Source organism: Clostridium sardiniense, assembly GCF_019753795.1.
In the GTDB taxonomy this organism is placed as follows: domain Bacteria; phylum Bacillota; class Clostridia; order Clostridiales; family Clostridiaceae; genus Clostridium; species Clostridium sardiniense.
On the sequence record NZ_JAIKTU010000008.1, the window covers coordinates 173,015 to 221,155 of the forward strand.

General features: G+C 30.1%; 42 protein-coding genes, 4 tRNA genes and 1 other annotated feature (1 of these 47 running past the window's edge). Of the genes, 41 read left to right on the forward strand and 5 right to left on the reverse strand.

Annotation, left to right across the window (positions count from 1 at the left end):
* Together K5V21_RS11280 and ebgA are read left to right on the forward strand one after the other, a co-directional pair.
* A protein-coding gene (locus K5V21_RS11280) for an amino acid permease (RefSeq protein ID WP_221861338.1) crosses the window boundary here: on the forward strand, positions 1 to 55 show its final stretch. 1,481 nt of this gene lie to the left of the window's left edge; only the last 55 of its 1,536 coding nucleotides appear in the window; its start codon lies beyond the left edge, outside the window; the stop codon is at positions 53 to 55.
* A gap of 48 nt (positions 56 to 103) precedes the next feature.
* Positions 104 to 3,166 (forward strand): beta-galactosidase subunit alpha, encoded by a 3,063-nt coding sequence (ebgA, locus tag K5V21_RS11285; protein ID WP_221861339.1) that lies wholly within the window; start codon positions 104 to 106, stop codon positions 3,164 to 3,166.
* A 97-nt stretch (positions 3,167 to 3,263) separates the two neighbouring features.
* On the opposite strand, the gene asnS is transcribed toward ebgA, so the two are convergent.
* On the reverse strand, positions 3,264 to 4,658 hold the full coding sequence (asnS, locus tag K5V21_RS11290) for an asparagine--tRNA ligase (protein WP_221861340.1): 1,395 nt from the start codon (positions 4,656 to 4,658) through the stop codon (positions 3,264 to 3,266).
* 63 nt (positions 4,659 to 4,721) lie between these two features.
* Positions 4,722 to 4,978, reverse strand: a binding site (T-box leader).
* Positions 4,979 to 5,078: 100 nt separating this feature from the next.
* Here asnS and K5V21_RS11295 point away from each other — a divergent pair.
* Positions 5,079 to 5,555, forward strand: a complete 477-nt coding sequence (locus K5V21_RS11295) for a cytochrome b5 domain-containing protein (protein ID WP_221861341.1) — start codon at positions 5,079 to 5,081, stop codon at positions 5,553 to 5,555.
* An 87-nt stretch (positions 5,556 to 5,642) separates the two neighbouring features.
* Here K5V21_RS11295 and K5V21_RS11300 read toward each other — a convergent pair whose 3' ends face one another.
* Positions 5,643 to 6,341, reverse strand: coding sequence for a metallophosphoesterase family protein (locus K5V21_RS11300; protein ID WP_221861342.1), 699 nt, complete (start codon positions 6,339 to 6,341; stop codon positions 5,643 to 5,645).
* Positions 6,342 to 6,496: 155 nt separating this feature from the next.
* Between K5V21_RS11300 and K5V21_RS11305 the strand changes: the two genes are divergently transcribed.
* The 4 genes from K5V21_RS11305 to K5V21_RS11320 all read left to right on the forward strand — a co-directional run bounded on the left by K5V21_RS11305 (position 6,497) and on the right by K5V21_RS11320 (position 10,237).
* On the forward strand, positions 6,497 to 7,576 hold the full coding sequence (locus K5V21_RS11305) for a M24 family metallopeptidase (protein WP_204594093.1): 1,080 nt from the start codon (positions 6,497 to 6,499) through the stop codon (positions 7,574 to 7,576).
* A gap of 54 nt (positions 7,577 to 7,630) precedes the next feature.
* Positions 7,631 to 8,518: a potassium channel family protein gene (locus K5V21_RS11310; protein WP_221861343.1), complete on the forward strand. Its 888-nt coding sequence runs from the start codon at positions 7,631 to 7,633 to the stop codon at positions 8,516 to 8,518.
* Positions 8,519 to 8,663: 145 nt separating this feature from the next.
* Entirely contained in the window at positions 8,664 to 9,194 is a 531-nt protein-coding gene (locus tag K5V21_RS11315) for a sigma-70 family RNA polymerase sigma factor (RefSeq protein ID WP_221861344.1), read from the forward strand.
* A gap of 8 nt (positions 9,195 to 9,202) precedes the next feature.
* Positions 9,203 to 10,237 (forward strand): DUF4179 domain-containing protein, encoded by a 1,035-nt coding sequence (locus tag K5V21_RS11320; RefSeq protein WP_221861345.1) that lies wholly within the window; start codon positions 9,203 to 9,205, stop codon positions 10,235 to 10,237.
* 44 nt (positions 10,238 to 10,281) lie between these two features.
* On the opposite strand, the gene K5V21_RS11325 is transcribed toward K5V21_RS11320, so the two are convergent.
* Together K5V21_RS11325 and K5V21_RS11330 are read right to left on the reverse strand one after the other, a co-directional pair.
* The gene (locus tag K5V21_RS11325) at positions 10,282 to 11,508 is read right to left on the reverse strand and encodes a NupC/NupG family nucleoside CNT transporter (protein ID WP_221861346.1); all 1,227 of its coding nucleotides are present in this window, start codon (positions 11,506 to 11,508) and stop codon (positions 10,282 to 10,284) included.
* Between the two features lie 50 nt (positions 11,509 to 11,558).
* Complete coding sequence (locus tag K5V21_RS11330; protein WP_221861347.1) at positions 11,559 to 12,377, reverse strand: purine-nucleoside phosphorylase; 819 nt, start codon at positions 12,375 to 12,377, stop codon at positions 11,559 to 11,561.
* Between the two features lie 223 nt (positions 12,378 to 12,600).
* Here K5V21_RS11330 and K5V21_RS11335 point away from each other — a divergent pair, with 223 nt between their 5' ends.
* Positions 12,601 to 13,146, forward strand: coding sequence for a YdcF family protein (locus K5V21_RS11335; protein ID WP_221861348.1), 546 nt, complete (start codon positions 12,601 to 12,603; stop codon positions 13,144 to 13,146).
* 29 nt (positions 13,147 to 13,175) lie between these two features.
* Here the strand turns inward: K5V21_RS11335 and murC are convergent, their stop codons facing one another.
* On the reverse strand, positions 13,176 to 14,552 hold the full coding sequence (gene murC / locus K5V21_RS11340; RefSeq protein WP_221861349.1) for a UDP-N-acetylmuramate--L-alanine ligase: 1,377 nt from the start codon (positions 14,550 to 14,552) through the stop codon (positions 13,176 to 13,178).
* Positions 14,553 to 14,809: 257 nt separating this feature from the next.
* Between murC and purR the strand changes: the two genes are divergently transcribed.
* From purR to K5V21_RS11505, 33 genes are all read left to right on the forward strand, one after another.
* Positions 14,810 to 15,625, forward strand: a complete 816-nt coding sequence (purR, locus tag K5V21_RS11345) for a pur operon repressor (RefSeq protein ID WP_204594085.1) — start codon at positions 14,810 to 14,812, stop codon at positions 15,623 to 15,625.
* 124 nt (positions 15,626 to 15,749) lie between these two features.
* Complete coding sequence (spoVG, locus tag K5V21_RS11350; RefSeq protein ID WP_204594084.1) at positions 15,750 to 16,025, forward strand: septation regulator SpoVG; 276 nt, start codon at positions 15,750 to 15,752, stop codon at positions 16,023 to 16,025.
* A gap of 205 nt (positions 16,026 to 16,230) precedes the next feature.
* Positions 16,231 to 17,601: a bifunctional UDP-N-acetylglucosamine diphosphorylase/glucosamine-1-phosphate N-acetyltransferase GlmU gene (glmU, locus tag K5V21_RS11355; protein WP_221861350.1), complete on the forward strand. Its 1,371-nt coding sequence runs from the start codon at positions 16,231 to 16,233 to the stop codon at positions 17,599 to 17,601.
* A 58-nt stretch (positions 17,602 to 17,659) separates the two neighbouring features.
* A complete protein-coding gene (locus K5V21_RS11360) occupies positions 17,660 to 18,619 on the forward strand; it encodes a ribose-phosphate diphosphokinase (protein ID WP_204594082.1) in 960 nt (319 codons plus the stop codon).
* A gap of 214 nt (positions 18,620 to 18,833) precedes the next feature.
* On the forward strand, positions 18,834 to 19,520 hold the full coding sequence (locus tag K5V21_RS11365) for a response regulator transcription factor (RefSeq protein WP_221861351.1): 687 nt from the start codon (positions 18,834 to 18,836) through the stop codon (positions 19,518 to 19,520).
* Complete coding sequence (locus K5V21_RS11370; RefSeq protein WP_221861352.1) at positions 19,521 to 20,939, forward strand: sensor histidine kinase; 1,419 nt, start codon at positions 19,521 to 19,523, stop codon at positions 20,937 to 20,939.
* A 14-nt stretch (positions 20,940 to 20,953) separates the two neighbouring features.
* A complete protein-coding gene (locus K5V21_RS11375) occupies positions 20,954 to 22,045 on the forward strand; it encodes a S1C family serine protease (protein ID WP_221861353.1) in 1,092 nt (363 codons plus the stop codon).
* A gap of 134 nt (positions 22,046 to 22,179) precedes the next feature.
* On the forward strand, positions 22,180 to 22,755 hold the full coding sequence (gene pth / locus K5V21_RS11380) for an aminoacyl-tRNA hydrolase (protein ID WP_221861354.1): 576 nt from the start codon (positions 22,180 to 22,182) through the stop codon (positions 22,753 to 22,755).
* Positions 22,756 to 22,769: 14 nt separating this feature from the next.
* Positions 22,770 to 26,282 (forward strand): transcription-repair coupling factor, encoded by a 3,513-nt coding sequence (mfd, locus tag K5V21_RS11385; RefSeq protein WP_221861355.1) that lies wholly within the window; start codon positions 22,770 to 22,772, stop codon positions 26,280 to 26,282.
* Positions 26,283 to 26,387: 105 nt separating this feature from the next.
* Positions 26,388 to 27,401 (forward strand): peptidylprolyl isomerase, encoded by a 1,014-nt coding sequence (locus tag K5V21_RS11390; RefSeq protein WP_221861356.1) that lies wholly within the window; start codon positions 26,388 to 26,390, stop codon positions 27,399 to 27,401.
* A 146-nt stretch (positions 27,402 to 27,547) separates the two neighbouring features.
* The gene (gene spoVT, locus K5V21_RS11395; RefSeq protein ID WP_204594075.1) at positions 27,548 to 28,099 is read left to right on the forward strand and encodes a stage V sporulation protein T; all 552 of its coding nucleotides are present in this window, start codon (positions 27,548 to 27,550) and stop codon (positions 28,097 to 28,099) included.
* A gap of 98 nt (positions 28,100 to 28,197) precedes the next feature.
* The gene (locus K5V21_RS11400) at positions 28,198 to 29,733 is read left to right on the forward strand and encodes a putative polysaccharide biosynthesis protein (protein WP_221861357.1); all 1,536 of its coding nucleotides are present in this window, start codon (positions 28,198 to 28,200) and stop codon (positions 29,731 to 29,733) included.
* 23 nt (positions 29,734 to 29,756) lie between these two features.
* The gene (yabN, locus tag K5V21_RS11405) at positions 29,757 to 31,211 is read left to right on the forward strand and encodes a bifunctional methyltransferase/pyrophosphohydrolase YabN (protein ID WP_221861358.1); all 1,455 of its coding nucleotides are present in this window, start codon (positions 29,757 to 29,759) and stop codon (positions 31,209 to 31,211) included.
* 228 nt (positions 31,212 to 31,439) lie between these two features.
* Entirely contained in the window at positions 31,440 to 31,715 is a 276-nt protein-coding gene (locus K5V21_RS11410; RefSeq protein WP_204594072.1) for an HU family DNA-binding protein, read from the forward strand.
* 124 nt (positions 31,716 to 31,839) lie between these two features.
* Entirely contained in the window at positions 31,840 to 32,097 is a 258-nt protein-coding gene (locus K5V21_RS11415) for an RNA-binding S4 domain-containing protein (protein WP_204594071.1), read from the forward strand.
* A gap of 95 nt (positions 32,098 to 32,192) precedes the next feature.
* Complete coding sequence (yabP, locus tag K5V21_RS11420; RefSeq protein WP_204594070.1) at positions 32,193 to 32,486, forward strand: sporulation protein YabP; 294 nt, start codon at positions 32,193 to 32,195, stop codon at positions 32,484 to 32,486.
* 4 nt (positions 32,487 to 32,490) lie between these two features.
* Positions 32,491 to 32,880 carry a spore cortex biosynthesis protein YabQ gene (gene yabQ, locus K5V21_RS11425; RefSeq protein ID WP_221861359.1) on the forward strand — a complete coding sequence of 130 codons (390 nt, stop codon included), beginning with the start codon at positions 32,491 to 32,493 and terminating at the stop codon, positions 32,878 to 32,880.
* A 97-nt stretch (positions 32,881 to 32,977) separates the two neighbouring features.
* Complete coding sequence (locus K5V21_RS11430) at positions 32,978 to 33,268, forward strand: FtsB family cell division protein (protein WP_221861360.1); 291 nt, start codon at positions 32,978 to 32,980, stop codon at positions 33,266 to 33,268.
* A gap of 57 nt (positions 33,269 to 33,325) precedes the next feature.
* Positions 33,326 to 33,733 carry a S1 domain-containing RNA-binding protein gene (locus tag K5V21_RS11435; protein ID WP_221861361.1) on the forward strand — a complete coding sequence of 136 codons (408 nt, stop codon included), beginning with the start codon at positions 33,326 to 33,328 and terminating at the stop codon, positions 33,731 to 33,733.
* 297 nt (positions 33,734 to 34,030) lie between these two features.
* Positions 34,031 to 34,119 (forward strand) — tRNA-Leu (locus tag K5V21_RS11440).
* 373 nt (positions 34,120 to 34,492) lie between these two features.
* Entirely contained in the window at positions 34,493 to 36,889 is a 2,397-nt protein-coding gene (gene spoIIE, locus K5V21_RS11445) for a stage II sporulation protein E (RefSeq protein ID WP_221861362.1), read from the forward strand.
* Positions 36,890 to 37,009: 120 nt separating this feature from the next.
* Positions 37,010 to 38,410, forward strand: a complete 1,401-nt coding sequence (gene tilS / locus K5V21_RS11450) for a tRNA lysidine(34) synthetase TilS (RefSeq protein WP_221861363.1) — start codon at positions 37,010 to 37,012, stop codon at positions 38,408 to 38,410.
* 2 nt (positions 38,411 to 38,412) lie between these two features.
* Positions 38,413 to 38,952 (forward strand): hypoxanthine phosphoribosyltransferase, encoded by a 540-nt coding sequence (gene hpt, locus K5V21_RS11455; protein ID WP_204596755.1) that lies wholly within the window; start codon positions 38,413 to 38,415, stop codon positions 38,950 to 38,952.
* Between the two features lie 89 nt (positions 38,953 to 39,041).
* Positions 39,042 to 40,844 carry an ATP-dependent zinc metalloprotease FtsH gene (ftsH, locus tag K5V21_RS11460; RefSeq protein WP_221861364.1) on the forward strand — a complete coding sequence of 601 codons (1,803 nt, stop codon included), beginning with the start codon at positions 39,042 to 39,044 and terminating at the stop codon, positions 40,842 to 40,844.
* A 210-nt stretch (positions 40,845 to 41,054) separates the two neighbouring features.
* The gene (locus tag K5V21_RS11465) at positions 41,055 to 42,725 is read left to right on the forward strand and encodes a formate--tetrahydrofolate ligase (RefSeq protein ID WP_221861365.1); all 1,671 of its coding nucleotides are present in this window, start codon (positions 41,055 to 41,057) and stop codon (positions 42,723 to 42,725) included.
* Between the two features lie 126 nt (positions 42,726 to 42,851).
* Positions 42,852 to 43,631: a type III pantothenate kinase gene (locus K5V21_RS11470; RefSeq protein WP_204596752.1), complete on the forward strand. Its 780-nt coding sequence runs from the start codon at positions 42,852 to 42,854 to the stop codon at positions 43,629 to 43,631.
* A gap of 11 nt (positions 43,632 to 43,642) precedes the next feature.
* Entirely contained in the window at positions 43,643 to 44,629 is a 987-nt protein-coding gene (gene dusB, locus K5V21_RS11475) for a tRNA dihydrouridine synthase DusB (RefSeq protein WP_221861366.1), read from the forward strand.
* A gap of 286 nt (positions 44,630 to 44,915) precedes the next feature.
* A complete protein-coding gene (gene greA, locus K5V21_RS11480) occupies positions 44,916 to 45,398 on the forward strand; it encodes a transcription elongation factor GreA (RefSeq protein WP_221861367.1) in 483 nt (160 codons plus the stop codon).
* 14 nt (positions 45,399 to 45,412) lie between these two features.
* Positions 45,413 to 46,918 carry a lysine--tRNA ligase gene (gene lysS / locus K5V21_RS11485; RefSeq protein WP_221861368.1) on the forward strand — a complete coding sequence of 502 codons (1,506 nt, stop codon included), beginning with the start codon at positions 45,413 to 45,415 and terminating at the stop codon, positions 46,916 to 46,918.
* 371 nt (positions 46,919 to 47,289) lie between these two features.
* Positions 47,290 to 47,364, forward strand: a tRNA-Asn gene (locus K5V21_RS11490).
* Between the two features lie 37 nt (positions 47,365 to 47,401).
* Positions 47,402 to 47,476, forward strand: a tRNA-Asn gene (locus tag K5V21_RS11495).
* Between the two features lie 132 nt (positions 47,477 to 47,608).
* Positions 47,609 to 47,839 carry a hypothetical protein gene (locus K5V21_RS11500; protein WP_221861369.1) on the forward strand — a complete coding sequence of 77 codons (231 nt, stop codon included), beginning with the start codon at positions 47,609 to 47,611 and terminating at the stop codon, positions 47,837 to 47,839.
* A gap of 56 nt (positions 47,840 to 47,895) precedes the next feature.
* Positions 47,896 to 47,970: transfer RNA gene (locus K5V21_RS11505), tRNA-Asn, on the forward strand.
* The last annotated feature ends 171 nt before the right edge of the window (positions 47,971 to 48,141 follow it).

Sequence of the window (48,141 nt, forward strand, 5' to 3'; positions counted from 1 at the left end):
TAATTTAGTTGCTCAAGAAGTAGCTGCAACTAAAAGTAGTGATAAAGATAGATAATTTTAGAATATAAGATAATTATTAAGTAGATAAAATGGGAGGATTATTATGAAACTTTGGGAAAACATTAATGTTGATGGAATTAATAGATTAGAGGCAAGAAGTTATTTTAGAAGCTTTGATTCAATGGAAAAGGCAGAAATAAATGAAAATAGGTATAGTCATAAATTTAAAAATTTAAATGGTACATGGAAATTCTTATTCTTAGATGCACCGGAATATTCACCAGCTGGATTTAGTGATGATGACTTTAATACAGAAAGTTGGGATGATATAATCGTTCCAGGGAATTGGCAATTACAAGGGTATGGAAAAATGCATTATTCAGATCTTTGGTACAACTTCCCTATAAACCCTCCATATGTGCCAACAGAAAATCCAACAGGAATTTATAAGAGAAGTTTTTATATTGATGAGAGTTGGAATGATAAAAGGGTAATATTAAGATTTAATGGTGTAGATTCAGCATTTAATCTTTGGATAAATGGGGTAGAAGTTGGATATAGCAAGGGAGCTAGACTTTTAACTGAATTTGATATAACAGATCATATAAGAGTTGGAGAAAACCAGTGTACTGTTAGAGTTTATCAATGGTCAGATGGAACATATTTAGAAGACCAAGATATGTGGTGGCTAAGTGGAATATTTAGAGATGTTGAAATTATAGGAGAACCAAAAGAGGGTATTGAAGATATATATGTAGTTACAGATTTAGATGAAAATTATAATAATTCAAATCTAAATGTAAATTTAAAGCTTAGATCATTAGAATGCGATATGATTTCCTTTAAATTAGTAGATAAAGATAATAATAAAGTATTTGAGGAGTCAGTTGAGGTAAGCAATGAAAAAATAACATTTAATAAAGAAGTAATGGCTCCATTAAAGTGGACAGCAGAAACTCCAAATCTATATACATTATTCATAACTGTTATGAAGTCTGGAGAAGTAATAGAAGTTATACCTCAAAGAGTTGGCTTTAGAAAAATAGAATTAAAGGGTGAAGTTTTCACTGTAAATGGAGTTGCTATAAAGTTTAAAGGTGTAAATAGACATGATTATAATCCTAAGACTGGAAGAGTTGTAACAAGAGAAGAGATTGAAAAAGATATTATTTTAATGAAAGAGAATAATATAAATGCTATAAGAACAGCTCATTATCCAAATCAATATTATTTATATGAATTATGTGATGAGTACGGAATGTATTTAATTGCAGAAACAGATCTAGAATGCCATGGATTTGAATTAACAGGAAACTACAAGTGGATAACTGATGATCCAGCTTGGGAATTAGCTTACGTTAAGAGAATGGAAAGAATGGTTGAAATGCTAAAGAACCATCCATCAATAATAATGTGGTCTTTAGGAAATGAATCAGCATTTGGATGTAACTTTAAGGCTATGACTGAAAAGACAAAGGAAATAGATCCAACTAGATTAGTACATTATGAAGGTGATTTTGATGCTGAAATAACAGATGTATACAGCACTATGTATACTTGGCTTGAGCATAAGGAAAAATTGCTTATGGATAAAGTTATTAAAGAGAGTAAAAAGCCTCATATACTTTGTGAATACTGTCACGCTATGGGTAATGGACCTGGAAATCTTAAAGAATACCAAGATTTATTCTATGCGCATGATAAGCTACAAGGTGGATTTGTTTGGGAATGGTTTGATCATGGTATAGAAACTATTAGTGAAGATGGAGAAGTTTATTATAGATATGGTGGAGATTTTGGTGATGATCCAAGTAACATTAATTTTTGTATAGATGGACTTATAATGCCAGATAGAACTCCATCACCAGGATTACTTGAATACAAGAAAGTAATAGAGCCTGTTCAAACTGAAGCTGTAGATTTAAATAAGGGAATATTTAAGCTTATAAATAGATATGATTTTAATAACTTAAATACTTTAGATTTAGTATATACAATAGTTGAGGACGATAAGATAATAGAAAGCAAAAAGGTAGAGCTTCCTTCAATTGAAGCAAGAGATACTAAAGAAATAGAACTTAACTACTCTTTAGATTTCAAGAAGATTAAAGGTGCTGACTATTATGTAAACTTCTCTTATGTATTAAAGGAAGATACTATGTGGTCGAAAGCTGGAATTGAACTTGCAACAGCACAATTTAAGTTACCGATAGATACAGAGATGGTAAAGGTAAAACCAGAAGGCGATTTAGAAGTTAAAAAAGATAACTATAGATTAATAGCTAAAGGTGAAGACTTTGAAGTAGAATTCGACTTAGTTAGAGGTAATATATTACATGTGATTAAAGATGGATATAAATTAGTAGAAGAAGGTCCAAAGTTAAACTTCTGGAGAGCTCCAATTGATAATGATATGTATGTAGTTGAAGATTATAAGAAAAAATACTTTATGCATTTAATGCACGAAGTTGTAAAAGAAGTATCTTATGATGTAAAAGAAAATATATTAACTGTTACTGTAAAAGTTGTAAATGGAACAACAAATAGTTCATGGTACTATGAATCAAGCTATGAATATGTAGTATATCCAACTGGAGATATAGTAGTAAATGTAGAAGGAGTTCCTTCAGGAATGATTGAAAATGCACCAGATATGTTACCGAGAATAGGTGTTAAGCTTAAGGTTAATAAAGGTTGTAGCAATATAACTTGGAAGGGAAGAGGTCCAGGAGAATCTTATGCAGATACTAAAGAGTGCAATCTTTTTGGAGTATTTAATAAGACAGTAGATGAGATGTTTACAAACTATGTTAAGCCACAAGAAAACGGTAATCGTTCAGACTGTAAGTGGGCAAGCTTAGTTAATGGAAAAGGATTAGGATTAATTGCATCAACTGAAAATAAGTTTGATTTTAGTGCATCTTATTATGAAGATATAGATTTAGAATATGCTAAGCATACAATAGACCTTAAAAAGAGAGATTATGTAGTATTAAATATTGACTACAAGCAAAATGGTGTTGGAACTAATTCTTGTGGACAAAGTCAATTAGAAAAGTATAGATGTAAGTTTGAACCATTCAAATTATCATTTAAATTAACGTCATACAATAATACAGAGGTTTCAGCAGTGTCATTAGGTAGAGAAGTAATAGAAAGAAAATAGATAAATAGAAATAGAGATGATTTGTTTTAAAAAGGGATTTTTAAATAAACTAAAAAAGAATGAGTCTTATTGGCTCATTCTTTTTCTATTAAATATATTAGAAGTCTGATTGACCAGTTGTTCTTGGGAATGGTATTACGTCTCTGATATTTGACATACCAGTGATGTACATTATTAATCTTTCGAATCCAAGTCCGTATCCTGAGTGCTTAGTTTCTCCGTACTTTCTAAGCTCTAAGTACCACCAGTAATCTTCTTCGTTTAAGTTAAGTTCTGCCATTCTTTGCTTTAATAAGTCAAGTCTTTCTTCTCTTTGGCTACCACCAATGATTTCTCCTATTCCAGGAACTAAAAGATCCATAGCAGCAACTGTTTTATTATCATCATTCATTCTCATGTAGAATGCCTTGATATCCTTTGGATAATCAGTTACAAATAGTGGTTTTTTGAAATGTTCTTCTGTTAAGAATCTTTCATGTTCTGTTTGAAGGTCAATTCCCCATTCAACTGGGTAGTCAAACTTCTTACCACAATTCTTTAATATTTCAACTGCATCTGTATAAGTAACTCTAGCAAAGTCTGAGTTTGCAACATGGTTTAGTCTTTCAACTAATCCTTTATCGATGAACTTATTGAAGAATTCTATTTCTTCTGGACATTCTTTCATTACATACTTAATTACGTAAGTAAGCATTTCTTCTGCAAGCTTCATGTTGTCTTCTAAATCAGCAAATGATATTTCAGGTTCAACCATCCAGAACTCTGCTGCATGTCTTGCTGTATTTGAATTTTCTGCCCTAAATGTTGGTCCGAATGTATAAATGTTTCTAAATGCTAAAGCATATGATTCACCATTTAATTGTCCTGAAACTGTAAGATTAGTTTCTTTTCCAAAGAAATCTTGAGTGTAATCAATAGCTCCTTCTTCAGTTTTAGCAACATCATTTAAGTCAAGAGTTGTTACTCTAAACATTTCTCCTGCACCTTCGCAGTCACTTCCAGTAAGGATTGGAGTATGAGTATAAACAAATCCTTGATCTTGGAAGAACTTATGAATAGCGAAAGCAGCAACTGATCTTACTCTAAATACTGCTGAGAAAGCATTACTTCTAGGTCTTAAGTGAGCTATTGTTCTTAAGTACTCAAAGGTATGTCTTTTCTTTTGAAGAGGATAGTCTGAATCTGACATCCCTTCAATTACTATTTCTTTAGCTTGAATTTCAAATGGTTGTTTTGCATTTGGAGTTTCAACTAAAGTACCAACTACTTTTAATGATGAGCAGATTGGAAGTTTTGATATTTCTTTAAAATTATCTAATTTGTTATCAAAAACAATTTGGATATTCTTAAAGAAAGAACCATCATTAACTTCTATGAAACCAAAAGCATTTGAAGCTCTTAAAGTTCTTATCCAACCAGTTATAGACACTTCTTTATCTAAGTAATCTGAAGTATTTCTGTAAATTGACTTTACTAAAGTATTTTTATCCATTATATTACCTCCTGTAATTTTAAAAATCTTTTTATAAAATAAAAAAACCTCTCATCCCCAAAACTATGGGACGAAAGGATACTATCGCGGTACCACCCAAATTGCTATAAAATTTATAGCCAACTCAAAATGTAGGCACATTTAATTATGCCCTTCTAGAAGTTAACGGTCTAGAAAATTCCGTCTAAGTCTACTAACAATAAATGCTTTCGGTTAGAAACTCGGAGATGTTCTTCAAAATAGGCTTCATATAAGGCTTACACCATCCCTTACTCGCTAAGACTACTTCCTAAGTTTACTCTTCTCGTCACAGTCATTTTAAAAATAATATTATATTAAATTGATTTTACAATACTTTTCTAACAAATGCAACTTACTTAGCATATATTACTTATATATTAATGTTATAGGAGAAGTTTTATGATACTTGAGAAGCTTATAATGAAGAAAAATAGTGAGCTTAATGAATTAAAAAACAGACTTTTTTACAGAGGAGAAGAAGATAGGGAGGAAATTTTAGAAGATATCAAGAATGTAATTGAAGATTTAGATATCATATTAGAGGAAGAAAAGAAATTAGATATTGAAGTAGAAGAAAATAGCTTCAGAGGATATAGAGGCTACAGAGAGATTAACGAAGAACCTAATGAGGCTGATAGAGCAGGTAGAGAATTTACTATGATGGATTTAGCAAAATATAATGGTCAAAATGGAGCATCAGCTTATATAGCTATAGATGGAACTGTTTATGATGTGACAGGTATTATGGGATTTGAAGATGGAAATCATTTTGGAGTAAGACCTGGAACAGATGCAAGCAAAAACTTTAAAGAATGTCACAATGGAGACAGGAAAGTACTTATGAATTTGAGGAAGGTTGGAGTATTAAGACAGTAGGGTAATAGTTATTTACAATTGACAAAGGGGCTTATATAAATATGATATTAAAATTTATATAAGCCCTCATTATAAATTTTAGCTTAGTTATTCTACGCCGGTCTCAAAAGATTTTATTAAACTTTCAGGGAATTTAAGCATTGTCATATCTTTTATTATTCTTTTAACTTCGTAAGTAATTTCTTGTATTTCAGCTTTTATAGGTCTATTATTTTCAATATCTAATATACAGTAGGTTGGATTTGGACGTCCTATTTTAGGTTTTCCTATGCTACCATCATTTATAAAAAGCTTGTCTCCAAAACGCTTTACTGATGGTATATGAGTATGAGCACATACTAAGACATCTTCTTTTAGGTTTTTCATAATCTCAGAAGTATTCTCTCCATCTTCTAACATATATTCATTGATTTTATTTGGACTTCCGTGAACAAATAAAATTTTTTTTCCTTCAAATTCTAATGTGATAGAAGTTGGAAGTGAATTTAAATAAAATTTATTTACAGCTCTAAGTTCATCTACCGCCCAAGGTAGAGAGAAGGAGTTTATGCTGTTTTCTCTTATAAAAGTGTAATTTTCATCTACAACTGAAGCATCGTAATTACCCTTTAAACAAATGATATTTCTTCTTTTTATCATTGCAACTACTTCATTTGGATGAGGTCCGTATCCTACTAAATCTCCTAAGCAAATTATAGTATCTACTTTTTGATCTTCTATATCTTCTAAAGCTCTCATTAATGCGTAAAGATTTCCGTGTATATCTGAGATTACTGCTATTTTCATGTGTATATCCTCCTAAATATTATGTTAATAATATTATAGCACTTACATTAATTTATAGTTATTAAATAATACTTAAGTTGTTATGATTTGTAATTTATTCATAATAGTATATTATAATAAGTAATATAAAAAATTAATAAACGGAGGGAAGAAGAATGAAAGAAAATAGAATTAAAAAAGTTATAACTGAAATGGAGAAGGAAAACTTATCACAGATGATAGTTTCATCACCATCATCACTTTTCTATTTAACAGGAAAATGGTTCCACCCAGGAAATAGAATGATAGCTTTACTTATTAAATCAAATGGTGATCATAAGTTAGTTATAAATAAATTATTCCCTGTTGAAGAAGATTTAGGGGTAGATTTAGTATGGTATGTAGATACTGAAAATCCAGTAGAAGTATTAGCAAAATATGTTGATAAGGATAAAGAACTTGGAATAGATAAAACTTGGGCATCACATTTCTTACTATCATTAATGGATTTAAATGCAGCTAAAGGATATAAAAATGCATCACCAATAATTGATAATTTAAGAATGATAAAAGATGAAGAAGAAATAGCGATAATGAAAGAATCATCAAAGCGAAATGATAAAACTATGAAAGATTTATGGAGCAACTTAAAAGAAGGCATGACAGAAATAGAATGTGTAGAATTATTAGAAAAATTATACGCTGAAAATGGGGTTCATAAATTCTCATTCTCACCTATCATTGCAGTTTCACCAAATGGAGCGGACCCACACCATAGCACTGATGATTCAGTACTTAAAAAAGGACATAGCATAGTAATAGATATGGGGGGAGTTTATAATGATTACTGTTCAGATATGACAAGAACAGTATTCTTTAAGGAAGAGCCATCAGAAGAGCATAAAAAGATATATAACATAGTAAGAGAAGCTAATGAAAGAGCTATTGCTATGATAAAACCAGGAGTTAAATTCTCAGATATAGATAATACAGCAAGAAGCTATATTACAGAACAAGGATATGGAGAATATTTTACACATAGAACAGGACATTGTATAGGAATAGACTGCCATGACTTTGGTGATGTAAGCGGAGTAAATCACAATGAAGTTAAGCCAGGAATGATATTCTCAATAGAACCAGGAATATATTTAAGTGGTAACATAGGAGTTAGAGTAGAAGATTTAGTTTTAGTTACTGAAGATGGATGTGAAAGATTAAATAAAGTAACTAAAGAATTAACAGTAATAAAATAAAAATTTTGGAGGAGTTATTTATAATAATTCCTCCTATAAATTTAAGGTGAATTTATGGGAAGATTAATGATATTTCTCTGTACTATAATTGCTGTAGGGGCTATGTTTAGTAATAGAGAGAATAATGAGCGAGCAATTACTATAATAAAGAATTTATTTATAGAAATAAACGTTACGTATTTAAATTTATTTAAAGAAAAATCAAAAATTACGAGATGGTTTCAAGGATCATTTTTTATTTTTGCTGAAATAATGACAATAATAGGCGCACTAGGAGTAGCCTTTAGAAGTATGAACAATGATATTACGAAAAAAACTTTTTTGATTCCAATACTTATAATAGGGATTGTAATTGCGGTTCATTTATCAATAGGTTACCTACTTCTTGTACTAACTAATATTCAATTATTCATAACAAAAATAGATAATAGAAATTTAAAAACAGAGCTTTTAATAGCATACTTTATTATAAGTACATACTTTTTTACATTAATAATATTCCCTGATGATTTTGAGAGTACATATATCACAGGGCTTATTGGGCTTGCCATATCGTATTATTTAAATATGAAAGTTTTAATAAAACTTATAAGAAATCCTAGAGATGTTCATAGTGAAAAGAGTGAAAGAAAATCTGGAAAGTCTGGAAAGCAAAGAAATAGTGTAGTCATAGCCTCAATTCTACTTTTAATTATGATAGTTTTAAATCTATTTTTGGCTGTGAACTTAATAAATAGTGGTATTCCAGGATCATTCTCTAACAATCCATCAAATTTTGATTTGTTTTATTATACTATAGTTACATTTACAACTATCGGATATGGAGATATAGTTCCACTTACTATAGCAGGTAAGATTATAACAATAGTAATTTCAATAACAAGTGTTGTATGCTTAACTGTATTTTTAAGTAGCGTACTTTCAAGTAGTGATGAAAAGTGAAAAAATTATATTAGCTAAAAGATAATTATAATTATCTTTTAGCTTTTTTTATTTAAAAAAATATTTATATGTGAGAACATTTTAATATATAAAGTTATCTAATAAATAGTTACGTAACTACATAGAAGGTTTAGTTAGGGGTGAAATGATGCAATTAACTATATTTAAAAAAGAGAGACTTGTTAGAAAAGCTAAAAGTGGAGAGAGGGATGCCTTCAGCGAGCTTATACGTGAAAATAAGTTATCACTTTATAAAGTGGCAAGAGGAATGCTTAAAAGAGAATGTGATATTGAAGATGCAATTCAAAATACCATAATGAAGGCTTTTGAAGGTATATCTAGCTTAAGAAATAATAGTTATTTTAAAACTTGGCTGATTAGGATACTTATAAATGAATGTAATGTTATTTTAAAAAGCAATAAAAGAGAAAGTTTAACTGATGTATCAGAAGGTTTTAATGAATTAAGGCATAATGATGAGTATGAAAATTTAGATGTTACAAATGCAGTAAATATGCTAGAAGTTGACCTTAGGGAGGTAATAGTACTTTATTACTTTGAAGATTTTAAGCAGAAGGATATTTCAGAGATATTGGGTATAAAAGAGGGGACAGTTAGGACTAGACTTCTTAGGGCTAAAAAGAAATTAAAAGAAATTTTAGGCGAAAGGGAGTAATTTTTATTATGGATAACTTTGATAAAAGAATAAAAAATAAAATAAATGATGAGATTAAAGGTATACCAGAGGATCTTGATAAAAAAATAGAAGGATTATTAAATAATAAAAAGAAAAATAATAGATGGAAGAGACCAGTAGCAGTTGCAGCTATAGGATTTATAGTATTTTCAGGGATTGGGATGACTTTTACAAGTTATGCTACTGGTATGGATATTAAGGATATAGTGTACTCAATTTTAGGATTTAATAATAACTATAATAAATATGCTACAGGAATTAATGAGACTCAGAGTAGTGAAGGAATGAAAGTAACTATAACAAGTGTTGTATTCGATGGTTATAAGATTAATATTGCGTATAAACTTGAAGTTGATGATGATAAACAGTATTTAATAGATACAAATGGATTTAATCTTCAAACAAATAATTTAGGTAAAACTAAAATAAAGATAAATAATAAAAATGTAAATACCTCATCAGGCGAGCATTGGAATTTAGATGAAGAAGGAAATCAAATTGGAGTGCTTAGTTATGATGTAGAAGAAGGTTGGTTAGATGATATATTAATTCCTAATGTATCAAAAAAACTTCTAGATAATAATGTATCAAAAGAATTCATAGGTAAAAATGCTGAAAATTTTAATATAGAAATAAATATAAATAAAGATATAAATGGGAAAGAAGCTAATTGGAAGTTTAATGTTCCTATATCTAATGAAAAATTAAGAGATGATATTAAAGAGTATAAGATAAATAAAAGTGAAGATGGAGTAAATGTAGAATCAATAATAGTAACTCCATTATCTATATACGTAAAAGGGAATCTAGGAAAAGATTATGAAGGGTTAAAAATTATTTTAGAAGATAATAAAGGTGAAAAATATAACTTCATGGCTGCAAATATAACTGGAAACTTTGGAATGTATAAATTTAGATTCGAATTTGATAATAAAATAAAGAATTTAAAAGATATTAAAACTAAAATTTTCTATAATAATAAAGAACTTAAAGAACTAGAAACTAAATTAAATATAGGATAAAAAAGAGTGCTTGAAATATTTCAAGCACTCTTTAAAGTTATATATTATATTGAGAATAGGATACCAGCAATTGTTCCTGTTAAACAAGTTGCAAGTGCACCACCTAATAATGCTTTAAATCCTAACTTTGCAATTAAACCTTTCTTTTCTGGAGCTAAAGCACCGATACCACCAATTTGGATGGCAACTGAGCTGATGTTAGCAAATCCACATAAAGCGTAAGTTAATATAAGTATTGTCTTAGGTTGTAATGTTCCAGCTGCAATATACTTAGATAATTCTGAGTAAGCAACGAACTCATTAATCATAACCTTTTGACCAAGTAAGCTACCAGCAGCTCCTAGGTCGCTAACAGGTATACCCATTGCAAATGTTAAAGGTGAGAATATCTTACCTAAAATCCATTGGAAGCTAAGTTCTGGGAAACCTACAAATCCACCAATGCTAGCTAATATGTAGTTAAGTAAAGCGATAAGTGCAACGAATGCTAAAAGCATAGCAGCAACGTTTAATGCAAGACCTAGTCCTTCGCTTGCTCCATTAGCAGCAGCTTCAACAACGTTTGATGCAGTTTGTTCTATTTGAATATCCGTAGTATTTTTTGTCTTTGGTTCTTCAGTTTCTGGTACTAATATTTTAGCTAATATAAGTCCAGCAGGAGCAGCCATTATACTTGCAGCAAGTAAGTCACCAGCATTAACTCCCATTGCAACGTATCCAGCCATAACTCCACCAGCAACCGTTGCCATACCACCAATCATGATAGCCATAAGCTCTGACTTAGTCATGTCTTTTATAAATGGTTTAACAAGAAGTGGTGCTTCTGTTTGACCTAAGAATATGTTACCAACAGCACTTAATGTTTCAGCGCCTGATGTTCCAAGTAGCTTACAAAGCCCCTTAGCTATTATTTTAACTATAAATTGCATAATTCCTAAATAGTAAAGTATTCCCATTAAAGCTGAGAAGAAGATAATTGTTGGAAGTACTTGAAGTGCAAATATCATTCCAAAAGTATCTTGGTTCATTAAGTTACCGAATAAGAACTTTGAACCTTCAAGTGTAAAGTCAAGTAACTTAGTTATAGCTTTACTACAAAAATCAAAGAATGCTCTACCAGCAGGTACTTTTAGTATTAATAATGCGAATACTACTTGTAGTCCAATCCCAATCCCAACTAAACGCCAGTTAATTTTTTTTCTGTTATCTGAGAATAGTACAGCTATTCCGATGATTGCAGCGACTCCTAATAATCCTATAAATCTACTCAATGTTAATTCTCCTTTGTTTGTAAAATTTAGTCATTTGTACTCTAGCTTTTTTATAATCGTTTGATTATTTCTCTAGTTAAAGTCATAAAGCTATCTCTAGCCTTAGTTGAAGTTTCTATAACTTCTTCGTGGTTAAGTGGTTGTTCTAAAATTCCAGCAGCCATATTTGTTAAGCATGAGATCCCTAAAACTTCAATGCCAGAATGATTTGCTATAATTACTTCTGGTGCAGTAGACATTCCTACAGCATCACCGCCCATAAATCTTACCATTCTAATTTCGGCAGGAGTTTCATAAGTGGGCCCGCTAAACATAGTATAAACTCCTTCTTTTATGTCTATTCCTAAATCTTTTGCAGTATTTTTTGCAAGGTCTCTAAGATGTGGCTTATAAGCTGTAGACATATCAGGGAATCTTGGGCCAAAGTCGTCTAAATTTCTTCCAATTAAAGGATTTGCTCCAGAGAAGTTAATTTGATCACTAATGATCATTAAGTCACCAGGCTTAAAGTCAGTATTAACTGCTCCAGCAGCGTTGGTAACGATTAACTTTTTGATTCCTAAAAGGTGCATTACTCTAACTGGAAATGTTACTTCTTGCATTGAATATCCTTCGTAATAATGGAATCTTCCTTGCATTGCAACAACAACTTTTCCTTCAAGTTTTCCTATAACTAGACGGCCAGCATGACCTTCTACAGTGGATACAGGGAAATTTGGTAACTCTTCATATGGATAAAATTCAGGTTCTTCAATTAAATCGGCTAAAGATCCTAAACCTGATCCAAGTATAAGTCCAATTTCAGGTTTATACTTACTTTTTGCAAGTATGTAATCTGAAGTAGCCTTAATGGTGTTTGATAAATCCATTTTAATCACCCCTATAAATATTTCATTTTAATTATTACTTTACTGCTTATAGCAAAAAGCATAATTTTTCATTTTGTCATATTAAATTATAGAATAAAATTAAACAAATTTAAATACAAAAATTAAATTTTAGCGAAATAAATAAAAAAATGGCGAATATAACCCAAATAGTATCTAAATGAATATATTAGTATATACTATTTCGTCTGGTAGGTGGTTTAAAATGATATTTATAGCATTTATTACAATAACAATATTAATAGTTTTAGATATTATCATTACTTCTTATAGAAGTAGAGGAGAAAAAAGTGATGTAATAGTGGTACTAGGATGCAATTTAGATAGCTTTTTTATGAGTCAAAGAATTGAAAAAACAATTGAGCTATACAAAAATAATATTGCACAGCATATTATTGTAACTGGAAAAGGAAGAGGAGAAATAACGGAAGCATTAGGGATGAAAGAGAAGCTTATAGCACTTGGAATACCTAGCGAATACATATATGTAGAAGAAAAAGCAATAAATACTTATGATAATTTGAAGTTTTCAAAAAATATAATGGATATAAATAATTTTAAAAGTGCTGTTATTGTTTCTGATGGTTATCATTTAGCTAGAATAAAAATGATTTGTAGGAATATAAAGTTAAAGGCAACTTTTGAAGGAAGGAATTGTAGTTACTATGGAAGGTATGAGGTATTTGCCATTATAAGAGAGATACCTGCATACATTAAAGATTTAATTATTAGCTTTGTTCACACAAAATAAAAAAAGTGGCTAGTTAGCCACTTTTTTTATTATTTTTCTAGGAATTTCTCCCCAACTATAACAACATCTCCAGCACCAACTGTTAGTAACATATCACCAGATTTTATATGTTGCTTTATATACTTTACAGCTTCATCATGAGAGTGTACATTAGTACATTTAACACCAGTAGCTCTTATAGCATCTCCTAATTCGTCAGAGGAAACAAGTCCAGTATCCTTCTCTCTTGCAGCATAAATATCCATCAGTACTAATTCATCTGTATCATTAAACGCTGTAGTAAAATCATCAAATAATGTTTTTGTTCTAGTATAAGTATGTGGTTGGAAAACACAGAATGTCTTTCCATGAGGTATCTTTTTAGCTGTATTTAGAGTAGCTTTTATTTCAACTGGGTGATGAGCATAGTCATCTATTACACTTACTCCATTAGCCTCGCCTTTGTACTCAAATCTCTTATGAGCCCCTCTACATTCAGCTAATCCTTCAGTTATATCATCGTATGAAAGGCCAAATATTAAACCAACACAAACGCTAGATAATGCATTTAATACATTATGCTTTCCAGGCATGTTTAATTTAAGATTGAATAATTCCTCTCCATCTTTACAAACTGTAAATGAAGCACATCCCATATTATTGTATTCAATATTTTTAGCTGTTACATTAGCGTTAGAGAAACCATAACTTAATACATTACAATCAGCTTCTTCTAAAATTTTAGCTACATTGCTATCTTCATTGTAGCCGATTAGGTATCCATCTTTAGGAATTAACTTTGAGAATTTTTTAAATGTTTCAGTAATATGATTTAAATCTCTATAATAGTCAAGGTGATCCGCATCTATATTTAGAATTATTCCTATGTATGGGAAGAATCTTAAGAATGACTCTTTATACTCACAAGCTTCTGTTACGAAATATTCGCTATTTCCTATTCTATAGTTACCACCAATTACATCAACTTCTCCACCAACAAGAATTGTTGGATCTAGATCAGCTTTAAGAGTTATATTTGTAATCATACTAGTAGTTGTTGTTTTACCATGAGTACCAGCAACTGCTACATTGTACTTATGCCCCTTCATGATATGTCCTAAGAATTCAGCTCTATCCATAAGATGAATATTCTTATTCTTAGCTTCTACAATTTCAGGATTATCCTGAGGGATAGCAGCAGTATACACAACTAAGTCAACATCTTGAATATTTTCTCTTCTATGACCTATATGAATTTCTGCACCTTTCGCTTTTAAGCTATTAGTGATGTTTGATTCTTTAGAATCAGAACCTGAAACTTTAAATCCATTATTTAAAAGCACAGCTGCAAGACCGCTCATGCTTATACCACCAATTCCTATAAAGTGAACTTTTTTATTAGTATCTTTTAAAAAATCAAATGACATGAAATCAACCCCTTTTTATTAGTTCATTTATAATTATATACATTTTTAATTAATTGAACACAACAAAACAATTAAGAATTAAAATTTTTTTAGAAAATAAACCCATATTTAAAAAGAATTTAAAAATAATTAATGTATAAGTAGTTAAAAAATATTGCACTGGGATAGAATATAGAATAAAATATGAATATTAAGATGGTAAAAAGTAAAAATAATTCGTACAAATTCGTACGATTATGGAAATGTAGGTGATTTTAATGGAAAAATTGAGTAGAAATAGTAGAGTTGTTGTAATAACAAAGATACTAATGGAAAATCCAAATAAAATTATTGGATTAAATAAATTTTCAGAATTATTAAATGCAGCAAAATCAACAATAAGTGAAGATATAGTTATAGTTAGAGAAATCTTAGAAAAACTTAAAATGGGAAGAGTAGAAACAATATCAGGTGCTGCTGGAGGTATAAGATACGTTCCAGAAATGAGTATTGAAAAAGGAAAAGAATTTGCGTTAGAATTATGTGATCTTTTAAAAGATGATGGAAGAGTAGTACCTGGAAATATAATTTATATGACAGATTTAATGTATAATCCTGAAATAATAAGCCGAGCAGGAACTATACTTTCATCATGGTTTGAGCAGATGGAGATAGATTATGTTATAACAGTTGAAACTAAGGGTATACCGTTAGCTTATGAAGTTGCTAGAAACTTAGGAGTTCAACTTGTAATAGCAAGAAGAGATAATCAGTTTACAGAAGGAACTACAATGACAATAAATTATGTATCAGGAACGAGTGGAAGACTTCAACAAATGTCCCTTTCAAAAAAATCAATGAAGAGTAATTCAAAATGTGTATTTATTGATGATTTTATGAAAGGTGGCGGAACTGCGCTTGGGATAAAAGACCTTTTAAAAGAGTTTGATAGTGAACTTGTTGGAATTGGTGTTTTAGTTGATAGTAAGGAAGCAAAGAAGAAGCTTGTTGATGAATATGTATCTATAGTAGAGCTTCACTCAGTTAGTGAATCATCAATAATAGATGTTCGTCCATCAAAAATATTAGAATAGAGTATATAGGTTACACCGAAGAGTAAAAAATAAATTATTTTTTAAAATATTTCCAAATAAAAAGAGGAAATTGCCAACTTATGGAGAATTATAATACCATCAAGGCAACTGGAGGTGTAGTCAAATGCAAATTACAGACGTTAGAATTAGAAAGATAGCTACGGATGGAAAAATGAAAGCAATAGTATCCATTACTTTTGATGACCAATTTGTGGTTCACGATATTAAGGTTATTGAAGGACAAAATGGATTATTTATCGCTATGCCAAGTAGAAAGACTCCTGATGGAGAGTTTAAGGATATCGCGCATCCTATAAACACAGACTCAAGAGAAACAATACAAACAGCTATTCTTGAAGCATATGATAAAGCGTTAACAGAAGACGCAAGTGCAGAATAATATTAAGACTTAAAATACTTCGAAATACGAATGTTGGAAAGTGAAAATTAAATATTGTAGGCAAATAATTTATTTAAAAGTTTACAAAGGTTGAAATACAAGATTGATTGAAATATAATAAAATAGAAATAGTTTGGTTTAATAATATAGATAGCAAATAATATATACTATTTAATAAAAAAAGTATCATAATAGAGGTGGTAAAGTGTATAAATGTGCATTAATACTTGCAGCAGGTCAAGGAAAGAGAATAAAATCTGATATTCCGAAGGTGCTACATAAAGTTTGCGGTAAGGAAATGGTTAACCATGTTATAGATAACATGAGAAAAGCAGAAATAGAAGATGTAAATGTAATAATCGGAAAAGGTGCTGAACTTGTAAAAGAAGGTACTAAAGATAGAATCGTTTCATATTCTATGCAAGAAGAACAACTAGGAACTGGACACGCGGTTAAGTGTGCGGCAGATTTCTTAAGAGGCAAAAAAGGAACTGTAGTAGTGTTTGCAGGTGACGCGCCATTAACAAAAAAGGCCACTATAGAAAACTTAATAAAAGAGCATGAGGAAAATAAAAATGCTGCTACATTATTAAGTGCGATGGTAGAAGATCCAACAGGATACGGAAGAATAATAAGAGATGAAGATGGCTATGTTTTAAAGATAGTTGAGCATAAAGATTGTAATGAAGATGAGCTATTAGTTAATGAAATGAATGCAGCTATGTATTGCTTTGATATAGAGGAATTAGTTAGTTCATTAGAAAAACTTTCAAATAATAATAACCAAGGAGAATATTATCTTACAGATGTAATTGGTATTCTTAAGGATGAAGGAAAGAAAATAGGAGCTGTTGTTACAGATTACGAAGATACAATAGGAGTAAATTCAAGAGCTCAATTAGCAGAAGCAGAAGAAATATTAAGAAATAGAATAAATGGGTTACATCTTGATAATGGAGTTACTCTAATAGATCCAAAAGCTACTTATATAGGTATAGATGTTGAAATTGGGAAGGACACAGTTATTTATCCTGGAACAATATTAGAAGGAAAAACTATAATCGGATCAAACTGCTTAATTATGCAAAATTGTAGAATTAAAGATAGTAAGATAAACGAAGGTGTTACTGTTGAATCATCAGTAATATTAGATAGTGAAATTGGAGATAACACAACAGTTGGACCATTCGCATATATAAGACCTGAAAGTAAGATAGGTTCAAAAGCGAGAATAGGTGATTTTGTAGAAATTAAAAAATCAACTATAGGAGATGGTACAAAGGTATCACATTTAACTTATATTGGAGATGCAGAAGTTGGATCAGGATGTAATTTTGGATGTGGAACAGTTGTAGTTAACTATGATGGTAAGGTAAAGAACAAGACAATAATAGGGGATCATAGCTTTATTGGATGTAATACTAACTTAGTTTCACCAGTAACAGTTCATGATAATACTTATATTGCTGCTGGTTCTACAATAACTAATGATGTTTTAGAAGGAGATCTTGCAATAGCTAGAGCTAAGCAAAGAAACATCAAAGGATGGGTAGAAAAAAAGGGACTAAAGAAGTAGATAATTAAAAATTTATATACAATTAAAGAGCTAAAGTTTGAGGAGGTCTTCATTAATTATGTTAAGTCATGTAAAGAATATAAAAATATTCACAGGGAACTCACACCCAGAATTAGCGCAAGAGATTGCTAAAATATTAGGACTAAAAGTAGGTGCTGGTGATGTAGGAACTTTTAGTGATGGAGAAATATCAGTAAATATCGGAGAAACTGTAAGAGGTGCTGACGTATTTATAGTACAATCAACTTGTTCACCTGTTAATAATAACTTAATGGAATTATTAATAATGATAGATGCATTTAAGAGAGCATCAGCAGGAAGAATAACAGCAGTTATGCCTTACTATGGATATGCAAGACAAGACAGAAAAGCTAAGTCAAGAGATCCAATAACTGCAAAACTAGTAGCAGATCTTTTAACTACAGCTGGAGCGGATAGAGTTCTAACAATGGATTTACATGCTGCTCAAATTCAAGGATATTTCAATATACCAGTTGATCACTTAGTTGGTTCACCAATCCTTTCAAGATATTTTGTAGACAAAGGATTAGCAGATCAAGACGATGTTGTAGTTGTATCACCTGACCTTGGAAGTGTTACAAGAGCTAGAAAATTTGCAGATAAATTACACGCACCAATAGCAATCATAGATAAAAGAAGACCTAAAGCAAATGTATCTGAAATAATGAATATTATTGGAGATGTTGAAGGAAAGAAATGTATTTTAATAGATGACATGATAGATACAGCTGGAACAATTGCAAATGCAGCAAATGCACTAAAGGAATTAGGAGCTAAAAATGTATATGCTTGTTGTACTCACGGAGTATTATCAGGTCCAGCATTTGAAAGAATAAATAATTCAGCAATAGAAGAATTAGTCATGTTAAATACAATCAAATTACCAGAGGGTGTAGATAAGGAAAAGTTCAAATCAATATCAGTAGCACCATTATTCGCAGAAGCAATAAAAAGAATATATGATGATGAACCAATAAGTAAATTATTTGAAGCTTAGGATTTATAGTACATAAATGGATAATAAATAATCATTTAAAACCTCTAGAAGATTAACTAGAGGTTTTAAATTTTATGAAAATAATGATTTATAGTTAATAATTTGTAACTTTTAGACAAAACTATATTAAAAAGTAATAAAAAATGATAAATTTATAATTGTTAGTTAACTGATATAATGGAAAGTTAACAATATTAAGCATGGAGGTGCCGAGATGGAAGGCGTTTTAGGAAAAGTATTAATAGTTGATGATGATGAAAATATTTGTGAAGTTATAAATATGTACGTTAAGAGTGCAGGATATGATACAAGAGTTGCACATAACGGAAAAGAAGCAGAAGAGTTATTTTTAGATTATAAACCTGACATAGTATTATTAGATGTTATGATACCAAACATAGATGGAATAGATGTATTAAAGTGGGTAAGAAAAGAAGGAACAACTCCTGTAATAATGCTTACAGCTAAGGGAGATACATTTGATAAAGTTTTAGCTTTAGAACTTGGAGCAGACGATTACATAGTTAAACCATTTGAACCAAAGGAATTACTAGCAAGAGTTAAGGCTGTAATGAGAAGATATACAGCAGATAACACAAATAAGGAAGTAATCCAATATAATGATTTAACAATTGATGCTAACTCATACAGAGTTATATATAGAAATAATGAAGTTAAAATGCCACCTAAAGAATTCGAACTATTATATTACTTAGCATGTAATAAAAATAGAGTATTCACAAGAGAACAGTTATTATGCGAAGTTTGGGGATATGATTATCCAGGAGATTCAAGAACTGTTGACGTTCACGTTAAGAGATTAAGAGAAAAACTTCACTCAGGAGATACATGGCAAATAGAAACTGTTTGGGGGGTTGGCTACAAATTCGAGGTGAAATAGATGAAAAAAAGTAGCTTAGCTTATAAGCTTATAATAACCTTTACTTTAATTTTAGCCATTGCATTAGTAATAGTTGCGGGAGTACTATCTATTTGGTTTAAAGGATACTACTTTGACCAAAAGAAAGATCAGCTTAATAAAGAAAGTACAATTATTGAGAGTGCAGCTATATCGTATCTAACGTTAGATAAAAGTTCAAATTTAACAACTCTAAAAAACGTAATGGATTTCGTTGGTAAATCAGTAGATGCAGAGATATTAATTACTGACAATTTAGGATACACATATGCGGTATCTAGTAGTGAGCATGAAAGTTATAAGTTTTCTAATCTGGGAATTCCTAAGGAAGATATGGATGTCTTAAAACAAGGTAAAGCTATAGAGTATGGTAGTATAAAAACTTCAACAAAAAATGATTATGTTTATTTAAAACCAATATTTAATAAGGATTATTTTAGTGGAGTTATAGTTATTGTAATACCTATAGATAGTATTCTTGATCCTATAATAAGAGTCAATGAAGTAATTTGGGTTACAGCTATAATTGCTATTATTTTAGGTGGAATAGTACTTTACTTATATAGTAAGAAATCATTAATAGAACCAATAGGTGAAGTGGCTACAGCCGCTAGAAGGTTAGCTAAAGGAAGTGTAGATCAAAGGATTGAGGTAAAAGCTAATAATGAAATAGGTGAGCTTGCACAATCATTTAATACAATGGCAGAATCACTTCAGCAGGTTGATGATAATAGAAGGGCATTTATATCAAACGTATCTCATGAACTTAGATCTCCGATAACATCAATAAAAGGTTTTATATCAGGAATTCTAGATGGAGTAATTCCTAGAGATAAAGAAGGATATTATCTTAATATTGTTTATGAAGAAACAGATAGATTATCAAGACTTATAAATGATTTATTAGATATATCGAGCTTAGAGGCAGGAAAGATAAAACTTAATAAACAAGAATTGGATATAAGTAACTTAATAAGGCATACTATTGCTAAATTTGAAGGATCAATAAATAATAAATGCCTAATCGTTGATGTTGTATTAGAGAAAGAGCATCAATATGTTATTGGTGATAATGATAGAATAACTCAAGTAGTTACAAATCTAATTGATAATGCTGTTAAGTATAGCCATGAAAATGGTAATATAAGAATTAACACCAAATCAAAGGGTGACAAGGTTTTTGTAAGCATTTACAATGATGGTGAAACCCTAACACAAGAGCAATTAGTTAAGATTTGGGATAGATTCTATAAGGCTGATGTTTCTAGAACAAATAAAGTAAGTACGGGACTTGGATTGCCAATAGTAAGATTGATACTTACAGAACATGGTGAAGATATTTGGGTTGAAAATTATAAAGATACTGGTGTTATATTTACATTTACTTTAACTAAAAAATAGGTTTGGTGATGTATATGAAAAATAGTAAAGATAAAAACGGTACTATAAATATAAAAAGTAAGAAGAAAATTATTACACAAAAAAGTCTTCTAATAGTATTAGTGGTGCTATTAGTAGCAGTGATGACTGGAATAATATCAGTAGAGTATGTTTTAAATAAATTAAATGTACGAAATATAAATGAAAATAATGATATAAGTAGCATAAAGACAGGGGCTATAACAGAAGGAAACATAAAAAAAGTTATAAGCGAAGTGGCTCCATCTTTAGTTACTGTAGGAGATAGTGTTAGTAATTTAGAACCACATAAGTTACCAAATACAAACTCAACTGGGGTTGTTATTGCAAAGGATGGGCTTATAGCAACTTCATATAGCAATATAAAAGATTATAAAAATATTTTTGTAGAATTACCTTCAAAAGGATTTAAACCGATGAAGGGAGTTTTGCTAGGATATAATAAGAATGCTGATATAGCATTAGTCAAAATATCAGCCAATGATTTAAACCCTATAAAGATATCTGCTGATAAATCCATAAAGCCTGGAAATATAGTTTATGCTTTAGGAAATTCAAATGGTGATAGCTATATTGGTCTTATTACCCCAGGGATAATAACATCAACAAACCATAATGTTAATGTTGAGGATAGCAACTATGAAGCAATTCAAACTAGTGCTATTATGAATGAAGAAAATTATGGTGGAGTTCTGTGTAATTCAAGTGGTGAACTTATTGGAATAAATAGTAAATATTTAACTGATAAGTATAGCAGAGATGGGTTGTTTTTTGCTGCAAGTAGTGAGGCAATGAAGGCTGTTACAAATGAAATAATAAAAGATGCAGATGTTTTAGGAATAAGAGGGTCAGAAGTTGAAGTCGATAATGAATATAAAAAAGGTTTCTATATTGAAAGTTTAAGTGAAGATGGAAAGGCTGCAAAGAGTGGACTTAAGCCTACGGATATAATATTGACGGCCAATGGGAAACCTATATTATCCTATGATGATTTAATTGATATTACTAAAAATTCTAAAAAAGACAAAAAGATAGAACTTCAAATTTTAAGAGATGGCAAAATGCAAAAATTGGATATGGCTATATAAATACCAAAGAGGCTTTTTTTGAAAGCCTCTTTATTATTGCAAAAATTTAGTATAATATTAAGTAGTATTTGAATAGATGTATGGTTATAGTGAAAAGATTATACTATATAAGTAAGCTAGAAAGAGGAGATTATATGTTTTTAATAGTTGGACTTGGAAATCCAGGTGATAAGTATGATAATACTAGACATAATATAGGGTTTGAAGCTATAGATTATATAGCTAAAAAGTATAATATAGATATAAATAGGAAAAAATTCAAAGGTGAATATGGAGAAGGATTTATAGGAAGTGAAAAGGTTATTCTTATGAAACCAACTACATATATGAATTTAAGTGGAGAGTGTGTAAGGGAAGTTATAGATTTTTATAAACTAACAAATGAGGATATATTAGTAATATACGATGATATAAGCCTAGATGTTGGAAGGCTTAGAATAAGAGAAAAAGGAAGTGCTGGTGGACATAATGGAATTAAGAGTATAATAGCACACCTTGGAAGTGATGAATTCTCAAGAATTAAAATAGGCGTAGGACAACCTAAAGGTGATTTAGTTAATCATGTATTAGGTAAATTCTCAAAAGAAGAAAATGAAATTTTAGAAGAAAGTTTAGAAACTACAAAACTTTCAGTGGATACAATTCTAAAAGAAGATACAAGTTCAGCAATGAATAAATATAATGGATTTAAGGCAAAGAAAAGTATTTAAGGAGGATGTATAACATGAGGTTACAAGGGTTAATGACGCCCTTAATTGAGAGTAGGGAATTTAATGAGATAAGTAATGATATAGATAATAAGAAATTTCCTTCTGCAATATATGGTTTATCTGAATCAGGTAGAACGTACTTAATAGATGCTCTATTTGAAAATTATGATAGATCATTAGTTGTAGTTACTCATAGTGATATTGAGGCAAAAAATTTATATGAAGATTTAAGTTTCTACTCTACAGAAGTCTATTATTTTCCAGTAAGAGAGGTTGTTTTCTATAATATAGATGCAATATCAGGAGACTTAAGGTGGGCTAGACTTAAGGTTATAAAAGAAATTTTAAATAAGAAGAAGAAAATAATAGTAACATCGATAGAAGCTTTTGCAGCAAATTACACTCCAAGGGAGTATTATGAAAAGCATAAAATTAAGTTGAGTGTAAATGATGAAACTAATTTCTCTAGTGTTAGTAGATTACTAATTGAAGGGGGATATGAGAGAGTTGAGATGGTGGAAGGTAAGGGAGAATTTGCTCTAAGAGGAGGTATACTTGATGTATATCCACCAGATTCAGCATACCCTTATAGAGTAGAATTATTTGGAGATGAAATTGATTCTATAAGAACCTTCAATGTAGAATCTCAAAGAAGTATAGAAAAAGTAAAGTCAGTAGATATTTTTCCTGCTAAGGAAATAATAATAGATGATGATGTTATAAGTTATGCTAAAGAGAATTTGAGAAATGAACTAAATAAATCTTTAGAGAGTAATAAAGATAAAGAAGTTAAGGAAAAGCTTTCTGAGATTATAAATAGAAATTTAGAAAGTTTAGTTCAGACTTCGAGTTTTGAAACTATAGACTCATATTTACCCTTCTTCTATGAAAAGCTTGAGAGTTTATTTGATTATTTTAAAGGGTACAATTTTATAATAGATGATACAACAAGAGTCCTTGGAAAACTAGAAGGAACTTATACTGAATTTAGAGAGAATTTTTCAATATTTCTTCAAAAGGGAAATATACTCCCAAAGCATTCAGAATTATTAATTGACTATAATAAAGTAGTAGATAAATTTGAAGAATCTAATTTGATAACTTTAGATACATTCCAAAAGAGTAGAGAGATATTTAGACCTCGTTCTATCACTAATATATCTCAATTAACCCTTCATAATTATCAAGGTCAATTAGATTTATTAATCGATGATATTAAAGATAAGAAAAATAAAGGTTTTAGAACACTAATCCTTTCAGGTACAAGAACGAGGGGAGAAAGATTAGTTGATACGTTAAGAGATAGAGATATAGAAAGTGTTTATAAAGATACTGTAGATAATATACAATGTGGAGAAGTTGTTATAACTTTTGGTAACCTTCTAAAGGGATTTGAATACCCGAATGAAAAAGTTTGTGTAATATCAGATAAAGAAGTCTTTGGTGAAGCAAAAAGAAAATTACCAAAGAAGAGAAAGCAAAGAAAGGGAGTATCAAAAATAAACTCCTTTGCAGAGCTTAAAATAGGAGATTATGTTGTCCACGTAAATCATGGGGTTGGAGTATATAAAGGTATAAAGCAAATAGAAGTATCAGGTAATACTAGAGATTATTTGGATATAGTATATCAAAAGGGAGATAAACTTTATGTACCAGTTGAGCAACTTGACCTTATACAGAAGTATATAGGTAGTGAAGGAAAGACTCCTAAGGTTAATAAATTAGGAGGAACTGAGTGGCAAAAGGCTAAAAGTAAAGTTAGAACTTCTATAAATGAAATAGCAAAGGATTTAGTAAAACTTTATGCCACAAGAGCTACACTAAAGGGATATAAATTCAGTAGGGATACAGAATGGCAAAGACAGTTTGAAGATGAATTCCCTTATGATGAAACTCCAGACCAACTAACATCTCTTGAGGAGATTAAGAAAGATATGGAATCACAAAAGTCTATGGATAGACTTCTTTGTGGTGATGTTGGATATGGTAAGACAGAAGTAGCTGTAAGAGCTGCATTTAAAGCTGTTATGGATGGAAAGCAAGTAGCATTCTTAGTTCCTACAACAATACTCGCAGAGCAACATTATAAAAATATGGTTAAGAGATTCTCAGATTTTCCTATAAAAATAGATATGATAAGTAGATTTAGGACTGCAAAACAGCAGAAAGCTACTATACAGGCAGCTAAAGAGGGAAATGTTGATATACTTATAGGAACACATAAACTTGTAGCTAAAGATATACAGTTTAAGGATTTAGGACTTCTTATAATTGATGAGGAGCAAAGATTCGGAGTTAAACAAAAAGAAAAAATAAAAGAGATTAAAAAGAATGTTGATGTACTAACACTTAGTGCAACACCAATTCCAAGAACCCTTCATATGTCTTTAACAGGAGCTCGTGATATTTCAGTGATAGAGACTCCGCCAGAAGAAAGATATCCTGTACAGACTTATGTTATAGAGCAAAATGATCAACTTATAAGAGATGCTATACTTAGGGAGATGAATAGAGGGGGTCAGGTTTTCTTTGTCTATAATAGAGTAGAAAGTATTGAAAGCATGGCAAACTATATTAAAGAATTAGTTCCTGAAAGTAGAGTAACATTTGCACATGGAAGAATGACAGAGAGACAACTTGAAACAGAAATGATGGATTTTGTAAATAAGGAGTATGATGTTTTAGTATGTACTACTATTATTGAAACAGGTATAGATATGCCAAATGTAAATACAATAATAGTTTATGATGCAGATAAGATGGGGCTTTCACAACTTTATCAATTAAGAGGAAGAGTTGGAAGATCTAATAAAATTGCATATGCATACCTTCTATATACTAAGGATAAAGTTTTAACAGAAGTAGCAGAAAAGAGACTTAAAGCATTAAAAGATTTTACGGAGCTAGGATCAGGCTTTAAGATTGCTATGAGAGATTTAGAAATAAGAGGTGCAGGAAATATGATGGGGTCTGCGCAGCATGGTCATATGGCCACTATAGGCTATGATTTATATTGCAGGATGCTTGAAGATACAATAAAGCTTATTAAGGGTGAAATCACAAAGGAACCTATTGAAACGACTGTTGATATTAAGGTAGATGCATATATTCCAGAAAGCTTCATAAAAGATGAAAATCAAAAGATTGAAGTATACAAGAAAATTGCCGCAATTGAAAGCTATGATGAATACATGGAGATTAAGGATGAGCTTGAGGATAGATATTCAGATATTCCAGATTCTGTTTATAATTTAATGGATATAGCTTATATAAAGAGTAAGGCTAGAGAGCTGAATGTAGAAGAGATAAAAGAAACTCCAAAAGGTATATTCTTTAAATTTGTAGAAGGTGATAAGGAATATGAAAAAGTATTTAAAGTTTTATTAGAAAAATATAAAAATAATGTTATACTTAAATTTGGAAATAACCCAGAATTTGAATTTAAGCAAAATAGTGTAAAAAAAGAAGAAACTTTACCATTCTTTAAGGAAATGTTAGACAATATTATAAAAGTAATAAATACTTAAAAGTTAAATAATTGAATTGAGGTTATAATATTGTTATACTTAAAACATGTGAAATTTTAGAAATAAATCGTTATAAAATAAAATTAGTGAAGTGAGGGAAAAAACGTGGGTAAGATTAAAAAGTTAGTAGCTCTAGGATTAGTTGCGATGGCTAGTATGTCATTTGCAGGATGTAAGATGATACAAAAAACTCCAGAAGCGATACAAAAAGAAACATTAGCTAAAGTTGGAGACCAAAAGATAACAAGACAAGACTTAACAGATGCAATGACATATTACTACAAACAATATGAACAACAATTTGGAAAAGATTATAGAAATAATGATCAAGTAAAAACTCAATTACAAGCTCAAGAAAAACAAATGCTAGAGAGTTTAGTAGATACAAAAGTAATAGTACAGGAAGCTGAAAAGAATAAATGGGTTCCAGCAAAAGAAGAGCTAGATAAGGAAGTAAATGCACAATTTGATAAAATGAAGACTGCATATAAGACAGAAGAAGAGTTCAAACAAGCATATCAACAAAGTGGACTTAAAGATGATGCTGCAGTTAAAGAAATGCTAAAAGAGAATATAATAGTAAAAGCAGCTCTTGATGATCATATATATAAAGATTTAAAAGTTAGTGATGAATCTATTAAAAAGTATTATGATGAAAATAAAGACTCATTTAAAGTAGATAAGGCTGGAGCTATGATATACAATATAGTTCTTCCGGATGAAAAGACAGCAGAAAAAGTAAGAAAAGAAATTTTAGATAAATCAACAACTTTTGAAAAGGCGGCTGCAAAGTATAATACTGATAATACTAAAACTACTGGTGGCTCATTAGGATATGTTGCTTATGATTCAACTCAATACCTACCAGAGTTTATGAGTGCTGCTAAGAAGCTTAAAAACGGTGAGATATCACAACCGGTGAAAACTAAGTATGGATATCACTTAATAAAAGTAGAAAATGTTATGGAAAAGCCAGGTATAATGCCACTTGATTATGTAAAGAGCAATATAAAAGATAATTTATTAAGTTCAGAACAGCAAAAGGCTTATACTGAAACTATTAAAAAGTGGAAAGATGAAATTGGAGTTAAAGTATACGAAGATAAACTTCAATCATAAATTATACATTTAAAGAACATCTAAATTGTTAGATGTTCTTTTTTTTTCTTTTAAATATTGGTTATATGTGCATAAAATTTCTATCTAGTTAAATAATAATAGTGCTACTAATTTTAACAGTATTTTATTAAGGAGGTTAATTATAAATGAAAGCTACAGGAATTGTAAGACGTATTGATGATTTAGGTAGAGTTGTTATACCAAAAGAAATAAGAAGAACTTTAAGAATCAGAGAAGGAGATCCACTTGAAATCTTTACAGATAGAGAAGGTGGAGTAATTCTTAAGAAGTATTCTCCTATTGGAGAACTTACAGACTTCTCAAAAGAATATGCTGAAAGCTTACAACAAGCTATTGGGCATATAATCTTAATAAGTGATAAAGATGCATTTATATCAGCAAGTGGTGTGCCTAAGAAAGATTATATAGATAGAAAAATAAGCAACGAACTTGAAACTGTTATGGAAGGTAGAAAACCAATATTGCTTGGGGACGGCAATCAAAAATTAATCCCATTACATAGTGATGAAGACGTAGAAGGAATGACATCACAAGTAGTAGCACCTATAATTGCAGAAGGTGATGCAATTGGAGCTGTTGTTATCCTATCAAAGCAATCAGGAGAAAAGATGGGAGAATTAGAACTTAAATTAGCAGAAACAGCTGCAGCTTTCCTAGGAAAGCAAATGGAACAATAAAAAATTATTCTTTATTAAGTAAAACAGAAAATAAAAGTAATAATACCTCTAAACTTACAATAATAATTATTAGTAAAAGAAAAGTTTGGAGGTATTTTATGAAGAAACAATCCCTAATAAAGGGTAGTATAATATTAGGAACTGCTGGAATACTAGCAAAATTCCTCGGTGTATTTTTTAGATGGCCTCTTATAATGCTTATAGGTGATGAAGGAATAGGGCTTTATCAAATGTCATTCCCTTTATATATGTTTTTTGTAGCCATAGCATCAGGAGTACCAGTTGCTATCTCTAAAATCGTTTCAGAAAATAATGCAATGGGTGATATAGAAGGAAGTTTTAAAGTTGTAAAATGCTCTACCTATATGATGATTATACTAGGTGCTGGGACAACATTCTTTTTATTTTTCTTTGCAAAGCCTATAATTAATTTTTTAAAATGGGACATGAAGGCTTATTATTCATTGATAGGTATATCATTTGCACCTCTCATAATTTCAATTATGACAATATTTAGAGGATTCTTTCAAGGTCTTCAAAATATGACACCATCTGCGGCATCACAAGTTCTTGAGCAGATTGGTAGAGTAGTTTTTGGAGTTGGACTAGCTGTTTTATTTCTTCCAAAAGGAATAGAATTTGCAGCTGGGGGTGCAGCTTTTGGTGCAGCAGCAGGAGGTCTGCTTGGCGGTGGATACCTATATGTTAAATATCTAATTACTAAGAAAAATTATGGGATAAAGAAAGTAAAAAGTGATCCAGCTGTTATGAGTAAAATACTTAGAATTGCAATTCCAATATCACTAGGAGCTACAGTTGGAACAATAATGAATCTTATTGATTCTATATTTATTCCACAAAAATTATTAGAAGCAGGGTTTACAACACAACAATCAACAATTCTATATGCACAGCTTACAGGTAAGGCCTCGGTCATAGTAAATATACCAATGACTCTTTCAATGGCTCTATCTATATCACTAATTCCAATAATAGCAGAACAATATATTTTAAGAAGAAATAGAGATGTTGAAAATAAAGTAAATCTAGCAATAAAAATTTCAACTGTTATATCAATACCGTGTATGTTTGGTATGTTTTTTATGGCAGAACCAATAATGAAACTTATATTTCCAGGAAGGCATGAGGGATTCGAGATTCTTAGATATCTTTCGCTTACAGTACCTTTTGTAATTTTAACTCAAACCACTACATCTATATTACAAGGCGTTGGTAGATATATACTTCCAGTTGTAAATCTTTTTATAGGTTGTGGAATAAAGCTTATATTAACTCTTATGCTAGTTCCTATGGCTAAGTTTAATATATATGGAGCTGTAATAGCTAGTATATTAGCTTATATCGTAACTACAATTTTAAATATGATTTTACTAAAAGTGAATTTAAAAACAAAAATTAAAATAAATAATAATATAGTAAAACCTATAATTGCATCAGTAATAATGACAGCAGCAGTTTTATTTAGCTATAAAGTTATTTTAAACTATACAATGAGTAATGGAGTATCTTGCTTATTATCAGTATTTTTAGGTATTATAGTATATATGGCTTCAATAATTTGCATGAGAGTGTTTTATGTTGAAGAAGTAAAGAGCAGATTTTATAAAAAATAAACATACAAAAGGAGAAATACCTAATGATTAAGATTATTGGTTTAGGACCAGGAGCTAGTGATGCTCTTACAGTAGGTGCACTAAGAGTATTAGAAGAAAGCGATAATATTTATTTTAGAACAGAAATTCATCCAACAGTTGAATTTATAAGAAAAAGAAATATAGAATTTAAAACATATGATCATTTTTATAATAGTGGAGAAAGTTTTGATGAGGTCTATAAAAATATAGCAGAAGATTTGGTTGAAATTCATAAAGCAACAGGAAATGTTGTATATGCGGTTCCAGGACATCCGTTAGTTGCGGAAAAGTCAGTATCAAATCTTATGGAGATTTGTGATGAAGAGGAAATAGAGTACGATATTCTTCCAGCAGTTAGTTTTATCGATGCAATGATGGATAGACTTAAGATAGATCCTATTGAAGGTCTTAAAGTTATTGATGCCTTTGATATAAATAATCAAATAATGGATAAGAGAATAGGGACTATAATAACACAAGTATACAATCCATTTATTGCATCAGAAGTTAAGCTTAAACTTTTAGAGTGTTATGATGATGAAACAAAGATAATTTATGTAAGAGCGGCAGGTATTGAAGGTTTAGAGAGTATAAGGGAAATACCACTATATGAACTTGATATGCAAGAAGATATAGATTATCTAACATCTGTATATATCCCTAAAGATTTAAATAATAAAAAGGATATAAATGATTTAATAGCTTTAATAGATATTTTAAGAAGTGATGAAGGATGTCCTTGGGATAGAGAACAAACTCATGAAAGTATAAAAAATGGAATAGTTGAAGAAAGTTATGAAGTTAAGGATGCTATAGAAAAAGATGATGACAATGCGTTGATAGAAGAACTTGGGGATGTTTTATTACATGTAATATTCCATTCATCAATAGGAAAAGAAGATGGATATTTTGATTTTAGTGATGTAATAGAAGGAATTTATACTAAGATGATAGATAGGCATCCACATATATTCAAGGGTAAGGATATTTGCAATTCGGAAGAAGTTGTACAAAATTGGGATGAAATAAAGAAGGAAGAGAAGGGATTTGAAACAGTAACGGAAGAATTAAGAGGTGTTGCAAATGCTCTTCCAGCTTTAATTAGAGCTCATAAGATTCAAAATAAAGCGAGAAAAGTTGGATTTGATTGGGATAATGTAGAAGATGCATCAAAAAAAGTAACAGAAGAATTAAATGAAGTTTTAGATGTATATAATACAGAAGATAAGGGAAAGATAACAGAAGAAGTTGGGGATTTATTGTTTGCATGTGTAAATGTAGCAAGATTTCTAAATGTTGATGAAGAAGAAGCATTAAACAAAACAACTGATAAATTCATAAGAAGATTTAGTTTTATAGAAGAACAAGCGATTAGCAAAGGAAAAAATTTAAGAGATATGTCTCTTGAAGAAATGGATGAACTTTGGAATGAGGCTAAAAAACAAGAAAATAATTAGATTTAGAAGGAATTCCAATGTTTTTAGAGAATATAATTAAGTAATAAATTCTATACTTCTAAATTATTATATTAAATTAGCTTTTTTTTACAGGAATATGTGAATATTTATATATTCAGTATAGACGAGAATAGAAAGTAATAATATAATAAGATAATGTAAGTGTAGTACATAAAGAATTAGTTAGTACTATAAATATATAACTAGTTATTTAAGGAGGATGTAATTGTGAATAAAGCAGAATTAATTACTAGTATGGCTGAAAAGTCAAAGTTAACTAAAAAAGATGCAGAAGTAGCTTTAAAAGCATTTATAGAAAGTGTTGAAGAAGCTTTAGAAAATGGTGAAAGAGTTCAATTAGTTGGATTCGGAACTTTCGAAACTAGAGAAAGAGCAGCTAGAGAAGGAAGAAACCCAAGAACTAAAGAAACTATAAAGATTCCAGCATCAACTGTTCCAGTATTCAAAGCTGGTAAAGAGTTTAAAGAAAAAGTTAATAAGTAATTTTTTTGAACCCGAGGAGACTCGGGTTCTTTTATAAAATTAAGTTTTAATTTAAATATTAGATGCAATATATCCATCACTAAATAGTGATGGATATAAATTTAAAAAAAGAAGGTGACTTTGTATGAGATTAGACAAGTATTTAAAGGTTTCAAGACTTATAAAGAGAAGAACTATTGCTAAAGAAGCATGTGAAAGTGAAAGAGTTTCTATAAATGGTAAAATAGCAAAGTCAGGAACTCAAGTAAAAGAAGGTGACATAATAGAAATTACATTTGCAAATAGATCATTACGTGCTGAAGTTTTAAATATAGTAGAGCATGTTAAAAAAGAAGATGCAAAGGATATGTATAAGATATTAGAGGGAGCAGAAATAGAATAATTTTATAATAATCTTTAAAGACGTCAATTTAAGAATATAGAAATTAATAATCACATATATTTCTTAATAAGAGTAATGTCTAAAGGAGATTATATATGGAAAAGAAATCTGATAACATACAAGCTTGCAAAAGTAAGATGGAACTAGAAAATAGAAAAAAACTTTCATTGACAGGTGTTGATGAAGTAATGAGCTTTGATGATGAGAAGATAGTACTTAATACTATACTTGGAAAGCTTAAAATCAATGGTCAAGGACTTAAAATGAATAAGCTAGATGTTAAAAATGGGGATGTAATAATAGAGGGACATATTACAAGCATGATATACAGTGGTAAAGTAAAGCAAAAAAGAAGAAGAATAAATTTAAAAAAGCTTATAAGTAGGTAAAAATATGCCGTTAGAGTTAGAAGTTCAATTTGAAATTGTATTTTATGCATTAGCTGCTGGATTTATTTTAGGAATTTTTTTCGACATATATAGAATATTAAGAGGAAAAAAAGGACATAAAATAATAGTAATGATACAGGATATCCTATTTTGGATATTATCAGCATTAGCTATATTTACATTTTTGCTTTACACAAACTTTGCTTTTTTGGGGCCATATGTTTATTTATGTATGGGAGTATCTTTGCTTATATATATAAAATTATTTAGCAAAGCCATTTATAAATTAGAAAATATAATTTTTTTCGGCACAAAGACAATAGTGAGAAGAAGCTACAAAAATGCAAGTTATCCCCTAAGAATTATATGGTCAAAGATTAATAATAAAAACTAATTTTAAATAAAAGCTAAATATAATTAAAAATAACTTGAATTAAGAGTTCAGAGTGTTTAAAATATATTTATAGAATTTAAAAAATGAGGTACTATGGATGATAAAAAAGATAAAAGGGAAGAATTTAATAATCTTAGTACTATGCCTTGTTTTTTTACTTAGTTTTGTTAGACAAGAGAGAGCTATAAAAAGAATAGAAGATACTATAGCTCAGAAGCATACAGAATTAGAAAAGCTGAAGGAAAAAAACAAGCAGCTTGAAGAGGAAGTTAAAAGTGCTAATTCTGATGAGTATATTGAGACCTTAGCTAGAGAAAGACTTAAGATGGTTAAACCGGATGAACAAGTCGTAAATGATAAAAAAGGTGACTCAAAGTCTGAAAAGTAGGTTATTATTAATAATAACATATATATTTTATTTAAATTAAGGAGGAGTCTTTTAAACATGACCTTAGAGGCAGGAAACATATTAGAAGGTACAGTGGTAAATATTACTAATTTTGGAGCTTTCGTAGAATTAGAAGGCGGAAAAACAGGTCTAGTTCATATATCAGAAGTAGCAGATTCTTTTGTAAAGGACATAAGACAACATTTAAAAGAACAAGATAAAGTAAAAGTAAAAGTTATATCAATTGATGATAACGGAAAAATTAGTTTATCAATAAAGCAAGCTGAAACTAAACCAAAAAAATCAGCTAGACCAGCTGAATTTGATTGGGTAACTGAAAAGAAAAAAGCTGGCGGAAATTTTGAGGATAAGATGTCTAAGTTCTTAAAAGATAGTGAAGAAAGAATGCAAGATGTTAAAAAACATCAAGATTTCAAAAGCAAGAGTGGTAAAAAATCATTCTAAAATACACGACATCATATAAATTTAATATATAAATCTATATAATAAAAAGCTTTTAGGTAATTAAACTGGAGGCTTTTTATTATTTTTCATATAAATATTTTCTAGTAAATTATAATAGAAAGTGTAAAATAAGAGAGGAGATATATATTCTAGATGTAAGTAAAATAGCTAGTTTGTATTAAGGTTTTAAATAAAAATATTATTAATAAAAAAAAGTTTGAAATATATGTTGACAGTATTATGACTATACTATATAATAACTATTGTCGTCAGGAAATGACAGAGAGAAAAACGCATGCCGAAGTGGCGGAACTGGCAGACGCACAGGACTTAAAATCCTGCGGTGGTTAAACACCGTACCGGTTCGATTCCGGTCTTCGGCACCAAAGATCTAAGATTCTTCTTAGATCTTTTTTGCTATATAAAATAAAAATATAGAAGCTATAGTCGAAAAAAGATTTATTATAGCTTCTATTTTTTTATGTGTAAAAAAATATGTTAAGAAATAACAAATTCATATATATAATGACAAAGAGTAAAAATAAAATAAATTGCTATAAACTATTGAAGTATGGTACTTTATGGAACTTTTCATATAATATGAATAATATATCGAAAAATAATACTAAAGATAGAAAATTAAAAATATAAAAGAATAATGTCCGACGAAATTTTAAAATTACACCATGTATTGACATATATCGAGAAGAATAGTTGTTATAATTAAATTACAAATTATGGGAATTAGGAGGAAGATATATGCAGTACAGACTTAATGGAGGAGCATTTAAAAGATTTGAAGAGGGAATAGATAATAATAGTAAAGTAGAAGTAAGGAATGAGCCTACAAAACTAGTAGTTATTTTTATAGCTACATTATTGTTAAGTAGAGTTACTATAATGATTGGAGAGGGAGATATAGCTGGAGTATCTCCGTTTGGATTAGCCTTTTTAATTAGTGTAGTTGCTGGAAGAGAACAAAGTAAGGTTGTTGTAGCTTCTGTTGGAGCCTTGATTGGATATTTTACAATAAATGCTACATTAAAAGATGGATGGATGTATCTAATAACTGTTCTTATGGTATTAGGATATAGCTTAGTTATAAATAAGCTTCAAAAAAGACTAAATGAAAAGCATTTATTCTTTATAGTATTTTTAAGTTATATAATTTATGGATTAGTGATAAGTAATTATGATATAGGAGTTAACGTAACAATTGCAGGGTTAAATACAATTCTTGTTCTTCCTATATATTATGTTATAAAGTATGGATTGAAGTGTGTAGGTGAGTATAATACAAATTATTTCTTTAATATAGAAGAAGTAATAAGCATTGCAATAATAGTGTGTTTGATGATTGCTGGAATTGGTGGAATAACTATTGCAGGAGTTGGTATAAGAAATATAGCATCACTTGCTACTGTAATATCAATAGCTTATATTGGTGGAGCTGCAAATGGAGCTGCAATTGGAATTGCAATGGGCGTTATTGTAGGAATTACATCTGGAGACATGATAAGCGGAATTGGACTATATGGAAGCATAGGACTAATGGTAGGATTATTTAAAGAAACTGGTAAGGTATTCTCATTCTTATCATCTATAATGGTTTATTTGATTCTTTCACTATATTCTCAAGGGTTGCATATGGAAGGAATTATTGAGATATTAGTAGGTGGAATGATTTTCCTAATAATTCCTAAGAAAATATTTAATGGACTAGAGGTTGAAATGTGTCAGGAGACTAAGGTGGATACTATAAATGAGGAGCATCTATCCCAAGTTAAGAATGAGTTTTCAAGAAAAGTACAGGGCTTTGGAAACGCATTAGATATGTTAGCGACATCATTAAATAGTATTTCAGATAATAATAAATTACAATATAAAAATAGAAGTACAGCATTAGTTGAAAATCTAGCAGATAGAGTATGTAGTGTATGTACAGATTGTAATAAATGTTGGGAAAGAGAATTCAATCAGACATATACAGCTTTCCAAGAACTTTTAAAGGGTAGAGAAGAAGGAAGACAAAACTTTCCTATAGAACTTGAAAAGAAGTGTATTGGCAAATCAGAGCTTATAAGAAATTCAGAAGAGATATTAAATATATTAAATGCCAATGAAATTACAAGAAGGAAGCTAGAGGAAGGTAGAAAACTTGTAGCAACTCATATAAGAAATGTATCAGATAATTTAGATAATATGGTTTCAGATTTTAAGCGGGATGTTACTTGGTGCTCAGAGCTTGAAAGAATAATTAGAAAGGAACTTAATAAGAATTCAATAAAGTATAAAGAAATATTCTGCTTTACAGATAAAGGTGGAAGGATGAATATAAAGGTAAGTATGGAAAATTGCTCATGTGGAACACATTGCATAAAGAATATACTTCCAGTAGTTAATGAGTTAGTGAGAACTCCAATGATGATTAGTGAAGAAGGATGTAGAATACAACCAAACAATAAAGATTGTGCTATATTCTTAAAAGAAATGCCAAGATATAAGGTTATTTCTTACGCTGGTATGAGAGTTAAAGAAGGGGAACAACAAACTGGAGATACTTATTCTTTTGGAAGATTAGAAGGTGGACAATATATAACTTTATTAAGTGATGGAATGGGGTCAGGTCCTGAGGCTGGAAAAGAGAGTAAAATAACTGTTGATTTAGTTGAAAAATTTATTGAGGAAGGATTTGGTGTTGAGACTGCATTAAACACAGTAAATTCAATAATGAGTATGAAATTTGAAGAGGATGAGAAATTCTCAACATTAGATTTAAATACAATAGATTTATATACAGGTAAAGCATCATTCTATAAAGTTGGTGCAGCAGCTAGTTTCATAAAGAGAGGAAATAAAATAAAGAAAATATCATCTAATATGCCGCCTTTTGGGTTGGTAGATAAGGTCGAAATAGAAAGTACTGAAGAAAGGATTAAGAATGGAGATATAATAATAACACTAAGTGATGGAGTTCTAGATGTTGATAAGAAAGGAGTTGGAGATTCTAAGTGGCTTGAAGATTATCTTGTTAAGAAGGGAAGTGATCCTAAGGAACTTGTTCTAGATATATTAGAATATTCTAAAGAAATTAACAATGGAACTATAAAGGATGATATGACTATTGTAGTTTCTAAGGTTTACTCTGCATATTAAAATGTAGTTATGTTAATAATAAAAGCTGGCTTGTAGTCAGCTTTTATAATTTTAATATTACAAAATGTGTAATATTAAGGTATGATATAAATGAATAGTTATACATAGGATGTGAGAAAGTTGATTAACGATTTTATTAATTATATAGAAGAAAATAAACTTTTAAATAAAGGAGATAAAGTTCTAGTTGGATTATCAGGAGGTCCAGACTCAGTATGTTTATTACATTTACTACACACTATAAAAGATAGATATTCTTTAGAGATTGGAGCAGCTCATATAAATCATATGATTAGAGGCGAAGAGGCGTTAAAAGATGAGGAATATGCTAAAGAACTTTGTGGACAATTAGAAATAGATTTTTATAGCATAAGACTTGAGATAGAAAAAATAGCAAAAGATAGAGGAGTATCTAGTGAGACTGCGGGAAGAGATGAAAGGTATGGATTCTTTAATAAAATAAGTAAAGAAAATGGATACACAAAGATTGCAACAGCTCATAATGCTAATGATCAAGCAGAAACAATAATAATGAGAATGATGAGAGGTACTGGGCTTGAAGGACTAGGTGGAATTCCTGTTATTAGAGATGGGATATATATAAGACCTATATTGTTTTTAGAAAGGGAATATATAGAAAAGTATTGCGAGGATAATAATTTAAATCCTAAAATTGATAAGACAAACTTAGAAAACATATATAGTAGAAATAAAATAAGATTAGATATATTGCCTTATATGAAGGAAAATTTTAATGGAGATGTAGTTAAAGCTATAAATAGAATGAGCTTATTACTTCAAGAAGACAATGATTTTATCAATAATGAGGCTAAAAAGGCTTTTTCTAAGTATTGTATAGTAAAGAAAGATGAAATAATACTAAGTAGGGAATTATTTGATAAAGAAAGGGCTATAATTACTAGAGTAATAAGAAAAGCTCTAACAACTCTTTCAAATAGTACTTATGATTTTGAAATGAAACATATAAAAGAAGTTATAGAACTAAAAGATATAGGGACAAATAAACGAATAGATTTACCTAATGGAATATATGCTGAAAATATATATGGTGAAATATATATAAAGGAGAAGGAAAGATTATTAAAAAAACAAGATGATATTCATGAGATTAAAATAAAAAAAGATGATTTAGATGGGTTACAAGTAGATTTTTTAGGTTGTCTTATAGAATTTGAAGTAAAAATAAGAGAAAAAAATTTAAAATTTAACAATAATGACTTAATTAAGTATTTTGATTATGATAAAATTAATGAGTATGTTACTCTTAGGAAAAGAAAAAATGGAGATAGGATAACACCTTTAGGTATGAAAGGTAGTAAAAAAATAAAAGATATATTTATTGATATGAAAATACCTAAGGATTATAGAGACAATATCCCAGTTGTTGAATTTGATGATGAAATTGCATGGTTATTAGGCGTTAAGACATCTAATACATATAAAGTAACTAAACAAACAGAAAACATTATTAAAGTAATGTGTAAAAGAGAGGAATTATAGTCATGAGGGAAGATGTAAAAGAGATATTATTTAATGAAGAGGACTTAGCTAAAAAAGTCAAGGAATTGGGTGCTAAAATAAGTAAAGATTATGAGGGTAAAGATTTACTTGTAGTTGGAGTTTTAAAAGGATCAGTTTTATTTGCATCAGATCTTATTAAGAATATAACTATACCTTGCGAAATAGATTTCATGGCAGTATCAAGCTATGGTGATTCTACAGAATCATCAGGTGTTGTAAGGATATTAAAAGATTTAGATCATAGTATAGAAGGTAAACATGTGCTATTAGTTGAAGATATAGTTGACAGTGGAATAACATTAAGTTATTTATTAAAATATTTAAAAGCAAGAAGAGCAGAAAGTATTGAAATTGTATCATTACTTAATAAACCAGAGAGAAGAACAGCAGATTTAGATGTTAAATACATAGGATTTAAAGTTCCTAATGAATTTATAGTTGGATATGGAATTGATTATGCTGAAAAATATAGAAATTTACCTTACGTTGGCATATTAAAAGAAGAAGTATATAACAAATAAAAAGTTCAAATATTTACAAATAGGAATTATTGTAATTAAAAAAACCATATGGTAAAATTTTAAATATTATAAAGAGAGGGGGGCCTTGAATGAAAAAATATTCAAGTGCAGCTGTATGGATTGTCACATTAGCGGTACTGATTTTTGCATCAGTAGCATTGTGGGAAACAGGTAATAAATCAGATACAATCTCATATAGTTCTTTCCAACAAAAGTGGAGTTCTAACGAAATAACTAGCATATATGTTCGTGAAGACGATATGACGATAGAAGGTGTAATGAATAATAACCAAAAATTTATAACATATGCACCTGAGACAATGCTTACAAAGTTAATTAGTGAAAATCCTAAGAATAATGTAAAAGTAGAATTTGAAAAGCCTTCAAATAGTGGAGCATGGTTATCTATTATACCAACAGTACTTATGGTTGTATTATTCTTAGTACTTTTATTTGTAATGACACAACAATCTCAAGGTGGCGGTGGTGGCCGAGGAGTAATGAACTTTGGTAAAAATAGAGCTAAAGTTGCTACTCCAGATTCTAAAAAAGTAACATTTAAAGATGTTGCTGGTGCTGATGAAGAAAAGCAAGAATTAGAAGAAATTGTTGATTTCTTAAAGGAACCATCAAAGTATACACAAATGGGAGCTAGAATCCCTAAAGGAGTTCTTCTAGTAGGTCCTCCTGGAACAGGTAAGACTTTACTTGCAAAGGCGATAGCTGGAGAGGCTGGTGTACCATTCTTTAGTATATCAGGTTCAGATTTTGTTGAAATGTTTGTTGGAGTAGGTGCATCAAGAGTTAGAGATCTTTTTGCAGATGCTAAGAAGAATGCTCCATGTATAGTATTTATAGATGAAATAGATGCAGTAGGTAGACAAAGAGGAGCAGGTCTTGGTGGAGGTCATGATGAAAGAGAGCAAACTCTTAATCAATTACTTGTTGAGATGGATGGTTTTGGAATGAATGAAGGAATCATAATGATTGCAGCAACTAATAGACCAGATATTTTAGATCCTGCATTATTAAGACCAGGTAGATTTGATAGACAAATAGTTGTAGGAGCACCAGACGTTAAAGGTAGAGAAGAGATTCTAGTAGTGCATACAAGAAAGAAACCTTTAGCTGATGATGTTAAACTAGATGTCCTAGCAAAGAGAACACCAGGGTTTTCAGGTGCTGATTTAGAGAATCTTACTAATGAAGCGGCACTTCTTGCAGTTAGAAGAGGCGATAAGGCTATAACAATGCTAGATATGGAAGAAGCTATAACAAGAGTAATAGCTGGACCAGAAAAGAAAAGTAGAGTTATTAGTGAAAAAGATAGAAAGCTTACAGCTTATCATGAAGCAGGTCACGCTGTTGTGATGAAATCATTAAAGTATTCAGACCCAGTTCATGAAATAAGTATAATTCCTAGAGGAAGAGCTGGTGGATATACTATGCATTTACCAGATGAGGATAGATCATATACTTCAAAGCTTAGACTTAAAGATGATATGGTTGGACTTCTAGGAGGAAGAGTTTCAGAACAAATTATTCTTGGAGACATTAGTACTGGAGCTAAGAATGATATAGATAGAACTAGTGCAATTGCTAGAAGTATGGTTATGGAGTATGGAATGAGCGAAAAACTTGGAACAATTTCATACGGATCAGATCAAAATGAGGTATTCCTTGGAAGAGATCTTGGAAGAGGAAGAAACTTCTCGGAAGAAATAGGAGCTGAAATCGACAAAGAAGTTAAAGCATTAGTTGATGAAGCTTATGTAAGAGCAGAAGCGATACTTAGAGAAAATATTAGTAAATTACATGCTGTTGCTCAAGCACTTTTAGAAAAAGAAAAGATAGAAGGTAAAGAATTCGAAGAAATATTTGATAAAGCATAATTTAAAGGTTCTGTGAAAACAGAACCTTTTTATTTTATATAGAATTATAATTGGGATATATACGAATTATATATAATAAAAACAAAAAAATGTTCGATAAAATACTTCAAAAAAATTAAAACAAATGGTATACTCGTAATATGTAGGGTATAATAATAGATAATTTTTAGAGAATTGAAATTTATTTAATAAGAAATGAGGTTAGTATTAATGAAAAGCGATATTAAGATAGCTCAAGAAGCAAATATGGAATATATAACAAAGATAGCGGAAAAATTAAATTTAAATGAGGATGATATAGAATTATACGGAAAATATAAATGTAAAATATCATTGGATGCATTAAAAGAGAAGCAAGGAAATAGAGATGGGAAATTAGTTCTAGTAACAGCTATAAATCCTACACCGGCAGGAGAGGGAAAATCAACGGTTACAGTAGGCCTTGGAGATGCGTTGCGTAGAATGGGTAAGAATTCAGTTATAGCACTTAGAGAGCCGTCTCTTGGGCCTGTATTTGGAATCAAGGGGGGAGCTGCTGGTGGTGGATATGCACAGGTTGTTCCTATGGAAGATATAAACTTACATTTTACTGGTGATATGCACGCTATAACATCAGCTAACAACTTGTTATCAGCAGCTATAGATAATCATATACATCAAGGGAATGATTTAAGAATTGACTCAAGAAGAATAATTTTTAAAAGAGTTATAGATATGAATGATAGAGCATTAAGAGAAGTTGTTGTAGGTCTTGGAGGAAAGATTAATGGTTTTTTAAGAGAAGATGGATTTATGATAACTGTAGCATCAGAAATAATGGCTATACTATGCCTAGCTAAAGATTTAAGTGATTTAAAAGAAAGAATGGGAAATATATTAATTGCTTATAACTTAGATGGAGAACCGGTATATGCGAAGGAATTAGGTATACAAGGTGCCATGGCACTATTAATGAAAGATGCAATAAAGCCTAACTTAGTTCAAACATTAGAAAATACTCCGGCTATAATTCACGGAGGACCATTTGCGAATATAGCACATGGATGTAACTCAGTTATAGCAACTAAGCTTGCACTAAAACTTAGTGATATAGTAGTTACAGAAGCGGGATTTGGAGCAGATCTTGGAGCTGAAAAGTTCTTAGATATTAAATGTAGATATGGAGAATTAACTCCAGATTGTGTTGTTATAGTCGCCACTATAAGAGCTTTAAAGCACCATGGTGGAGTGAAAAAAGATGACCTTAATACTCCGGATATTGAAGCATTAAAAATAGGTGTTTCAAATTTAGAAAAACAGATAGAAAATATTAAAAAGTATAATGTTCCTGTAGTTGTGGCTATAAATAAATTTACATCAGATAGTGAAGAGGAAGTTCAATTTATAAAAGACTTCTGCAAAGAAAATGGTGTTAGAGTTGCACTTTCAGATGTATGGGCAAAAGGAGGAGAAGGTGGAATAGAACTTGGAACTGAAGTAGTTGATGTATTAGAAAATGAAGAATCAAAATTTGAAGTTTTATATGATACGAATAATACTATTGAAGAAAAAATTAAGACTATAGCCTGGGAAATATATGGAGCAAATACTGTAAACTATACACCACAAGCTAGAAAGCAAATAGCTGAACTTGAAAAGTTTAGTTTAGATAAACTTCCAATATGTATGGCAAAAACTCAATATTCACTATCAGATAACCCAAGTCTTTTAGGGAGACCAGAAAATTTTGATATAACTGTAAAAGAGATAAGAGTATCAAATGGTGCTGGATTTATAGTTGTGTTAACTGGAGATGTTATGACAATGCCAGGATTACCTAAGGTTCCAGCAGCGAATAAAATGGATATATTGGATGATGGAGAAATTATAGGATTATTCTAACGTTCTGTTAACTCTTGACAAATACCACTGAATTGTTAAAATTATATTGTTAAAATTAAGTTATTTTATCAGAATAAAAGCAGCTTTAATTATAGCTGCTTTTAACTATATTAAGGTGGTGCTTTTATGATTTTGCTTGTCGATGTAGGAAATACAAACATCGTTTTAGGGGTTCACAAGGATGATAATTATATAGCTAGTTGGAGAATATCAACAGATGCACAAAAAACGTCTGATGAGTATAGCGTACAAGTTATGCAGTTGTTTTCTCAACATAACTTAGATCCAAAGGAAGTTAAGGGAATAATAATATCATCAGTAGTTCCTAATATAATGCATTCATTAGAAAATATGATAAGAAAATGTTTCTGCAGGGAGCCTATAATAGTAGGACCTGGAATAAAGACAGGAATAAATATAAAATATGATAATCCTAAAGAAGTTGGGGCAGATAGAATAGTTAACGCTGTTGCAGCTTTTGAACTATATAAAAAACCAAACATAGTAATTGATTTTGGTACAGCAACAACATTCTGTTCAATAACAGAAAAGGGAGATTATTTAGGTGGATGTATTGTTCCGGGCGTAAGAATTGCATCAGATGCATTATTCGAAAGAGCAGCAAAACTACCAAGAATAGAACTTGAAGTACCTAAAAATATTATATGTAAAAGTACAATTGTAAGTATGCAAGCAGGTATTTTATATGGATATATTGGGCAAGTTGAGTATATAGTAAAGAAAATGAAAAACGAAATGAGAAATAAATGCAATGAAGAACCTATAGTTATTGCAACAGGGGGACTTGCAAACTTAATTGCTAAAGAGACTGATGCAATAGATATAGTTGACGGTGACTTAACATTAGAAGGGTTAAGATTAATATACAATAAGAATAAGGAGTAAAACTCAAAGAAATGAAGATAGGGAATATAGAATTCGAAAACAATGTATTTCTAGCTCCTATGGCAGGAGTAACAGATATATCATTTAGAGGGCTTTGCAAGGAACAAGGGTGTGGGCTAGTTTATACAGAAATGGTTAGTGCAAAGGCTTTATATTATGGCAGTGAAAATACGCAAAAGCTTCTTAGAATTTCAGATGAAGAGATGCCAGTTGCTGTACAAATATTCGGAAATGATCCTGATATTATGGCAAAGATGGTTGAGGAACATTTTAATGATAGAAAAGATATTTGTATTATAGATATAAATATGGGGTGCCCAGCTCCTAAGATTGTTAAAAATGGAGATGGATCAGCTCTTATGAAAGATCCAAAACTTGCAGCAGAAATTGTAAGAAAGATAAAACAAGTTTCATCAAAACCTGTAACTGCAAAGTTTAGAAAAGGATTTGATGAAGATAATCTAAATGCAGTTGAGTTTGCGTTAGCTCTAGAAGATGCAGGAGTAGATGCTGTAGCTGTACATGGTAGGACAAGAAAGCAAATGTATGAAGGAAAAGCAGACTGGAATATAATAAAAGAGATAAAAGATAAAGTGAAAGTGCCTGTTATAGGTAATGGCGATGTATTTACTCCAGAAGATGCTTTAAGAATGAAAGAACTTACTAATTGTGATGGAATAATGGTCGCTAGAGGAAGTATGGGTAATCCATGGCTTTTCAAACAGATACAAAGAATTCTTGAAGGGAAAGAGCTTAAGGAAATAACCCCAGAAGAAAAGATTGATATGTGTATAAGACATTACGAATTAGCAATAAAGTATGACGGATATCATAAAGCTATAAGAGAGATGAGAAAGCATGCATCATGGTATATAAAAGGTCTTCCAAAATGCACAGAAGTAAGAAATGAAATGAATGTATTAGAAGATAGTGATGCTGTTATGGAGCTCTTAATAAATTATAAAAATGAATTAAAGAACTTAAAAACTGGTAGATAGTAATGTAAACTTTTGAATATTACGGAATGTTTATTCAAAAGTTACATTATTTTAAAAGACATTTCTGAATAAAGTGTATTATTATGAATAAAGTGGCTATATAATAGATACTATATACTATTGAAATACATTTAAAAAAATTAGATTTGTTGACATATTATAGGCCCTGCTTTATAATATTTTAAATGAATTTGAATATTCGTTATAGGGCCCAAATTTTGATAGGTTTAAGAAATATTAAATTAAAATATAAACCAGTAGAAGGTTATTAAAGGGGAGTTTAAGTATGAGCGAACAAAAAAAATTTGTAATGACTTATGAAGGTGTTAAAAAGCTTGAAAACGAGTTAGAACATTTAAAAACAGTTAAAAGAAAAGAAATTACAGAAAAAATAAAAGTAGCATTAGGATACGGAGACTTAAGTGAAAACTCAGAATATGATGAAGCAAAAAACGAGCAAGCTTTTACAGAAGGAAGAATCCTTCAATTAGAAAATATGCTTAAAAATGCTGAAGTTGTAGATGAATCAGAAATACCATCAGATGTTGTTTCAGTTGGAGCAAAAGTAAAGGTTAAAGACTATGATTTCGATGAGGAAGTTATATATACAATAGTTGGTTCAGCAGAGGCAGATCCAATGGAATTTAAAATTTCAAATGAATCACCAGTAGGTGCTGGACTTATAGGTAAAAAAGTTGGGGATATAGTTGAAATATCTGTACCTGATGGAGTAAGTAAATACGAGGTCTTAGAAATAAGCAGATCATAACGGAGGGATAATTAATGTCAACTGAGGAAATGAATATACAAGAATTAGAAGCTCAGTTAAGTGAGCAAGAAGCACTTAGAAGAGAAAAATTAGCTGAATTACAAGCTGCAGGTAAGGATCCATTTGATGTATATAAAGTGGAAAAAACACATAGTTCAGAAGAAGTTAAATCAAACTATGAAGAGCTAGAAGGCAAGACTGTAACTGTAGCTGGAAGAATCATGTCAAAGAGAGGTCAAGGTAAGGTTGTATTCTCAGATATACATGATAGAGATGGCAAAATCCAATTGTTTATAAAGATTGATGCAGTTGGAGAAGAAAATTTAAAAGCATATAAGAGTTTTGACTTAGGTGACTGGGTTGTTGCGACTGGAGAAGTATTTAAAACTAGAACTGAAGAAGTTTCAGTTAAGGTTTCAGATTTCGAGTTAATTTGTAAATCATTAAAACCATTACCAGAAAAATTCCACGGATTAAAAGATCCAGACTTAAGATATAGACAAAGAGAAGTAGATATAATTACTAATCCAGAAGTAAAAGATACTTTTATAAAAAGATCAAAGATTATAAAAACTATAAGAGAATTCTTAGATAATAGAGGATTTCTAGAGGTTGATACTCCAATACTATCACCAATAGCTGGAGGAGCTGCTGCTAAACCATTTATAACTCATCACAATGCTTTAGATATAGATATGTACCTAAGAATTGCTACTGAGTTATACTTAAAGAGATTAATAGTTGCTGGATTTGAAAAAGTTTATGAAATGGGTAAGAACTTCAGAAATGAAGGAGTTTCAGTAAGACATAATCCAGAATTCACTTGTATAGAATTATACCAAGCTTATTCAGATTACAATGATATGATGGAAATCATGGAAAATATGATTGCATATGTATGTGAAAAGGTAAATGGTACAACTAAGGTAATGTATGAAGGAACAGAAATAGACTTTAAGCCACCATGGAGAAGAATTACTATGGTTGATGCTGTTAAAGAATATGCTGGAGTTGATTTCAATGAAATCAAAACAGATGAAGAAGCACAAGCTATTGCTAAAGAAAAGCATTTAGAATTCCCAAAACCTTTAGATAAGGTAACTAAGGGAGAAGTTCTTAATATGTTATTCGAAGAGTATGGTGAATCAAATTTAATTCAACCAACATTCTTAGTTGATTATCCAGTAGAAATATCACCTCTTACTAAGAAGAAGAGAGGAAATGAAGCATTTACTGAAAGATTTGAAGGATTTGTTTATGGAAGAGAAGTATGTAATGCTTACTCAGAGCTTAATGATCCAATAGTTCAAAGACAAAGATTTGAACAACAAGCTAAGGAAAGAGAATACGGAGATGACGAAGCATACATGATGGACGAAGAGTTCATGAGTGCTTTAGAAACAGGAATGCCTCCAACAGGTGGTCTTGGAATAGGTATTGATAGAATGATTATGTTCTTAACAGACTCATCATCAATAAGAGACGTATTACTATTCCCAACAATGAAGCCAGTAAAATAATAAAATATATTAAGGATATCTCTTTAGAGGTATCCTTTTTTATGTATTAATATCTTTTAAAATACGAATATGTTAATATATAAGTATGCTTAAAGTTGGGAGAATTTATGAATATTATTTGGTAAAGTATTTAGTGTTTTAAATATTAATTATAGCGGTTCTCTATGGCATTATTAATATTAATATCTTTAATTGCTGTAATAGTAATGTTTAAGTGATATAAAATTATTGATTTTAAAAATAGACTTGAAAGAAGTATATATCAGGTCTAGAGTATATTATATAAAAAAATCAATTAAAAATTAAATTTTTTAATAAAAAAGAGTTGCAATTTAATTTAAAGATGATATAATATCAAATGTAGCAAATATTCCGCGATAGCTCAATGGTGGAGCATTCGGCTGTTAACCGACAGGTTGGAGGTTCGAGTCCTCTTCGCGGAGCCATTTTTATTTTAGAAATATATATTTGTTATATGGATATTCCGCGATAGCTCAATGGTGGAGCATTCGGCTGTTAACCGACAGGTTGGAGGTTCGAGTCCTCTTCGCGGAGCCATTTTTTTTATCCAAAACACGAATTTTTAAGCGGTGAGAAATCACTGCTTTTTTTATTATGTTATTATATACAATGAATAAAGCTTAATGATATAATTTCTTTATTAGATGAAAGGGTGGTAAACTTTTTGGTATGGAGAATTTATTGAGCATTGAAAATGATGGAGTTAGAATAAGAGATAAGGAAAGTAATGTTTTATATAAGTGGAATATGATAAAAGCTATAAACTTTAAAGGGGATAAATTAAAGAATATAACTATAATAGATATTACTGATAACCCTATAGCTATAGTTCCTATAATAGAAAATGATGAAAGTCAGAAGCTTGTATGTAATACAATAGAATCTATGATTAAAAAATAAAAATAAAAAAGAGTTGCAATTTTATAAAAAATTGATATAATAATTAATGTAAATATTCCGCGATAGCTCAATGGTGGAGCATTCGGCTGTTAACCGACAGGTTGGAGGTTCGAGTCCTCTTCGCGGAGCCATTTTTTTATTAATATAGAAATTTAGCAGTGATTATAAGAATCACTGCTTTTTTATTGTATTTAAAAAACCACTTGCTATGCAAGTGTGTTCAGATAAGCTTTAGCGGTGTATTATGTAAAAAAACCTCCATTTGTTAAAATAGAATTAGGTTCGCAGCCAAATTCAATAAC

Excerpts from the sequence above, each read along its gene's own strand:
- ebgA (WP_221861339.1), top strand. The coding sequence starts at position 104 with ATGAAACTTTGGGAAAACATTAATGTTGATGGAATTAATAGATTAGAG.
- asnS (WP_221861340.1), bottom strand. The coding sequence starts at position 4,658 with ATGGATAAAAATACTTTAGTAAAGTCAATTTACAGAAATACTTCAGAT.
- K5V21_RS11295 (WP_221861341.1), top strand. The coding sequence starts at position 5,079 with ATGATACTTGAGAAGCTTATAATGAAGAAAAATAGTGAGCTTAATGAA.
- K5V21_RS11300 (WP_221861342.1), bottom strand. The coding sequence starts at position 6,341 with ATGAAAATAGCAGTAATCTCAGATATACACGGAAATCTTTACGCATTA.
- K5V21_RS11305 (WP_204594093.1), top strand. The coding sequence starts at position 6,497 with ATGAAAGAAAATAGAATTAAAAAAGTTATAACTGAAATGGAGAAGGAA.
- K5V21_RS11310 (WP_221861343.1), top strand. The coding sequence starts at position 7,631 with ATGGGAAGATTAATGATATTTCTCTGTACTATAATTGCTGTAGGGGCT.
- K5V21_RS11315 (WP_221861344.1), top strand. The coding sequence starts at position 8,664 with ATGATGCAATTAACTATATTTAAAAAAGAGAGACTTGTTAGAAAAGCT.
- K5V21_RS11320 (WP_221861345.1), top strand. The coding sequence starts at position 9,203 with ATGGATAACTTTGATAAAAGAATAAAAAATAAAATAAATGATGAGATT.
- K5V21_RS11330 (WP_221861347.1), bottom strand. The coding sequence starts at position 12,377 with ATGGATTTATCAAACACCATTAAGGCTACTTCAGATTACATACTTGCA.
- K5V21_RS11335 (WP_221861348.1), top strand. The coding sequence starts at position 12,601 with ATGATATTTATAGCATTTATTACAATAACAATATTAATAGTTTTAGAT.
- murC (WP_221861349.1), bottom strand. The coding sequence starts at position 14,552 with ATGTCATTTGATTTTTTAAAAGATACTAATAAAAAAGTTCACTTTATA.
- purR (WP_204594085.1), top strand. The coding sequence starts at position 14,810 with ATGGAAAAATTGAGTAGAAATAGTAGAGTTGTTGTAATAACAAAGATA.
- spoVG (WP_204594084.1), top strand. The coding sequence starts at position 15,750 with ATGCAAATTACAGACGTTAGAATTAGAAAGATAGCTACGGATGGAAAA.
- K5V21_RS11360 (WP_204594082.1), top strand. The coding sequence starts at position 17,660 with ATGTTAAGTCATGTAAAGAATATAAAAATATTCACAGGGAACTCACAC.
- K5V21_RS11365 (WP_221861351.1), top strand. The coding sequence starts at position 18,834 with ATGGAAGGCGTTTTAGGAAAAGTATTAATAGTTGATGATGATGAAAAT.
- K5V21_RS11370 (WP_221861352.1), top strand. The coding sequence starts at position 19,521 with ATGAAAAAAAGTAGCTTAGCTTATAAGCTTATAATAACCTTTACTTTA.
- K5V21_RS11375 (WP_221861353.1), top strand. The coding sequence starts at position 20,954 with ATGAAAAATAGTAAAGATAAAAACGGTACTATAAATATAAAAAGTAAG.
- pth (WP_221861354.1), top strand. The coding sequence starts at position 22,180 with ATGTTTTTAATAGTTGGACTTGGAAATCCAGGTGATAAGTATGATAAT.
- mfd (WP_221861355.1), top strand. The coding sequence starts at position 22,770 with ATGAGGTTACAAGGGTTAATGACGCCCTTAATTGAGAGTAGGGAATTT.
- spoVT (WP_204594075.1), top strand. The coding sequence starts at position 27,548 with ATGAAAGCTACAGGAATTGTAAGACGTATTGATGATTTAGGTAGAGTT.
- K5V21_RS11400 (WP_221861357.1), top strand. The coding sequence starts at position 28,198 with ATGAAGAAACAATCCCTAATAAAGGGTAGTATAATATTAGGAACTGCT.
- yabN (WP_221861358.1), top strand. The coding sequence starts at position 29,757 with ATGATTAAGATTATTGGTTTAGGACCAGGAGCTAGTGATGCTCTTACA.
- K5V21_RS11415 (WP_204594071.1), top strand. The coding sequence starts at position 31,840 with ATGAGATTAGACAAGTATTTAAAGGTTTCAAGACTTATAAAGAGAAGA.
- yabP (WP_204594070.1), top strand. The coding sequence starts at position 32,193 with ATGGAAAAGAAATCTGATAACATACAAGCTTGCAAAAGTAAGATGGAA.
- yabQ (WP_221861359.1), top strand. The coding sequence starts at position 32,491 with ATGCCGTTAGAGTTAGAAGTTCAATTTGAAATTGTATTTTATGCATTA.
- K5V21_RS11430 (WP_221861360.1), top strand. The coding sequence starts at position 32,978 with ATGATAAAAAAGATAAAAGGGAAGAATTTAATAATCTTAGTACTATGC.
- K5V21_RS11435 (WP_221861361.1), top strand. The coding sequence starts at position 33,326 with ATGACCTTAGAGGCAGGAAACATATTAGAAGGTACAGTGGTAAATATT.
- spoIIE (WP_221861362.1), top strand. The coding sequence starts at position 34,493 with ATGCAGTACAGACTTAATGGAGGAGCATTTAAAAGATTTGAAGAGGGA.
- hpt (WP_204596755.1), top strand. The coding sequence starts at position 38,413 with ATGAGGGAAGATGTAAAAGAGATATTATTTAATGAAGAGGACTTAGCT.
- ftsH (WP_221861364.1), top strand. The coding sequence starts at position 39,042 with ATGAAAAAATATTCAAGTGCAGCTGTATGGATTGTCACATTAGCGGTA.
- K5V21_RS11465 (WP_221861365.1), top strand. The coding sequence starts at position 41,055 with ATGAAAAGCGATATTAAGATAGCTCAAGAAGCAAATATGGAATATATA.
- K5V21_RS11470 (WP_204596752.1), top strand. The coding sequence starts at position 42,852 with ATGATTTTGCTTGTCGATGTAGGAAATACAAACATCGTTTTAGGGGTT.
- dusB (WP_221861366.1), top strand. The coding sequence starts at position 43,643 with ATGAAGATAGGGAATATAGAATTCGAAAACAATGTATTTCTAGCTCCT.
- greA (WP_221861367.1), top strand. The coding sequence starts at position 44,916 with ATGAGCGAACAAAAAAAATTTGTAATGACTTATGAAGGTGTTAAAAAG.
- lysS (WP_221861368.1), top strand. The coding sequence starts at position 45,413 with ATGTCAACTGAGGAAATGAATATACAAGAATTAGAAGCTCAGTTAAGT.
- K5V21_RS11500 (WP_221861369.1), top strand. The coding sequence starts at position 47,609 with ATGGAGAATTTATTGAGCATTGAAAATGATGGAGTTAGAATAAGAGAT.